We start from the raw sequence: 43,727 nt of genomic DNA on the forward strand, positions 1-43,727 counted from the left end.
GGATCGATCCGGGCGGCGCGCTGCAGGCGGGGCCGGAAAGCGCTGGCGCCTTCCCCGGCCCGGTCTGCTACGACAAGGGCGGCGAGGCACCAACCATCACCGACGCCAACGTGCTGCTGGGCTACATCAATCCTGGCCACCTCGTGGGCGGTGCCGTGAAGCTCAACGCCGACAAGGCGCGCGCCGTGTTCGAGGAGAAGATCGCGAGGCCGCTCGGCATGACGGTCGAACGCGCGGCCTACGGCGCCCACCTGATTGCGGCCTCCAACATGATCCGCGCCATCAAGGCGGTGTCGACCGAGCGCGGCCGCGATCCCCGCGAGTTCTCGCTGTTCGCCTTCGGCGGCAACGGACCGCTGTTCGCCGCCGGCATGGCGGCCGCGCTGGGCATCGGCCGCGTGATCGTGCCACCCTCGGCCGGGCTCTTCTCGTCCTTCGGCCTGCTCTACGCCGATGTCGAGCATCACTACGCGCGGACCTTCCGGCGCCTGCTGCGCCAGGCCGATCTCGCCGAGATCGACCGCGCCTGGACCACGATGGCGCAGCAGGCCGACGGCCAGCTCGCCGCCGAGGGCTTCACCGGCGCAGCTGCCCGGCTGAAGCGCTCCGCGGCGCTGCACTACAAGGGGCAGAGCTACGAGCTCACGGTGCCGGTGCCGGATGGCCCAATCGACCGCAGGATGGTCGCGCATCTGGAGGAAGCGTTCGGGCAGGAACACGAGCGCACCTACGGCCATCGCGCCGGGCCGGACGAGCCGGTCGAGCTGGTCGCCATCCAGCTGGTGGGCGCGGGCCTGCGCGAGGGCAGCGGCGTGCCCCGGAACGTGAGGCCGAGCCGCGCCGAGGTGAAGAGCCAGGCCTCGCGTCGCGCCTGGTTCGGCGACAAGCATGGCTGGATGGACACGCCGGTCGTGAGCCGCGCCGATCTCGCCGAGGCGAAGACCGGCCCGCTGATCATCGATGAATACGACACGACCTGCGTGGTCCCGCCCGGCGCCCGCGCCGAACGCGACAGCGCGGGGAACATCGTGATTACACTGGCGGCGGCGACCTAGGTCGCCGCCATCTGCGGCAGCCACAGCGCAATCTGCGGCCAGATCGACAGGACCAGCAGCATCAGCAGCATGGTGATGACGAAGGGCGACGTGCCGAGGATCACGTCGTCGATGCGGCCCTTCTTGCGCAGGCCCTGGACGACATAGAGGTTGATGCCGACCGGCGGCGTGATCATGGCCAGTTCCATCAGGATGATGATCATGATGCCGAACCAGATCGGATCGTAGCCGGCCTTGATCATGATTGGCGCAATGATCGGCACCGTCGCCACCATCATCGACAGCGTCTCCATGAACATGCCGAGGATGAAGTAGAAGATCACCACGACGATCAGCAGCTGGACCTTCGACAGGCCGAGGCTGGTGATGAAGCGATTGACCTGGCCGGTGAGGCCGATCGAGGTGATGACGAAGTTCAGGAAGTAGGCCGCGAGCAGGATGGCCATGATCATGGCCGTGGTCCGCATCGTCCCCTCGAAGGCGTTCAGGAGGGTGCGCAGCGTCAGCCGGCGATAGGCCGCCGCGATACCGATGGAGGCGATCACACCCAGCGCCGCCGACTCCGTGGCTGTCGCCCATCCCGCATAGATCGAGCCGATGACCGACAGAAAGATCACCAGCGGCGGGATCAAGTCGGGCAAGGCCGCGATCCGCTGCTGCCAGCTCGTCGACGTCGGCTTGCCGCCCATCGCCGGCCGCACGAGGCAGATTACCAGCACCGTCAGGCTGAACAGGCTCGCGAGCACCAGGCCGGGGATGAAGCCCGCCAGATAGAGCTTGGGGATCGAGGTCTCGGTCAGGACGCCATAGACGATCATGTTGATGGAAGGCGGGATCAGGATGCCGAGCGTGCCACCGGCGGCGATCGTGCCGAGGAACAGCCGCTCGGAATAGCCGCGCTTCTCGACCTCGCCCAGTGCCACGGTCCCGATGGTCGCCGCCGTGGCCACGCTCGATCCAGACGTCGCCGCGAACATGGCGCAGGCTGCGATGTTGGAATGCATCAGGCCGCCGGGCAGCCACGGCACCCACAGGACCAGCGCGTTGTACATGCGTTCGGCCATCCCCGAGCGCAGCAGGATCTCGCCCAGCAGCACGAAGAACGGAATGGCCACGAGCAGGAAGTTGTTCGACGTGCCCCAAGCGATCTCGCCCATCGCGAGCGACAGCGGGAGCTTCGAATAGATGCCCGAGAGCGACAGGCCGAGGATGCCGAGGCCGGCGGCGACAGGAATCGCCACAGCCAGAAGGCCGATGAGAATGAGGAGCGTGACGATGAGCATGTCAGGTGCTTCCTTCGCGATCCTGCCGGCCCTTGAGGTCGCGAATCTCGTCCTCGACTTCCTCCTCGGCCGACCGCGTGCTGATCAGTTGCGCCATGCCGCTCAGGTCGCCCGCCGCGGCGAGTCGCAGCGACTGCACGAGGATCACGATCGCGATGCCGATGAAGGCCACCAGACCGGCGATCCAGAGGAACTGGGGAATGATGGTCGGCGTCTCGAGGGCGGACTGGCTGCGCGATTCCGACGTCCAGGATTGACCGACCACGCCCAGCCCGTGCCAAAGGGTCAGCGCGAAGAAGGCGGTGAACAGAACCAGGGCCAGGAGATCGAGTGCCAGCCGCAGCTTCTGCGGGAACAGCACGTAGAGCGAGTCGATCCGGATGTGCGCCCGGTCGAGCAATGCCGCCCCCAGGCCCCAGGTTGTCCCGATCGCCAGCGAATAGCCGGCCAGCTCGTCGGCACCGCCGATCGAGCGCGCGAGGAACTTGCGCATCAGCACGTCGATGCCGATCAGCACCGCAGCCAGGAGAACCAGCGCACCACCGAACCAAAGGCCCCACTGGGCGAAGCGACGGACTCCGATCATTTCAGCTTCCGCCGGCTACGGCGTGGCCTGCAGGCCGAGCGTCTTGCCGACGGTCTCGTTCCATTCCTTCGCGCAGGGCGCCCCGCAGCGCTTGGCCCATCCGGCGAGCACCGCGCCCTCGACCAGCTTCTTGTGGGCCTCCATCTCCTCGGGCTTCACGGGCACGATGGTGGTCTTGGCGAGCTTGCCCATCGTGCAGGGTTGCTTGCCGGTGTTGCAGTTGTCGGCCTCGGCGGTCGTCGTCTCGATCGTCTTCCACATCTTGTCTTCGTAGGCCTTGAACTGCTCGGTCAGGAAAGCCTGCGTCTTGGGATCGAGCCGCTTCCAAGTGTCGAGGTTGACGGCCAGCACGTTGATGCTCCAGCCCAGCGACATCGGGTAGATCGACTTGGTGACCTCCGCCCAGCCGGCGGTGTTGCCCGACAGGCTGCCGGTCACGCCACAATCGACCACGCCGTTGTTGAGGGCCGGAACGACCTCGGCAAACGCCATGCTGACCGCCGTGCCGCCCACTCCGCTCAGGAAGTCGCGCATCGTGTTGTTGAACACGCGGATCTTCTTGCCCTTGAGCCCCTCGAGGCCGGCCAGCACGTCGCGGCACCAGAAGACCTGGGGCGTGTTGCCGCCGAAGGCCAGCAGCTTGGCATTCCAGTTCTTCTGCATCTGGCGGTCGATCACGGCGCGATAGGCGTTGCAGGCTTCCCGCGCCTTGGCCGGCGTGAGCGTGAGGCCGGCGAGATCGCACGCCTCGAAGCGCGGGTCGTCGCCGGCCATCTTGGAGATGTCCATGGCGGCGAAATCCATCACGCCGAGCTTCAGCAGCCGCAACATGGTCTTGTCGTCGATGCCCATCTGGTCGAGCGGGGTCACGTCGACGGTGATGGCACCCTTGGACGCCTCGGGGATCGTCTTGCGCCAGAATGGCAGCTCGTCGTGGATCGAGACGGGCGTCGGACTGTTGAGGCCAATCACCTTGAACTGGTTCTTGGGCAGGTCCTGCGCCGCGGCCGCGGAGACGAAAGCGGCAGCCACGGCGAGACCGGACAGCAAACGACGGAACATGCGAACCCCCTGGATCGTCCCCGAAATTTCCGAGAACGATGCAGCAATTTGCATGCCACGCGTTGTTCCCTGCAGACTCGCGCCGTCAGCGACCCTTGCCAACCCTGATGACGGTGATGGCGCCGTTGACGCGACCGGCCTCGAACTCGATCCTGTCCCCGGCCTTCATCCCGTCGAGCATGGCGGGATCGGCGACGCGGAACACCATGGTCATCGCATCCATGTCGAGGCTCTTGATGGGCCCGTGCTTGAGCGTGACCTTCCCCGCGGACTTGTCGACCTTCATGACTTCGGCCTGCACCATGCCGCTGTCGGCCCCTGCGGGCGCCGAGAACGCGATCGTGGCCAGCATCGCCGTGACGATCTTCCTGAACATGTAAATCTCCGTTCCTGAGGGACTCACTCGACGACGATGGTGCCGGTCATGCCCGCCTGCCGATGTCCGGGGATGAGGCAGGAGATGTCGAACGTGCCCGCTTTGGTGAACTGCCAGAGGATCTCGCCGGTAGTCCTGGGCTTCAGGCGCTTCGCGTTGGGATTGTCGTGTTCCATGTCGGGGTTCTTCTCCATCTCCTTCATGTGCTTCAGGTTTTCCTCGACGGTGCCGATGACGAACTCGTGGTCGACCGCGCCGTTGTTGCGGAGCTGAAAGCGCACCTGCTCGCCCTTCCTGAACCTGAAGTTGTCTGGGAGGAACAACATCTTCCCCTCGTCCTCGCGGAAGACGACCTGGACGACGCGCGCCGGTTTCTTCGGATCTCCCGGCTTGCCGTACGGCGTCTCACCGCCATGATCATGGCCTTCGCCCGGCGCATGGCCGGGTGCCGCGAGGGCCACGCCGGCCAGCAGGGCCGCGACGATCGATGCCGTCAGGAACGTTCTGGCTTTCACGATTGCCTCCTCGGTCGAACTATTTGTGGGAGTCATGGGACGACGGCTTGACCACGCGCGCCGGCGCGCCGGCGGGTTTGGCGGTCGGCACGGGTGTGGGCGCACGGGTGGCGGCGGGCGGCGGTCCCGTCCATTCCCAGGCCACCGTTCCGGGCGGATGCTGGTACCAGCCGGGGTCCTTGTAGTCGTTCGACCCGATGCCCTCGCGCACCTTCACGACCGAGAACATGCCGCCCATCTCCACGGCGCCGAATTGGGCGAAACCGGTCATCATCGGCAACGTGTTGTCCGGCAGCGGCATCTCCATCTCGCCCATGTCGGCCATACCGGCGCTGCCCATCGGCATGTAGTCGGGCACCAGGCGCTTCATCCGTCTGGCGAACTGCTTCTTGTCGACGCCGATGAAGTTGCGGAGGTCATGCCCCATCGCATTCATCGTGTGGTGCGACTTGTGACAGTGGATCGCCCAGTCGCCGGGGTAGATCGCATCGAATTCGAAGGCGCGCATGGCGCCCACCGGGATGTCGATCGTGACTTCGGGCCAGCGCGCCTCCGGCCGCACCCATCCGCCGTCGGTGCAGGTAACCTCGAAGTCGTAGCCGTGCATATGGATCGGGTGGTTGGTCATGGTGAGATTGCCGACGCGCACGCGCACCCTGTCTCCCTTCGCCACGACCAGGGGGTCGATGCCGGGGAACACCCGGCTGTTCCAGGTCCACATGTTGAAGTTCAGCATCTCGGCGACCTTCGGCACGTAGCCGCCGGGCTCGATGTCGTAGGCGCTCAGCAGGAACACGAAGTCGCGGTCGACGCGATGCTGCTTCGGATCGCGGGGATGGACGACGAAGAAGCCCATCATGCCCATCGCCATCTGCACCATCTCGTCGGCATGCGGGTGGTACATGAAGGTCCCGCTCTTCATGAGCTGGAACTCGTAGACGAAGGTCTTGCCCGGCTTGATGTGAGGCTGGGTGAGCCCTCCGACGCCGTCCATGCCGCACGGCAGGAGCTGCCCATGCCAGTGGACGGTCGTGTGCTCGGGCAGGCGATTGGTCACGAAGATGCGCACCTTGTCGCCCTCGACCGCCTCGATCGTCGGACCGGGGCTCTGGCCGTTGTAGCCCCACAGGCGCGCCGTCATGCCGGGTGCCATCTCGCGCTCGACCGGCTCGGCGACGAGATGGAACTCCTTCCAGTCGCCGTTCTGCCGCCATGGCAGCGTCCATCCGTTCAGCGTCACGACCGGCTGGTAGTCGGGTCCGCTGGTCGGATAGAGCGGCGGCTGCATCGTGTTCGTGGTGGAGGTCGGCGCCTCGGGAATCGACTGCGCCTGGAGGCGACCGCTGACGGCGGCGGCGCCGAGGAGTGCGAGCCCCGATGCTCCGACGAGATCGCGCCTGGAAATGCTCATGTCGTTCTCCTTTCCTAGAGTCCGAGTGGAATTGTTTCGGGAGGCGGGGTCGTGTTGATCACGCCGGACGGCGGTACCGTGCCGCCGACGATCAGGGCGGCCTGGAGATCGGCGACGGCGAGGTGGTAGTCGCGCAAGGCATCGAGCGCCCCGATGCTCGCGTTGATCCGCTCGCGCTCCTCGATCAGCACCTCGAAGACGTCGGTCAGCATGCCGTTGTATCGAAGCAGCACCTCGGACGAGATCTGGCGCCGGAGCGGAACGATGCGCGACTGGTAGTATTTCGCGATGTCATAGGTCGCGCGGTACGTCGCATAGGCGACACGCGCCTCCGAACGGGCATTGACCGACCGTTCGACGAGCCTGTTGATCGCCCGCATGTATATCTCGTGGGCGGACGTCATCCGGGCCTGGCCGGTATCGAAGACGGGGATCACGATGCCGAGTTCGATCCCGTATCTGTTCTTGGAGGTCTGCTCGCCCGTGCTGCCGGTTTCGACCTCGTTGCGGTAGCCGAGGCCCAGTTCCAGGAACGAGAGGTAGCGCGTCGCATTCACGAAGTTCGCGGACTTCGCCAATGTCACGATCTCGTACCGCAGGACGATCAGGTCGACGCGCCGTCGCATCGCATCGACTTCCACGTCGGCCAGCGTGTCGACGGCGGCCGGCAGGACCGGCAGCCGGGCGGGAAGCCGGTAGGCGAGATCGCTTCCCCAGAGGCCCAGGATCCGGGTCAGGGCCTCCCGCGACGTGGTGACGGCCAGCCGCGCCTGCGCGACCTGGATGCTCAGGTCGGCATAGAAGGCGGAGACGCGCGCCTGGTCGAGCTTGTTGGCCGCGCCGGTCTCGCCCAGCTGCTTCATCATCTGCGCCGAGGCGTCAGCCGTCTGGCGCGCCTGTTCGAGCAGGGCCAGGCGCTGCTGGGCGGCAAGCGCGCGCACGTAGGCGCGCCGCACGTCGATCGTAAGGCTGAGAGTCGTTGCGACCGCGCGATAGCGCGCCTCCTCGAACTCGCGCTTCGCGATCTCGGTCTTGGCGGGCAGTGTCGCGAAGGCCAGCAGGTTACCGACGAGCTGGAAACCGAACTCCACGAAGTTTCCCGTGCCGAACGTGCGGTTCAGGGTGATTGCGGGATTGGGCGGCAGGCTCGTCTGGACATACTCGGCTTCCGAGATTCCCAGGTCGTTGTAGGCCGCCTGCAGGCCGCGATTGTTCAGGAGCGCGATCTGGACGGCCGCCTCCTCGCTGAGCGGTTCCGCCAGCAGGGACTGCACGCGCTCGCGGGCTCGTCGCATGTCTTCCGGCGAGGAGATCTTCACGGCGTCGCGGCCGATCTCCCGGCGAACGCCGTCCGTGACCGGCGCCATGCCGCCATCGTCGGTGAACTTCGCGCAACCGGCGGCCAGCAGGCCGACGAGGGTGACGACGGCCACCCGTGGGAAGGCGTTCATTGCGACCGCCCGGCCGCGGGGGCGACACGATCGTTGAGTTCCCGCCACGGCTTCAGGCCGACAGGCGCATGGGGCGCGGTGCCGGACATCACCGGCTGGTACGGCGTGCCGACGATGGCGGCATCGGGGCTGGAAGCGTCGTCAGGCGACAACGCTGGCAAGGGAGGCGCGGCGCATGCTGCCGCTCCAAGCGCAAGCATGGCTGGGATCAGAAATTTCATGACGGAAGCCCGGACAGGATTGACGTGAACGCAGCGGGACGTGTCTCGCGGCCGGACGGCGGCGAGTTCCCTGCGTTCGCGCAAGTCGGGCGTCGGAGCTAGCGAGTCGGCGAGCGACTCACGACCGAGCACACGCTCATGGCGCGAACGCGCTCAGGTGAATCTGGGAGGACGTTCCGAACGGTCGCCGCAACGGCCCTCGAGCAGGTCGCTCACGAGCATCGGGACCGATGTCGCGATCCTGGGACCTGCCCAGGGATCGATGCCGGGGGCGGCCATTGCCGCATGGCAGGCAATAGTGCAGCAGCCCTCGCTGTGGTTTGCCGCGCCATCGCCTGGACAGGTGCCGCCCTCGTGCGTGGCAGGAAGCGCCGTTCCATCCGGCAGGCTCGTCACCGGCGCGACCGGCTCCTCATGCGCGACCGGCTGCGAAGCCACGACGGTCACGGGACGGTCGTCCGCGTGGGTATGACCACTATGGGCATGACCGCCATGAGCGGACGCAGCGCCAACGGCAAGCACCCACGCCGCGAGCGCAAGCAGGAGCGCTGGTGCAATCATTCTCAGCGGGCGGATGAGGGTCATCGGCATTCCCCGTCAGCGCCTGCGACTATCCAGCACTTCGAGGATCTCGTCGATCTTGATCTGCCGGTCCTTGTCGGAGCCGGCATGGAAGGCGTGCGCCACGCAATGCTGCAGGTGGTCGCCCAGGGTCTCCTGCTCGACCTTGTCGAGCGCGGCGCGCACGGCGCGGATCTGCGTCAGCACGTCGATGCAGTAACGCTCCTCCTCGATCATGCGCGCGACGCCGCGCACCTGGCCCTCGATCCGACTGAGGCGTGCGAGCTGCGACTTCTTGAGCTTGTCGTCCATCCTTGAACCATACCCCCGTAGGGTATAGATAGCAAGCATGAGCCACGCCTGCTGCCACGCCTCCCATGCGCCTGCCGCCGCTCCGGCCGCGGACCCTGATATCGCCATCGATCCCGTCTGCGGGATGAAGGTGAAGATCGAAGGCGCGAAGAACACGACCGTGCACGAGGGGCAGACCTATTACTTCTGCAATCCCAAGTGCCTGCAGAAGTTCACCGCCGAGCCGGCACGCTACCTGAAGCCCGAGGAAGCACCGCCTGCGCCGCCGGTGGCGCCCGGCACCATCTTCACCTGTCCGATGCATCCGGAGATCCGCCAGGTCGGCCCCGGAAGCTGTCCGATCTGCGGCATGGCGCTGGAGCCTGCCGAGATCTCGCTCGATGACGGGCCGAACGAGGAACTGGTCGACATGACGCGTCGCCTGTGGATCGGCGGCGCGCTCGCCGTCCCACTGGTGGCGCTCGACATGGGTGGGCATTTGTTCAATCTGCACGGGCTGCTGCCGCACGGGCTCATGCCCTGGCTGCTGATGGCACTCGCCACGCCCGTGGTTCTGTGGGCGGGCTGGCCCTTCTTCGTGCGCGGCTGGCAGTCCGTGCAGACCGGCCACCTCAACATGTTCACCCTGATCGCGCTCGGCACCGGCGTCGCCTGGGCCTACAGCGTCGTGGCGACCCTGGCGCCCGGCCTGTTCCCCTCCGGCCTGCGCGGCGCCAACGGATCGGTGCCGGTCTATTTCGAGCCGGCCGCGGTGATCGTCGTGCTGGTGCTGGTGGGCCAGGTCCTGGAACTGCGCGCCCGCGACGCGACAGGCGGCGCCATCAAGGCCTTGCTGGGGCTGGCGCCGCGCACCGCGTTGCGCGTCGACGCCAACGGTAACGATGCCGAAGTGGCGATCGACCGGATCGCGGTCGGCGACCGGCTACGCGTGCGGCCGGGCGAGAAGGTGCCGGTCGATGGCGCCGTAATCGAGGGTGCCGGATCGGTCGACGAGTCGAGCATCACCGGCGAGCCGATGCCGGTTTCGAAGGCAGCGGGCGCCAAGGTCATCGGCGGCACCGTGAATGCCAGTGGCACTTTCGTCATGAAGGCCGAACTGGTCGGCAGCGATACGATGCTGTCGCGCATCGTCAGGATGGTGGCCGAGGCGCAGCGCAGCCGGGCACCGATCCAGCGCCTGGCCGATCTCGTGGCGGGCTGGTTCGTGCCGACGGTGATCGCCGTCTCGGTGGTCGCCTTCGCCGCCTGGTCGATCTGGGGTCCGTCACCTGCGCTTTCCTACGCGCTGGTGGCGGCGGTCTCCGTGCTGATCATCGCCTGCCCCTGCGCGCTGGGCCTCGCCACGCCGATGTCGATCATGGTCGGCGTCGGAAGGGGCGCCGCCGCCGGCATCCTGATCCGCAACGCCGAGGCGCTGGAGCGGCTGGAGAAAGTCGACACCCTGGTGGTCGACAAGACGGGTACCCTGACGCTCGGCAAGCCGACCCTGTCGACCGTCGAGCCCTTGGGCAACCTTCCGGAAGGCGAGATCCTTCGGCTGGCCGCCAGCCTCGAGCGCGGCAGCGAGCATCCCATCGCCATCGCGATCCTGGCCGGCGCGCAGGCGCGCGGCATGGCGATGGCGACTGTCGAAGGCTTCGCTTCGCCCGCCGGCAAGGGCGTGTCGGGTACGGCCGAGGGCCGACGCCTGCTGCTCGGCAATGCGAACTTCCTGCGCGAAGCCGGGATCGACGTCGCCGCGGCCGACGCGAAGGCCGATGCGCTGCGGCAGGACGGGGCCACCGTCGTGCTGCTGGCGGTCGACGGCCGGGCCGAGGGGCTGCTGGCGGTGAGCGATCCGGTCAAGGACACCACGCCCGAAGCACTGAAGCGCCTGCGCGAAGCGGGCCTGCGCATCGTGATGCTGACCGGCGACAACCGGCGCAGTGCCGGCGCGGTCGCGGCCCGGCTGGGCATCGATGCGGTCGAGGCCGAGGTCCTGCCAGAGGACAAGGCGCGGATCGTCCAGCGCCTGAAGGGAGAGGGCCGCGTGGTCGCCATGGCCGGAGACGGCGTCAACGACGCGCCCGCCCTGGCCGCCGCCGACGTCGGCATCGCCATGGGCACCGGCACTGATATTGCCATCGAGAGCGCCGGCATCACGCTGGTGAAGGGCGACCTGCTGGGCATCGCCCGCGCCCGCCATCTCTCGCGGGCCACCATGGCGAACATCCGGCAGAACCTGTTCTTCGCCTTCGTCTACAATGCGGCCGGCGTGCCGGTGGCGGCGGGCGTCCTCTATCCGCTCCTCGGCATCACCCTTAGCCCCATTCTCGCGGCTGCCGCCATGGCGCTCAGTTCGGTGAGCGTCATCGGAAATGCACTTCGACTGCGACGGGTAGAAATCTGAGCCGGCTGCGACATTTCGGGACGGCCCTGTCGCTTTGCGCTTGATCTGCAAACGACGTCGCCGGAAATTGCCTCGACCATGCGCCTGATCCATCGATCGCATCGCGCCGCCAACGCCGTCCGGACCGTGTCTCCGAGCGGCGAGCTGTTCGTTGCCTCGATCGTGATCTGCATGATCCTGGCGTCGTTCGGCGATGCGGTCGATCCGACCTGGTTCGGCGAGGCCGGACTGGAGTTCGCCTTCTTCGACCTGGGCGGCGAGTTTTCGGTTCTGGCGATGCGTCACTGGCATCTCCTCGAGCTGCTGCTGGCCGGCGGCGTGATGGCCGCGGGCATCATGATCCTGCGCATCGTGGCCGGTGCCTTCTTCCGGCCGCTCGATCCCGCCGACCCCGGCGCCGTCGAGAAGGTGCCGATAAAGCTCTGACGACTGGCTGAAGCGACCCCGACCGCCCTTCTCCGGGAAGCGCGCGGCGTGGGCACACATTCAATCGTTGTTGGAGATTTTCATGGAACTCGAACTGTTTTCGGGCGCGTTCTTCTCGGCGCTGCTCGCCATCATCCTGATCGACCTCGTGCTGGCGGGCGACAATGCCCTCATCATCGGCCTGGTCGCGCGCAACCTTCCCAAGGAAAGCCAGAACAAGGTCATCTTCTGGGGCACCTTCGGTGCCATCGCCATCCGCGCCCTGATGGCCATCCTCGTCGTCTACATCCTGGCTGTGCCCGGCTTCATGCTGGCCGGCGGACTCGCGCTGGTCTGGATCGCGCGCAAGCTGCTGACGCCGCAGGACAATGCCGAGGAAAGCCACCTCGTGAAGGCGCCGGCCGCGAGCTTCGCCGCAGCGGTTCGCACGATCATCATCGCCGACGCGGTGATGGGCATCGACAACGTGCTGGCCATCGGCGGCGCCTCGCACGGCTCGATCCTGCTGATCCTGCTGGGCCTTGCCATCAGCGTGCCGATCATCGTCTGGGGCAGCCAGCTCGTCATCAAGCTGGTCGACCGCTATCCCTCGGTGATCCTGCTGGGCGGCGCGGTGCTGTGCTGGACCGCCTACGGCATGATCACCCGCGAGCCGATGCTGGCGACCTGGTTCGAGGCCCATCCGGCTGCCAAGCTGATCCTCGCCGTGCTGGCCTTCTCGATCGCGCTGGCGCCCTGGTACGCGGAACGCCTCAGCGAGAACATGAAGCCACTGACGGTGCTCCTGCCGGCCATCCTGATCTGGATGCTGGGCTTCGAAGTCGCCGCCAGTGTCTGGAAGGTCCAGGCCGACTATCTGATGGCGACCACCCAGGGCGAATACCTGATGGAAGGCCTGCGCTGGATCGGATGGCTGCCGCTCGCCGCGCTCTTCCTGTGGATGCGCGAGCGGCTCGTGCTGCGCAACGCGCGACTGGCGCGGAGCGCACAGTAAGGCTCAAGCAACCATGGCTTCCTCCCCCGCTTCACGGGGGAGGAGACGGGTTTTCTACACCGACAGGTCGGCGCCAGTCAGGCGTCGATAGGCCTCGAGGTAGCGCTTGCTGGTCGCCTCGACGACCTCCGCAGGCAGCCGGGGCGCCGGCGCCTCGCCGTTCCAGCGGCCGGCATGGCGCTCGACGTCGAGCCAGTCGCGCAGCGGCTGCTTGTCGAAGCTGGGCTGCGGCCTTCCTTCGGCATAGCCGTCGAGCGGCCAGAAGCGCGAGGAATCCGGCGTCATCACCTCGTCGATCAGCAGGATCCTGCCATCGGCCGTCCGGCCGAACTCGAACTTGGTGTCGGCGATGATGATGCCCTGCTTCAGCGCGACATCTCGGCCGCGTGTGTAGACGAGGCGGGTCAGCCTCTCGAGCTCGGCGGTCACCTCGGCGCCCAGCACCTTCTGCATCTGCGCGATGGTGATATTCTCGTCGTGCCCGCTCTCGGCCTTGGTTGCCGGGCTGAAGATCGGTGGATCGAGGCGGCCGCTCTCCTTCAGGCCCTTGGGCAGGGTCTCGCCGGCCAGGGTCCCAGCCTTGGCGTATTCGCGCCAGGCCGAGCCGGTGATGTAGCCGCGCACCACGCATTCGATGGGGAATACCGTACCGCGCCGGCAGAGCATGGCGCGGCCGGCGATCTCGGTGCGGTGGCCCTTGAGAGCCGGCACCGTGGCGATGATCTCATCGGCATCGGCCGAGATCATGTGATGATCGACGAGGTCGCCCAGCTGGCGGAACCACCAGGCGCTGACCTGGGTCAGCACGGCGCCCTTTTGCGGAATGGGCTCGGCCATCACCACGTCGTAGGCGCTCACCCGGTCGGTCGCGACCAGCAGCAGCCGGTCGGCATCCACCGCATAGACATCGCGCACCTTGCCGCGCGCGATCCGCTCCAGCGGCAGGTCGCTCACCGTCATCAGCATCATCGGCCTCAGCCTTCCTTGCGCAGTTCCTCGAACACTTCCTTGGCGGTGAGCAGCGCCTCGCGCACCGACGGCAGGCCGATATAGCCGCAAAGGTGCATCAGCGCCTCGGACAATTCGTCCTCGGTCCAGCCCTGCCGGCGGGCCATACGCAGGTGGATGGCGAGTTCCGGCCAGCGCGCCTGGGCGGTGTCGGAAATCACGCAGATCAGCGTCTTTGTCTTGAGATCGAGGCCGGGGCGCGACCACAGCATGCCGAATACCGCCTCGCGGGCGTAGTCGCCGAATTTTTTCATCATGGGGTCGCCGTAGACCGACTTGTTCATGTCGGCGGCGAATTTCTCCCCCATCAGGCTGGCGCGGATTTCGCTGCCCTTCCGGTAGTTATCGCTCTCGGCCACGGTTTCCTCCTTTGTTACGAATTCTGGACTGCAGCGTCCCGGAATTCGCGGCTAGGATCAATTGTTCGCAGGGGGAGTCGCGTTACAGAAATGGCCGCCAACGGCACCGCAGTTGAACCCGCTGGCCGGCGGCGCCGGGCGGCGCTGACCCTGGCCGCCCTCGGCGTCGTCTTCGGCGACATCGGCACCAGCCCGCTCTACACGGTCAAGGAGTGCTTCAGCGAGTACACCGGCATCCAGCCGACGCACGACAACGTGCTGGGCATCCTGTCGCTCATCACCTGGGCGCTGATCGTCGTCGTCACGCTGAAGTACGTCGCCGTCGTCATGCGCGCCGACAACAAGGGCGAGGGCGGCGTGCTGGCGCTCATGGCGCTGGTCTCCAGCCAGAGCAACATCCCGTCACCCTGGCGGCGGCGCCTCTATCTCCTGCTGGGCATCGCCGGGGCCGCGCTGTTCTACGGCGACTGCCTCTTGACGCCCGCCATCTCCGTGCTGAGCGCCGTCGAGGGCTTGACCGTCGCCACGCCGGCCTTCGAGCCGATGGTCATCCCGATCGCGATCGGCGTCATCGTCGCGCTGTTCTCGGTCCAGCATTTCGGCACCAGCGGCATCGGCAAATGGTTCGGCCCGATCACGCTCATCTGGTTCGTCGTGCTGGCGCTGCTCGGCATCCACCAGATCGTGCAGCGTCCCGAAGTGCTGATGGCGCTGTCGCCACACCACGCGATCGGCTTCGCCCTACGGGAAAAGATCGTCGCCTTCATCGCGCTGGGGGCGATCACGCTGGCCATCACCGGTGCCGAGGCGCTGTACGCCGACATGGGCCATTTCGGCGCCAAGCCCATCCGCATGGCCTGGCTCGGCCTCGTGCTGCCCGCCCTGCTCCTCAACTATTATGGGCAGGGAGCGCTGATCCTCGAAGATCCGACCGCACTGGCCAACCCATTCTTCAATCTCGGACCGGATTGGGCGCTTTATCCGCTGGTGGCCCTGGCCACGGCCGCCACGGTGATCGCCTCGCAGGCCACGATCTCGGGCGCCTTCTCGATGGCCAAGCAGGCCGCCCTGCTGGGCCTCAGTCCGCGCGTCCACATCCAGCACACCTCGGCGAGCGAGTTCGGGCAGGTCTACCTCCCGGTGGTCAACTGGCTGCAGATGCTGGGCGTCGTCATCCTGATCATGGCGTTCAAGTCGTCGACCAACCTCGCCTCGGCCTACGGCATCGCCGTCACCGGCACGATGCTGATCACGAGCATGCTTGTCTGCGTCATCGCCATACGAAAGTGGAACTGGGGCTGGCCGCTCAGCATCCTCGTCTTCGGCGGGTTCATGACGCTCGACCTGGCCCTGCTCTCGTCCAACATGCTGAAATTCCTCGACGGTGGCTGGGTGCCGCTGGCGATTGCCGCGCTGATCTTCCTCTGCATGTGGACCTGGCTGACCGGCCGGGCGGCCGTCGCCAAACACGAGCAGGCAGAGGCGCTGCCGCTGGAAACCCTGCTCGAGAGCATCAACCCGGCCCGCGTGCACCGGCCGCAGGGCACCGCCGTCTACCTGACCGCCACGTCGACCAACGCGCCGCGCTCGCTGATGCACAATCTGAAGCACAATGAGGTGCTGCACGAGCACGTGGTGCTGCTGAGCATTGAGGTCCCCGACATTCCCTTCGTTTCGTCCGAAGGCCGAAGCCAGGTCACGCATCTCGGCAAGGGCGTGCACAGGGTCGTGCTGCGCTACGGGTTCATGGAGCAACCCGACGTACCGAGCGCTCTCGCCCTGCTCGAGGACAAGGGCATCCCGTTCGACCCGATGCGCACGTCCTACTTCATCGGTCGCAATACATACATGCCGGCCAGCGCATCGCCGTTGCCGCGTTGGCAGGAGAGGCTCTTCCTTGCCTTGTCGCGTTTCTCGGCCAGCGCGGGAGACTTCTTCGGCCTGCCCACCAATCGCGTCGTCGAACTGGGCAGCCGCATCGAGATCTGACTCAGGCGTCGAAGCCGGACAGCGAGACCGCCTCCTGCGCCGGCGGCTGCAGGCCGCGCGAGAGCAGATCGCCCAGCCGTGCGAAGATGCGGCCCGCCTCGGTGAAGCCCACATCCTGGGCCACCGCCTCGGCGGCAATGTTGAGCAGGGCATTGCCGGCGAGATCGCGGCACTCCGCGGGCAGGGCCTCGACGGCATCGGCGATCGCGCGCATGGCGTGCTGCAGGTCGGAGAGGCGATCGGGCATCGGGGCGGTCATGGCAGCGGCCTTCAATTGAGGCGACCGGCGGCGGCGCCGGCCGCCGGAGCGATCCTGAGGCCTGCGCCGGCGAGCGCGACGGCAAATGCCTTCAGGCGAATCGCGGCCACGCGGGATGCGGTGGGCGCCATCATGATGTCGAGGGACGCCACCAGCGGCGCGTCATGATCCGCCTGCGCAAGACCGCACAGTGCCACCAGCACCGCCTCGTCGTGGCTGACGCTCGAGCAGGTCGGCACGTGAATATCCATGGCGCGCCGTGCGCCGAACAGGAACGCGTCCATGGCGATCGCGAAATCCGGCAGCGCGTCGAGAACGCCCGCGACCTTGAACCCGCGATGGAGGGTCGAGCCCTCGCGGGGCAGCGCGCGGTCCTGCTGCCACTGGCGCAGGGCCCACAGCACGAAGCGTTCGCTCACGGGCAGCGCGCAGGCGCAGCCGGGCCTGCCGCAGCCCTTTGTCAGCGCCCGGCGCGCGATGCCAAGCCTCTGTTCCTGAACGATTTCCATTGCCTCACCCGTGCTGAAAGACCTTGACCACGCAGTCAGTCTATGCAATTGAGAGTCGTTCGCAATACAAAAGAAGGGCGTGAGGCGAGATGAACGAGATGACCCGTCCCCATCGGGTGTCGGATGCGCAGAGCGACAGGCTGGAAGTAACCATTCCGGCCGTGGAGAGCGCCGCGCTTCTGCAAGGACGGCGTGAACTCATGATCCGCCACGGCGCCGAACTGTATCGGCTGCGCCTCACCGCCTCGAACAAACTCATTCTGACGAAGTAACTCGCAAACCCCGAGGGGCCATCCCTCCTCGGTCAAACTGCCCAGCCAGCCGGTCCCGCAAGGGTTCCCGCGAGCCAGGCGTCCTTTTTTCTTGGGGACCTGGTTCAAATGAAGCTGCGCATCATCTACGCGCTGATGGCCACGACGGCCATTTGTGCGCCTCTCGCCACGCCTGCATGGGCGCAGGCACCGACACCCCCCAGTGCCGATCCGACCCCGGCCCCGCCAGCGGCCCAGGCCGTTCCCACGCAGCTCGACGCCGTGACGACGGCGGCGATGCGCAGCCGCCGGCCGCTCGACGACGTGCCGGCGACCGTGTCGGTGATCACGACCGAGAACATCGACCGCGAGAACATGCAGGACGTCCGCGACCTCGTCCGCAACGAGCCCAGCGTCACGGTCGGCAACAATCCCGGACGCGCCGGCTTCCAGAACTTTGTGATCCGCGGCATCGGCGGCAACCGCGTGCTGCTGATGGTCGACGGCATGCGCACGCCCGACTTCCCCGACAGCAACCAGGGCGCCGGCACCTATTCGCGCGAGCAGCCCGACCTCGAGGACATCAAGCGGGTCGAGATCATCCGCGGCCCCGCCTCGGCCCTCTACGGGTCCGACGCGATCGGCGGCGTTGTCGCATACACCACCAAGGATCCCGGCGACTACATGCGTGACGGCAAGGACGTCTATGCCAGCGCCAAGGCCGCCTACAGCGGCGCCAACCTGCAGTTCTCCGAATCGTTCACCGGTGCGGTCCGCTCCGGCAACGTCGAGTTCATGGGCATCTACACGCGGCGAGACGGCCAGGAATTCCAGCCGGCGCAGACGACGGTCAGCCCGAATCCCACGACCTGGTACAACAACAACTTCTTCGCCAAGCTGGTGATCAAGCCGACCGAGGTCGACACGATCCGGCTCACCGGCTCGTACAACCAGAGCGGACAGAGCACCAACATGCTCAGCGCCGTCGGCACCTTCCCCAGCCTGTTCGCGCGGATCTACGACGAGTGGGGCCAAGACTATACCAACACCTACCGGATCAGCGCACAGTGGGAGCACAACGCGCCGATCGGCTTTGTCGACCGGCTGAGCTTCCTCGCCTATTTCAACTCCGTCTACACGCAGGCCGACACCTATACGCTGCGCGGCGGAACCACCAGCGTCGTCCCGAGCAATGCCCGCGCCTCGCAGTTCTACTACACGCAGAACGTGAGCGGCGCCGAACTGCAGATGCATACCGATCGCCAGATCGGCGGCCTCGACAACTTCTTCACCTACGGCGCGAGCTTCTCCTGGACCACGACGACGCGGCCACGCAACAGGACGCAGATCACCCTGGCGACCGGCGCCACGACGAACTCGGTGGGCGGCGAGCTCTATCCGAACAAGAACTTCCCCGACACCGACACAGTGCAGGCCGGCATCTACGTGCAGGATGAGATCAGCGCCCTGGGCGGCCGCCTGAAGATCACCCCGGCTGTGCGGCTCGACTACTACAACATGACGCCCAACCCGGATAAGTACTTCTGGAATTCGACGGGTGCGACGCTCAACGCCGTCCCCTCGGCCACCACCTACGTCTCGGCCTCGCCGAAGCTCGGCCTGCTCTACCACTTCAACGACACTTATTCCGGCTACTTCCAGTACGCGACGGGCTTCCGCGCGCCGCCGTACGACAACGCGAACTTCGGCTTCACCAATGCCGCATCGTTCTACCAGATCCTGCCCAACGCCAACCTGAAGCCCGAGACGGCCAACTCTTTCGAGGTCGGCTTCCGCGGCAAGTACGAGAACGGTTCGAGCTGGCAGCTCACCGGCTTCTACAACCTCTACAACAACTTCCTCGAAACCACTGTCGTCGGCATGGTGGGGCCGGTCACGCAGTACCAGTACGTCAACCTCACCAACGTGACGATCTGGGGCATCGAGGCGCGCGGCGAATACCGCTTCGCGCCGGAATGGGCGGTGGCCGGCTGGACAGCCTTCGCGCAGGGCACCGACACGAAGACCGGCCTGCCGGTCGACTCGGTCTCGCCGTGGACCACCCAGGCCCGCATCCGCTACGGCTTCGACAAGGGCATCGTGGCGCAGCTCATCGGCACGGTGGCGGCCGCCCATACCCAGGTCAGCAGCCCGACCTACTTCCAGGCGCCGGCCTACTTCAATCTCGATGCCACCGTCGGCTACGTCTTCAACGACCACTTCAAGGTCAATGCTGGCGCGTTCAACATCACCAACGCCAAGTACTGGAACGCCCCGGACACGATCGGCCTCTCGCCGACCAATCCGCAGCTCGACCTCTACGCCCAGCCCGGCCGGTATTTCGGCGTCAACCTCCTGGCCAAATGGTAGTCCCGGCAGCCCTCTCTGCCGAGCGACTGCCGGCGCCACCGGCACGCGGTCCGCGCGTGCCGGTGGCGTTGTCGCTCGCGCTGCATGGGCTGGCCATCGTTCCTCTTCTTCTCGCCGGCATGTCCGGCAGCAGCGCCAACGACGACGAGCCGGCGCTCATGGTCGAACTGTCCCTCGCGGCGCCCACCGCCGGGCCCACCGCTGAGGCCGACCAACCCGAGACCACGCCCGAACCGCAGCAGCAGCCCGAGCCGCCGACTCCTCTGGTCGAGCGAACCGAGGCAACACCACCGCCCGAGCCCGAACCACCGCCTCCGCAAGAGGTCGCGGCCGCTGAACCGGAGATCAAGGTCGAGCTGCCTCCGCCGGACGAGCCACCCCCTCCGACCGCCGCCGAGATGAAGCCCGTCGCGCCGCCCAAGCCCAGGCCGCCGCAGCCGAAGCCGGCGGTGGCACCGCGCCCGACGGCGCAAGCCGCGGTCACGAAGGCTCCCGTGCCCGACGCCGGCAATGCCAGCATCACGCAGCAGCAGGCCGCCGCCTCCTCGTCGCTCGTCGCGTTCGAGGGCAAGCCGCGCTACCGGATCCCGCCGACACCGGCCGTCTACCCGCCGCGCTCCATCGAGCTCGGCCAGCAGGGCGAGGTCATGGTGCGCGTGCGCCTCGATGCGGACGGAACCGCGGCCGAGATCATGGTTTGGCGCAGCAGCACCTTTCCACTGCTCGATCGCGCCGCGCTCACCGCGGTGCGCGGCTGGCATTTCCTTCCCGCCCTGCGCGACGGCCGCCCGGTCGCCGCCTGGGTGGAAATCCCGGTTCGTTTTCATCTTCGTTGAAAGGACAGCCTGATGCTCTCATCCCCGAATACGGACCTTGCCGCCCGTTGGAACACCCTGCGCGGCGAGAAGCCCGCACTGCGCATTCGCGACGCAGCCGCGACGCTGGGCGTCAGCGAGGCCGAGCTGGTGGCGCTCGGCGTCGGCCAGACGGCGACACCGCTGACGACGGACTGGCGCGGCATCCTGAACGACATGCCCGGAGTCGGCCGCGTGATGTGCCTCACGCGCAACGAGCATTGCGTGCATGAGCGCCATGGCCGCTTCGAGGGCGTGGACGTGAAGGCCCCGCACGGCATCGTCCTCGGCCCGGACATCGATCTGCGCCTGTTCCTCGGCTCGTGGAAGCATGGCTTCGCGGTGCGCGAGCCGCTGAAGCAGGGCGAACGGCTCAGCCTGCAGTTCTTCGATGGCGCCGGCGAAGCCGTGCACAAGATCTATGCCACGGAAGAGACCAACCGGCCGGCCTTCGATGCGCTGATCGCGCGTTACACGGCAGCGACGCTGCCCGACATGAAGATTGGCGCGCGTATACCCGATGCGGTGGATCGTCCCGATTCCGAGGTCGACGTCGCAGGCCTGCGCACGGCCTGGCTCGGCATGAAGGACACGCACGAATTCTTCGGCATGCTGGGCAAGTTCAAGGTCGGCCGCGTCCAGGCCCTGCGCCTGGTCGGCGAGGATCTCGCCCGCGAGCTGCCGGTGCGCGCGCTGCGCGCCGCCTTCGAGGCGGCCTCCGCCGACGGCACGCCGATCATGGTCTTCGTCGGCAGCCATGGCTGCATCCAGATCCATACCGGCCCCGTAAAGCGCCTGGTCGACACGCAGGGCTGGTTCAACGTGCTCGATCCGGACTTCAACCTGCACCTGCGCGACGCGGGCGTGGCTCGGGTCTTTTCGGTGCGCAAGCCCACCGAGGATGGCATCGTCACCTCGATCGAGGCGTTCGACGCGCACAACCGCAACATTCTCCTGATGTTCGGCGCTCGCAAGCCCGGCAAGCCGGAGCTCGAGGAATGGCGCGCCATCGTCGCGAACGTCGAGAAGCAGGCGGCCTCGTGATGAAGCGCCGCACCGTCCTCGGCATGGGACTCGGCGCGGCGGCCGCCGCCGCCCTCCCCGCCAATGCGCAGCAGCCGCCCCGCATCGTGTCGGTCGGCAGCTCCATCACCGAAATCATCTACGCACTCGGCGCCGAGAAGCTGCTGGTCGGCGTCGATACGACCAGCCTGTACCCGGAGGCCGCGCGAAAACTGCCGCAGGTTGGCTACATGCGGGCCCTGTCGGCCGAGGGCGTGCTGTCGTTGAAGCCGACCCTGATCATCGCGACCACCGCGGCTGGCCCGGCCGGTGCGCTCGACCAGCTCAAGGCGACCGGCATCGAGGTCATGATCCTGCCGGATAAATACGACTATGACAGCGTGGTCACCAAGATCGCCGCCATCGGCAAGGTGATCGGCAAGATGGCTGAAGCGGATGCCCTGATCGCCAGGGGCCAAGAGTCCATGAAGACGCTGACCGTCAGGCTTGCGACGGTAAAAAGTCACCCACGCGTGCTCTTCCTGCTGTCGATGACCGGCGGCGCGCCCCAGGCCGCCGGCCGCGACACCGCCGCCGCCGGCATCATCAAGCTGGCGGGCGGCATTAACGCCGTCGATGGCTATTCCGGCTACCGGCCGCTCACGCCGGAATCGGTCATCGCCTCCAACGCCGACTATGTGCTGGTGACGCGCCAGACCGTGGAGGCGATGGGCGGCAAGCAGGCCATCCTCGACCAGCCGTCGCTCAACCGCACGCCGGCCGGCAAGGCTGGCAGAATCATCGAATTCGACACGCTGCTCCTGCTGGGCTTCGGTCCGCGCACACCCGAGGCGGCCACCGAACTTGCGATGGCACTGCATCCAAACCTCGCCCGCGCACCGTGACCGCACTTGCATTGCGGCGTCCGATCCCGCTGTTCGCGCTCGCCGCCCTGGCGAGCGTCGTGGCCAGCCTGTGCATCGGCGCCTTTCCCGTCGGCTTCGGCCAGATCCTGTCGGCCGTCGGCCTGTCGAGCGCGCCGCTCGACGACACGACGGCGGCCGTCCTCTACGCCATCCGTGCGCCGCGCGTGTTCGCGGCCTTCGCCGTCGGCGCCGCGCTGGCGGCCGGCGGCGCGGCGATGCAGAGCCTGTTCCGCAATCCGCTGGCCGATCCCGGCCTGCTCGGCGTCTCGAGCGGAGCGGCGCTGGCCGCCGTATCGACGATCGTGCTGGGCGAGAGGGTGATGCACGTCGTACCGCCGGACTTGCGGCCCTGGGCCCTGCCCATCGCGGCCTTCCTCGGCGGATTGGCGGCCACCGTCGTCGTCTATCGCATCGCCGCGCGCGAGGGCGTGACCCTGGTCGGCACCTTGCTGCTGGCCGGCATCGCGATCAACGCGCTCACCTCAGCGGGCATCGGCATGCTGGTGTTCGTGGCCGACGATCAGCAGCTTCGCACGCTGATCTTCTGGACCATGGGCGGCTTCGGCTCGGTCACCTGGATCGCAATCGCGCCGGCCCTGCTGATCTTGCTCGTCAGCGTGCCGACCCTGCTGCCGACGGCGCACCTGCTCGACGCGCTGGCGCTCGGCGAACGCGAAGCCGGCCATGTCGGCGTCGATGTCGAACGCCTGAAGAAGCGGCTCGTGGCGCAGGTGGCGCTGGCGGTCGGTGCCGGCGTGGCGATCTCCGGCATCGTGGGATTCGTCGGCCTGATCGCGCCGCACATCGTGCGCCTGCTGCTCGGCCCATCGCATCGCACCCTGTTGCCGGCCGCGGCCCTGTTCGGCGGCGCCTTCCTCGTGCTGGCCGATGCGCTGGCCCGCACCATGGTCTCGCCGGCCGAGCTGCCGATCGGCGTGCTGACGGCGCTGGTGGGTGGGCCATTCTTCCTCTGGCTGCTGGCAAGCCGTGCCGCACGAGGTGGGCTGTGAAGCGCCTGCAGGCCATCGGCATCGAGGTGCGGGCGCGCACCAAGACGCTGTTGCGCGACGTTTCGCTCGACGTCGCGCCGGGCGAGTTCGTGGCAATCATCGGCCCGAACGGTGCGGGCAAGAGCACGCTGCTGAACGCTCTGGCCGGCGATCGCGTCCTGGCCGACGGCGAGATCCTGCTCGACGGACGGCCGCTGGGGCAATGGAGCAAGCTGGAGCTGGCGCGCCGCCGCGCCGTGCTACCGCAGCACTCGGCCGTGGCCTTCGACTTCACCGGGCTTCAGATCGCCATGCTGGGCCTGCTCGCCTTTCGCGGCACGCTGTCGGAATCGCAGATGCAGACGCTGGCCGAGCAGGCCCTTGCCGAGACCGAGGCGCTGGCCTTCGCCGGCCGGCCCTATACCGTTCTGTCCGGCGGCGAACGCCAGCGCATCCAGCTCGCCCGCGTGCTCGCCCAGTGCGACGCCGATCCCGCGGCCACGCAGTTCCTGCTGCTCGACGAACCGATCACCGGACTCGACGTCTCGCACCAGCATGCGGCACTGGCCAGTGCCCGGCGTCGCGTCGACCGGGGGCTGGGTGTCCTCGCGGTGCTGCACGATCTCAACATGGCGGCGCGCTATGCCGACCGGGTCGGCATCGTCGAGGCTGGCCGTGTGACAAATCTGGGACCAACCCGCCAGACGCTCGACCCGGAGACGCTCTCGGCCGTCTTCGCGACACCGATTGTGCGAATCGAAGCCGCCGGGAGAACGGCATTCCTCAGCCCCGGCTGATTCACCGCGAATCGGTGTTCAATCCGACACAAACCCGCCGGATTCGAACGATGTTATGATGCCTCGATCCGCAATCATAAGTCCGACCTCAGGCCTCCATGGGCGAACGCCCTACTCTGTTGATGACGACCCGACTGGGCGTGCGTCCTCTGGGCGTGCGGGGCGAACCGCTGCACGCGGTCGCCGGCCAGTTGCTGTCCGTCATACGGCGTCGCCTGGGCGACGGTCCCGCCGACCTGCTGGCCGAGCCGCAGCTTCGCGAGTCCGGTGACGGCATCGACTGGTACGCCGCGCGCAGCGGTACCGCCCAACGCCTCAGCGAACTGGACGAGACCCGACGCACGGAAGTCCTGCGCATCGTCGAGGAACACCTCGCTTCCATCCGGTCGCTGGGCGCCCAGCTCCTGGGATCGCAGACCAGCGAAGAGGCGCGGCTGATCGGGCGCTCGCTCGAACTCTCGACATCCCGCCCCTCGGACGATTTCGTGTTCGTGGTCGACGGCCAACCGGTAATCGTCGCCTGGGGCTACGAAGCCGACGCCGCGGCGGGCCTGCAAGCCTTCCAGCCGGCGACGGTTCCCGCGGCGGCGCGGCCCGCGGCGGTGTTCGCGACTGCACCAGCGGCGGCGATGCTGCCGGCGACGCGCATCGTCGGCTGGGCACCCTGGTTCAGCGCCCTGCTGTTCGGCCTGTTGCTCCTTCTGCTCCTGCTGCTGACCTCGTGGCTGCTGCGCGCCTGCGTGCCGGTCGACCCGACCTTGAACGTCGCGACGCTCGAGACGCCGGCGCCACCAGCGCCCGAAGCGCCGCCCGATCCGACGCCGCTGCTCAAGGCGGCCCTCGAGTCGGCCGGCGACCAGGAACAGAAGCTCAAGGCCGAGCTCGCCTCGCTGCAGGCCGAACTCAAGGACAAACTCGAACAGTGCAAGCCGATCGAGCCTCCCAAGCCGCCGCCGGCGCCACCGCCCGTGGCGAAGGTCGAGCCGCCCAAGCCCCCGCCGCCGGCTCCCAAGCCGCAACCGCCGCAGCAGGCTTCAGCGCCGCCCGTCAACCGGCCGCCGCCAGGCCAGCTCCCCTGCGACTGGTCGGGTGACTCCGGCGGCGAAGGCGTGACGCGCAACAGGCATTATCTCGGCGACAAGCCGGGCTTCGTGGCGCTGAACTATCAGCTCTTCCAGCGGCCCGACGACATCAAGGTCATCTATCGTGGCCAGCAGCTCGCCGGAACCGGCGGTCCGCGCAGCGGCCGAGGCGGCTTCGGGTTCGACTGGAATCCGGTTGCCGGGGATTATTCAGTCGAAGTGATCGTAACGGGTGAACAATGGGGCACGCGCTGGAACTACGCCATTGCCTGCCCGCGTGGCAGCAGACGGTGAGGAACTGAGATGGCCGCAGGTCCGCTACTGGTCAGTGAGCCACTGCAGCGCTACCGCGCGCTCGGGCTGGCGGGCGATCCGGTGTGGCGCGCCGCGGGACAGCTGCGCGCCGCGATCGCTTCGCGCCTGTCACGCGAGCATGCCGACCTGCTGGCAATCCCCGAGGCCGAGCCGAGCGGCCGCACGATCGACTGGTACGCGCCGTTCGACGGCGAGGTGAAGCGGCTCGGCGATCTCGGCGAGGCGGAGCGCCGTGAGATCCTCGACAAGGTGCATCGCCTGCACGGCGAGATCGCAGGTCTTGCGACCCAGATGGAGGCGGTGGAGCGCTCCAATGCCGAGCGCAACTTCGCACGCCTGCTGCGTCACGCGCTCACCGCACCGGGTGAAGAGACGCTGTACGTCGTGGACGGACATCCGGTGATGACCTTCTGGGGCTTCACCGCCGATGCGGCACTGCCCGGCGTGTTCCTGCCCAGCCCGCCGCCGGCGGCGATGCGAATCGCCGCGCCTCAAGTCGCCCGGCCCGAAGCCGTCATGGCCTCGGCGCCGGCAATTGCCGCCGTCGCGGCCCCGCGCACCCTATGGTGGCAGTGGCTGCTGCTCGGCATGGTGCTGATGCTGATCCTGGCGCTGCTCGCCTGGCTGGTGCGGCCCTATCTGCCACGAATCGAACCCTACATCGAGGCGGAGGCCCGCGAACGCGCGCTGGGGTTCGCCGTCCGCCAGCCGATGGAGTTGCAGCAGACCCGCGTCGCGACCCTGGCGCACGACTATGAGGAACTGCGCCTCGAACTGGCGCGCCTCACCGACGAGCTGTCGCGGCGCGGCGGCGACTGCGCCGCGGGCGTTTTGGGACCGGGCGGCGTGATCGTCGGCTCCCCCGGGGGCCCGCCGATCGAGCGCGGCGCCGGCCCCGATCTCGGCATGACCGCAAACGACGCGGCGAAGGATGCGAACAAGCCGGATGCCAAGAACGCGGACGTGAAGGGACCGGACGAGCAGAACAAGGACAAGAGCGCGGCGCCCAACGCTCCGAAGAGCGAGGCGGGCAACAACAAGAAGGACGAGCCCAAGCCGATGGTCGTGCCGCCGGAGGCCAAGCAGAAGCAGGACCTCGCCTTCCTGAAGGGCGACTGGCGCTCGCGCACCGGGCTTGCGACCGCGACCGGCGAGAAGGACATTCGCCCGTCCTACACATTGGACGACAAGGGCAAAGGCAAGGTGTCCTTCACCCAGAAGAACGGCGCCACCTGCGAGGCGCCCGCCGAGGCACGCTGGGACGGAACCAAGCTGGTGATCGAGGAAAAGAGCAATCCGCGCTGCACCGACGGCAAGACCTACGCCCGCAACACGGTGAACTGCGAGATCGGCGCCGACGGCGCGGCGCAATGCAAGGGCAGCCAGCCCGGCGACCCGCGCAGCTACCAGGTGCAGATCGGACGCTGAGCCCTTACATACGCATGATGATGGCCGTACCGGAGTGACATGAGCGACCTCGCCCGCCTGCCGAGCTATCCCAGCCCGACGACGCTGATTGCCCGCTCCGGCATACAGTTCCTCGACTTCGGCTTCGATCCGGTGCGCCTCAAGGTGCGCGAGTGGGGCTTCCACGACACCGCCGCCTCGAACGCCGTCGACGATCTGGTCCAGCTCGACTTCGACGAGGGTCGCGGCCAGTACGAGGTGGTCGAGAACGGCCGCCGTCGCGCCGCCGATCCGAACCTGGTGATCACCGCCAAAGACGCGCTCGCGCCCTTCCTCGACAAATGGGTGCCGGTGCCGTTCCTGCAGGTGCGGCCCAACAACCAGTTCCGTGAGGGCCCGGCCGACTGGGCGCGCGTGCGCGTGGTCGATCTCGAGGCGCGCTATGGACCGGGCTATCGCGACGAGCAGGGCAATCGCTACCGCGCCGTTCTGGCTTTCGATACCGGCCTGATCGCCGAGGCCGAGGGCCGCGCCTATCTCGCGCCTTCCCCGAAGGACGTCACGTCGGGCGCGCTGTTCGCGTTGGCGCCGCAGCAGCGGGCCAATCACTGGCTGCTGCGCCAGGGCTGGATGGTGCAGTGGCTCGACGAGCTGTTCCACGAACTGCATCCGCGCGCGACCGCGGAAGAGATCGACAACGACATCAAGCAGAAGCCGCAGGAAGCCACGGCGCGCTATCTCGCCTTCCTCGGCCTGCTCGCCGCCGCGGTGCACTTCCCGCCGGTGAAGCTGGTGGGCGACGCCGAGCGGCCGGGGCGCGGCGCGATCGAAGTTGATCTCGTGCTCGACGTCGGCAACTCGCGCACCTGCGGCCTGCTGATCGAGGCGGCCGGCGAGCTGGGCGTCAATCTGAACGATTCCTATGAGCTCGCGCTACGTGACCTGTCGCATCCCGAGGTCGTGCATACGCGTCCCTTCGAATCGCGCGTGGAGTTCGCACAGGCCTGGTTCGGCAAGAACCACCTCTCGCGCCTCGGTGGCCGCGCCGACGCCTTCGTCTGGCCGACCATGACGCGGGTCGGCCCCGAGGCGACGCGGCTTGCGGCTCGCCGGCGCGGCACCGAGGGCAATACCGGCATGTCGAGTCCCAAGCGCTACCTGTGGGACGAGGAGCCGCAGACGCGCGAATGGCGCTTCAACGTGGCCTACGCCCAGGACCAGACGGCAATGCCGGCCGCCGCCGGGCCGATGGCGCAGCTCGTGAACCAGAAGGGCGAACCACTCCATCTGGTCGATGCCGATGCCGATTCGGCCGATCACCTGCCAGTGTTCGAACCGCTCTACTCCCGCTCCTCGGTGATGACCTTCGTGCTCACCGAGGTGCTGCTGCAGGCGCTCACCTTGATGAACTCGCCGCAGCAGCGCGGCCGCCGCGCCCATGCCGAGACACCGCGCCGCCTGCGTCGCATCGTTCTAACGCTGCCGACCGGCATGCCGCTCGCCGAGCGCCTGATCTTCCGCAAGCGCGCCGAGGCGGCGCGCGATCTCGTCTGGATGATGCTGGGCTGGAAACTCGACGATCCGGCGGCGCCGGCTCCGCGCGTGCTCACCGACTGGGACGAGGCCAGCTGCACACAGCTCGTCTATCTCTACACCGAAGTCGCGCGCAATTTCGGTGGCGACGCACGGCGCTTCTTCCAGATCACGCGCAAGCCGCGCGGCAAGCCGCCCGAGGACGTGCTCAACATCGCGAGCATCGACGTCGGTGGCGGCACCACGGACCTGATCATCAACTCCTACCGGCTGGAGGGCGCGGGCACGTCCGTGACCTTGTTCCCGGAACAGAAGTTCCGCGAGGGCTTCAGCGTCGCAGGCGACGACATCCTGCTGCGCGTCGTGCAGGGCCACGTGCTGCCGCCGATCGAAGCGGCCCTGCGCACGGCCGGCATCGCCAACCCGGCTGACCTCCTGGCCGAACTGGTGGGTGGCGACCGCGGCGGCGAGGACGTGATCCAGCGCAACCTGCGCCAGCAGTTCGCGCTGCAGATTGCCCATCCGCTCGCGCTGGAGTTCCTGCGCGCCGCCGAGACCTACGATCCGACGTCGGGCGTCGTCGCGGCCGAGCCGCGCCCCTACGAGACCTTCTTCCCGGGCGGCGCAAAGCCGTCCGAGGAAGTCGTGACCTTCGTAAACGAGGCGGCACGCAAGCGCGGCGCGCAGAACTTCGACCTGCGCGAAGTAGTCTTTCCGGTCGACCTGCCGGGCCTCGACAAGACGGTGCGGGCCGAGATGGGCCGCGTCCTGGCGCCGCTTGCCGAGATCGTCCATGCCTACGATTGCGACGTGCTGCTGCTGTCGGGACGGCCGTCACGCCTGCCCGGTATCCGCTCGCTGGTGATGGAGCTGCTGCCGCTGCCGCCGGAGCGGGTGATCTCGCTGCACGAGTATCGCGTGGGCGCCTGGTATCCGTTCCGAGATGCACGCCTCAGGGTGGAGGATCCGAAGACCACCGTGGCCGTCGGCGCGATGATCGCCGCACTGGCCCAGTCGCAGCTTCCGGACTTCTCCTTCCGCTCCGACCTGCTGCGCTCCAAGAGCATCGCCCGGTTCATCGGCAAGCTCGACGGCGGCGGCCGTCTGCAGAAGGAAGATCTCATCTACCGCGACGTCGACCTCGACGATCGCGAGTTCGAGTTGCCGGAAGTCGCCTTCGAGTTCCGGGGCCCCATGTGGTTGGGCGCACGCCAGCTCGACCTGGTGCGCTGGCCGGCGGCGCGGCTCTACGCGCTGGAGTTCGCCAAGCCGGAGTACGCCGAGCGCCATGCCCGAGAGACGCCGTTCAGGATCGCGCTCGCGCGCGTGAAGCCCAAGGACAAGGACTCGGGCGACGTCGAACGATTCCGCCTGCGCCAGGTGACCAATCGCGACGGACGCGCCGTCGCGCTCGACCGTCTGACGCTCCGCCTCCAGACACTGCCGCGCCGTGAGGGCTACTGGCTCGACACCGGCATGCTCAAGACCGGTTAGAGGGACCTCCAGGAAGATCATGGACACAGTCGATCTCAAGCTGGCCCAGGACTGCGAGGCATTGGCCGTCGCTGCGAGCGAGGGTGTGGCCTGGCTGAAAGACGCCGCCGGACAGTCGCCGACCGTGGCGCAGCAGGCGCCGTCGCTAGTGAGCGAACTGCAGAAGGTTCGCAACCAGAGCCGCAAGCTCGCTCGCGCCGCCCGCCGCCGCATGTGCGTGGGCGTGTTCGGTCCGAGCCAGGCGGGCAAATCGTACCTCGTCTCGATCCTGGCGAGCCGCGACGGTCACCCGTTGCAGGCGCGCTTCGCCGACAAGACCTACGACTTCCTGCGCGAGATCAACCCGCCGGGCAATCGCGAGTCGACCGGGCTGGTGACGCGCTTTGGCCTGGGCCTCAGCGACGGCTCGGCCGAATTCCCGGTGAAGGTGCGGCTGCTCACGCAGACCGATATCGTGAAGATCCTGGGCAACTCCTTCCTGCTCGACTTCGACCACCAGAAGGCCGAGTTCGTGCGGCCCGACGGCGCGGCCATCCGCAAGCGCCTGTCCGAGCTTCGCGCCAAGGCCCAGCCGGCACCGGCCGGCGATCTCGACTCCGACGACGTGCTCGACCTGATCGAGTATTTCGACACCTTCTTTGCCGGCGTCACCGCCGAGCTGCGCACCGACTTCTGGCGCGAGGCGATCGATCTCGCACCACGCCTGTCGGGACAGGACCGCGCCCGCCTGTGGTCGGTACTGTGGTACGACTTCCAGCCCTTCACCGACCTCTATCTCACCCTCTACGACGGGCTGCAGAAGCTCGGCCACGCCCCCGAGGCGCAGCTCGGCATGGACGCGCTGATCCCGCGCGAGAAGAGCATCGTCGACGTACTGACGCTCGACCGGCTGGGCGCCGATGCCGACGACCCGCTGCTGGTGCGCCCGCGCCGCGCCGACGGCCGCTCTGCGCCCGACGCTCGCCTGCCGCGTTCGCTGGTCTGCGCCCTCACCGCCGAGCTGAACGTCGCGATCGACGAGAAGCCGTGGGATTTTTTCGATCACACCGACCTGCTCGACTTTCCCGGTGCCCGTTCGCGCCTGAAGCTCGCCAATCTCGACGACGTCGCCAAGTCCAAGGGCGTGGCCGAGGGCGCCAACCCGCTGCGCGAGCTGCTGCTGCGTGGCAAGGTCGCCTATCTCTTCCAGCGCTACTCGGCAGAACGCGAGCTCAGCGCCATCCTGCTCTGCATTCCCGATGGCAATCAGGAGGTCCGCGACCTCTCCGACATGATGACGGCGTGGATCGACCAGACGATCGGCGCCACGCCAGCGGACCGCGCCAGGCAGAAGAACGCGCTGTTCCTCGTCCTGACCAAGATGGACCGCGAATTCGAGCAGAAGGCCGGCGAGACCGAGGAGTCGCGCCGACTGCGCTGGAGCGCGCGTCTGGGCAATTCGCTGGTCAACAATTTCCGCGGCGAGTGGCCGCTCGACTGGAACGGCAAGCCCTTCAACAACAGCTTCTGGCTGCGAAATCCGACCGTCATCGACGAGCGGCTGATGGACTATGACGGCGGCCGAGAGGTCGGCATCGCCGAGTCCTTCGCCCAGCGCGCCGGCGAGCTGCGTCGCCATTTCGTCGAGAACGAAGACGTGCGCCGCCACTTCGCCGATCCGGCGCTCGCCTGGGACGAGGCATTCCGTGCCAACGACGGAGGCGTGGCCCATCTGGTGAAGAGCCTGATCCCGGTCTGCGATCCCGCCATCAAGCGCGCCCAGGTGCGCGGCCAGCTCGAGGTCCAGCTGCGCCGTCTGGTCGACCGGCTGGCCGGCTTCCACAGCGCCTCCGACGGCGACGCGCGCGCCAAGAAGCGCGACCTCGTACAGACGGTCCTGCGCGGCCTCGCCAACGTCATCCAGCAGCAGCTGTTCGGCGAATTGGTCGCCGCCCTGCAGGTCGCCGACACGGCCTTGCGCGAGATCTATTTCCGCATCGCCACCGCCCGCCCGTCGGACGAGGGCCTGGGCCGGAACGGCAAGCCCCCGGCGGCCGCGGCGGCGTCGACCGGTGCTTCGATCGACCTCGGCGCCATCTTCGCCGACGTGTTCGGCGAGGAGACGGGCCGCACCGCTCCGCCGACCGGCGTGCTCGAGGACCGCGCCGAGCGCTTCGCCCGCGAGGCCGCGGACTACTGGCTCGAGAACATGCGCCGCGTCGGCGCCGACGAGAAGGCGCTGTCGCATTTCGGTGTCGACCGCCAGCATCTCGGCTGGCTGATCGACGAGCTGATCGTGGGCGCGCATCGGCTGAAGCTGATCGACCAGCTCTCCCACGAGGTGCGCGAACTGGAGAATGCCGCCAACGCCAAGTGGGAAGAGATCGCCGAGCGCCAGGTGCGCACGGCCTCCTCGGCGCTCAACGGCTATGTGAGCGCGCTGGGCTTCGACAAGCTGCCGCTCGACCAGCGGCCAGGCCTGCCGCCCAACGCACCCCTGCGCCGCGTGTTCGAACAGCCGACGATCATGGTCGACGGCATCCCGCAGCTCAGTGAGAACCCGGCGCCGATCTATGCCGACTACTGCAAGGACTGGATGCGCGCCTTCCTGCAGCTCGCCATGGACAATGTCGGCTACGAGGGCGGACGCGAGATCACGCCCGAGCAGAACGACCGGCTGGGCGCCATCCTGCGCACCGTGGCGGCGTAGAGAGTTTCAATGCCCGTCCGCGCATCCATTGCCCCATTGCCGGAGCCCGGCCACGCGCTGTTACGCGTGAGCGAACTCGGCGCCGCGCCCGAGGGCCTCACCATCTCGATCCAGCGTCAGCAGGGACCAGAAGCACATCTGGCCGACGATGGCTGGCGCCGCACCGAGACCTGGCTGATGCCGGACGAGGTGCGTCGCAACGGCGAGATCCTGGAATTCCATCTCGGCCCCGAGATCTGCGATCGGCTTGCCGGCATCGCGACCATCAGGCTCAGGGTGCGCGAGCCCGATATCGGCGTCGTCGGCACGACAGTCGTGGCCTGGCCCGCGATGCTGACTTCCGGCGCGGCCGGCGCCTCGGGCGTCTACGACGACACCGTGCGGCTTCGCCGCCGGCAGGCGCCGCAACCAGCGCCCGAGCCGGAACTGCCACCGCCGCTGGAGATCGCGCCCGAACCACCACCTCCCCCGCCACGCCCTGAACTGCGCGCGGCGCGCGACCCGCTGGCCGATCTGCCAAAGCGCTCCGGCGCGACGGGCTGGATGATTGCCGCCGTCGTGGTCCTGCTCGCAGTGGGCGGCGGCTACTACTACTGGACCAACCATCTCCATCCGCCGGAGCCCGTCGTCGCCACGGCGCCGCCGCCGGCTCCGACCCCCTTGCAGCCGCCCGCGCCGGAGCCGCCCAAGAAGTCGGTTCGCGAGACGGTCGCGGAGTACCTCGCGACCAAGCCCACGCCCGACGCGATGCTGGTCAAGGCGCGCGATTTCGCCAAAGCGGGTGACTTCGCTGCAGCCTTCCTGGTCTTCCGTCAGGCCGCCGAACAAGGCAGCGCCGCCGCGCAGCTCGAGCTGGCGTCCTTCTACGATCCGACGACGCCGCCCAAGGCGGGCTTCCCACACGACGGCACGCTGGCAGCGGACTGGTACGAGCGCGCCGCGCTGACAGGTCTCGCCGAAGCCCAGCGCAAGCTTGGCCTGCTGCTTACCAAAGGCGGCGCCGGCCTCGCGGCAGATGCGACCAAGGCCAGGGTCTGGCTGCAACAGGCGGCGGCGCAGAACGACGCCGACGCGAAGAAGGCGCTGGACGGTCTCCCGAAATGAAGATGATCCTGTTGCTGCCGGTGACGGCGGTGTTCCTCGCCGGACCGGTGCACGCGCAAACGGCCGGCAAGCCTGCAAGCCCGCCCCCGCCGAGCAACCTCGCCTGCGGTGTCCTGAAAGCCGAGAGCTCGAAGACCGGCTCGACGTCGAACTGGACCGTCTCCGGCCCTTCCGGAAAGAGCACGGAGACCGGCGTCCTGAAGAGCGGCCCGCGCTTCGACTGTCTGGACGGTGCTGTCCTGACCGTCGAGTTCACCTCGACGGCCGGCCACTCGTTCTTTGACGCCTATTTCCCCGACGGCACCAACATCGGTTACGGCCGTCAACAGATCGACCGTCGTAACAACCGCGTCGTCCTGCCCATTCAGGCCAAGGCCCGCATCGCCGCCCCTTACCGAACCGCCTTCGACTATCACTGCAAGCTCAACATGCCGGCCGATCCCATTACGCCCGCCATGCGCGCGGAGTGCGCCTTCTGATCCCTCGTCATCAGGCACGCGAATTGCACTAAGTATGCGGGCCACAACGGGGAGATCTTCATGAGGAAAACCATTCTTGGCGGGATGACCGCTCTTGTCATGGCAGGCTCGGCGCTGTTGGCCAGCCAACCGGCGCTGGCTCAGGGCGGGATCGACAACAGCTCACTTTCCTCTCCAGCCTTCCGCGAACACAAGCGTACCTTCGGCCTCGTCTATACGCTGCCGAAGGAAGTGAACGACCTTCTCTCCATCACGATCGGCGGGTTGCTGCGCGAGAAGCTGCTGAACGCCAAGCTCATCGACGAGGCGCTGCGCTTCAACATTCCGCACGTCACGGTGCTGCACATCCACAATGCCGATCCGACGACGCCCGAGAAGATGCTGAAGGCGGTGCCGAAGCTGCCGCCCGTGCTCAACGTCACACTCAAGAACTTCTACACGACCGAAGCCGCCAAGGGCGCCGGCCATCCCTGGTGGCTCGACCTCGGCATCGTGAAGGAAGGCCCGGGCTTCGAGGCGATGATGGCGTTCAATACCGTCGCCACGGCCGCGCTGACGCCGCTGCGCGACGGCCCGCTGCCGCGCGTCACCGGCCCCGTCTATGGCGTGATGGGCGACGCCGCCAAGGAGCTGGTGCAGACGGTGGGCGTGAGCGGCCTCAATACCGTCAAGGACGGCAAGGAACTGCGCCCGCACAATCCGCACAACACGCTCGTCTACTCGATGGCGAAGTTCACGCCGGAGATCCAGGCGGCGTTCAACCAGACGGCGGCCGAGTTCAACCAGATCCTGCCCGGCGGCATCCCGACCGCCTTCAAGACCGTGTCGATCGTGGAATTGGGCTTCGCCGGCAATGTGCTGCGAGAGATCTACCGCCTGAGCCTCGAGGACGGCTCTGTAATCGACGTCGCGACCGGCGCCAAGGTCGCGAAGTAGGCCTTCCGCGAACCGCCCCGTCTTTATGGCGGGGCTATACCGGGCCGCTCCCGACCCTCTCGATTTCCTACGGAGGCCTCCGCCATATCGGAGGCCTACCGAAGGAGTTCATATGTCCGGCATTCCATCCGAAGACCTCGTCGATCAAGTGATGGCGGTCGCACACCTGCAGCCCGCCGCGAGTGTCGTCGTCATCGGTCACCACACCTTGCCTCTTCTTCTTGCCCTGATGCGTCGCGGCTGCACGTGCGTGCGCAGCTTGCGTCCTGGCGTGGCATCGCCAGACGGTGAAGCCGCCGACCTTGCCTGGATCGTCGATGTCGCCAATGAGAATGAGCTTTACGAAGCCTTGCAGGCCGCGCGCCGCCGTACCGGCACCAGCGGCCGCGTGATCATCGCCGACCGGCTCGTCCTCAGACCAGCCGGTACCCTACACCCGGTTCGGTGAGAACGTGCTGCGGCGAGGCGGGATCAGCTTCGATCTTCTGGCGAAGCTGACGGATGTAGACGCGCAGGTATTGCGGATCGACCGCCTCGTCGCGCCACACCTCGCGCAGCAGGTGCCGGTGCGTCAGTACCTTGCCGGCATGGATCGCCAGCTGTTCGAGGATGTCATACTCCTTGGGCGACAGCTTCACCGCCTCGCCGCCCCGCTCGACCAGCCGGCGCACCAGGTCGACCTTGAGCGCGCCGCTGGCAAAGTTGCGGTCCGCTCCCTGCTCCTGCAGCCGGTGGCGCAGCGCCGCCCGCAGGCGGGCCATCAGCTCCTCGGCGCCGAACGGCTTGGTGACGTAGTCGTCCGCGCCGGAATCCAGCGCCGCCACCTTGGTCGCTTCCTCGCCGCGTCCCGACAGCACGACGATGGGCACAGGCGCCAGCTTGCGGATGTCGCCGATCAGCTCGAGCCCGTCGCGATCGGGCAGGCCGAGGTCGAGGAGCACGAGGTCGGGCCGGTGGTGCCGCATGGCCTGCAGAGCCTCGGCACCCGTGCCGGCCTCCAGCGTGCGGTAGTCATGGGCGGCCAACGTGGTCCGCAGCAGGCGGCGGATCGGAGGTTCGTCCTCGACGATCAGGATGGTGGCGCCGTCAGCCGTCATGTCCCACCGGAAAACTCACAACGAATTCCGCCCCGCTGGTTTCAGTTCGATCATCTCGATTATCTCGACTGCTTCGATTGTGTGCCGTCAGCGTACCACCCATGGCTTCGACGAAACCGCGGGCGATGGCGAGGCCCAGTCCGGTGCCGGCGCGACGCCGGTCGCCCGATTCGGCGCGATAGAACTTCTCGAAGATGCGGTCGAGGTCGGCCTCGGCGAGGCCCGGCCCCTCGTCGCGCACGACGATCTCGACCCGCGATCCGGCGAGTCTCGCCTCAACCGAGAGGCGGCCGCCGGGCGGGGAATATTTGGCGGCATTATCGAGCAGGTTGAACAGGGCCTGCTCGGCCAGCACGAAGTCGAGCTGAAGCGACGGCAGCGCCGGCGGCACGATGCTGGCGACCTCGTGGCCCGCCACCAGGGGCGCGGCGCGGCGCAGCGCTGTCGAGATCAGGTCGCCGACTTCGACCGCCTCCCGCTTGGGAACGATGGCGCCGGCATCGAGCCGCGTCATGTCGAGCAGGTTGCCCACGAAGCGGTCGAGCCGCTCGGCCTCGCCCTGCGCCGTCGCCAGCAGCTCCTCGCGCGCCGCCCCATCCAGGCGCTTGTCGAAGCTGCGCAGGCTGGAGAGAGCACCGATGATCGAGGCGAGCGGCGTCCGCAGGTCGTGCGACACCGATGTCAGCATCGCCGAGCGCAGCCGTTCGCGCTCCGCCCCCAGCCTCGCCTGATCGATGTCTTCCGCAAGGGTCACGCGCTCGATGGCGACGGCGGCCTGATTGCCGACGGCCTCCAGCAGGCGGCGCTCACCCGCCGTCAGCTCATGGCCTTCCTCGTTGGGCAATACGCCGATCACGGCGACGGCCGAGCGGCTGGTACGGACGGGCACGAACAGCCAGCGCCCGCCCGGCAGGGTGTCGGTACCGCGCCCCGCCGGCCGGTCGGCGTCCCACGACCAGCGGGCGGCGGCGAGGTCGGCCTCGCTCAGTGCCCCATCCGGCGGAAAAGCAGCCTGGGTGGAAAGTTCGCCGTCCTGCGGCATCAGGACGACGACCTCGGCCTTGAGCAGCCGGGCGATATGGGAAACCACGATCCAGAGGAGATCGTAGAGATCGACGACACCGGCAATCTTGCGGCTGAAGGCATAAAGTCCCGCCGTGGTTCGCGCCTCGCGCCGCGCTGATTCGGTCTGCGTACGGGTCCGTGCCGCCAACGCGCTGGCGATGACGGCCACGACGACGAACAGGAACAGCGCCATGACGTTGGCGGGATCTGCGATCGTGAACTGGTAGAGCGGCGGCAGGAAGAAGAAGTTGAAGCAGGCCACGCTCAGCGCCGAAACCCAGAGCGACGGCACCAGCCCATGACGCGCGGCCGAAAAGAGGACGGGCAGCACATAGACCAGTGATATGTTCGGCAACACGATCAGCCGGTCGATCAGCACGCCGGCCATCGTCGCGACCGCCGTCGCCAGGATACCCTCGAGGTAAGGTCCCGGCGTCAACGGCACGTCGCGCAGCCAGTCCCGCGATCCGCTTGTCTGCTCGACCTCGGCCGAGGGCGCGACTTCGACCGCCAGGCCTGAGCCCGAGCGCACCAGCTCGTCGACGACCGAGCCATGACGCAGCTCGAACCAGCGCGAGCGCCGCGACTTGCCGACCACGACCCGCGTGGCGTTGCGCGAGCGGGCGAAGGCCACGATCTCCTCGACGATCGAGCGGCCGGGCAAGGTCACGATTTCGGCGCCGAGCTGAACCGCCAGGCGCTGGGCCTCGGCCAACCGCGAACGCTCAGCCTCCGACAGGGTCGCATGCCGGTCGGTCTCGACATAAAGGGCGATCAGCTCGGCATCGAGCGCGTCGGCGCTTCGCTTGGCGGCCCGCACGGCATTGGCCGCGCCCGGCCCGGGATCGAGGCAGACGATCACCCGCTCGCCCGCCGCCCATGGGCCGGTGATGGCGTGCTCACGCATGTAGCTGCGCATCTGCTCGTCGACGCGGACGGCGGTACGCCGGAGCGCCAGCTCGCGCAGTGCCGTCAGGTTGCCCGGTGAGAAATAGTGGCGCAGCGCGCGTTGCGCCTGGTCGCGGACATAGACCTTGCCTTCGGCCAGACGGGCGATCAGGTCGGCCGGCGTCAGGTCGATCAGCTCGACCTCGTCGGCGGCATCGACCACGCGATCCGGCACGGTCTCGCGCACCCGGATGCGCGTGATCCGCGCCACCACGTCGTTCAGACTCTCGATATGCTGGACGTTCAGGGTCGAATAGACGTCGATGCCGGCCGCCAGCAGTTCCTCGACGTCGAGGTAGCGCTTGGGATGGCGGCTGCCCTCGGCGTTGGTGTGGGCGAGCTCGTCGACCAGAACCAGCGCGGGGCGCCGCTTCAGGATGGCATCGAGGTCCATCTCCCCGATCGTGCGGCCGCGATAGTCGACGGACCGGCGCGGCAGGATCTCCAGGCCGTGGAGCTGGGCCTCGGTCTCGACCCGGCCATGCGTTTCGACGACGCCAACGACCACGTCGACGCCCTCGCGGAGACGCCGGTGGGCCGCCGACAGCATCTCCCAGGTCTTGCCGACACCGGGCGCCGCCCCGAGGAAGATCTTGTGCTTGCCGCGCGACTCCTTCTCCGCGGCTTTCAGGAGCGCGTCGGGCGAAGGCCGGAGATCATCAACGGCGGCGGGCATGCTGCCGGATCATTGTCACCGCTTGGGCAGCGCGTCGAGGGCAAGGTTGAGCTGCAGCACGTTGACCCGCGGCTCGCCCAGCAGGCCGTACGTGCGGCCCTCGGTGTGCCGCGCCACGAGCGCCTGCACCTCGGCTTCCGGCAGGCCGCGCGCCCTCGCCACGCGAGCGACCTGCCAGGCCGCGGCCTGGGGCGAGATGTCGGGATCGAGGCCGCTGCCCGAGGTGGTCACGAGGTCCACCGGAACACCCTTGCCGAACTTGTCGGCCTCCTCTTTGACCCGGTCTACCAGCGCCTTGGAAGTCGGCCCGAGATTGGAGCCCATGGAGTTGGCCGCGTTGTACGGCGCGGCGACGGTCTTGGCCGAATCCGCGGGATCGGTATCGGTCGTGGCCGACGGCCGGCCGTGGAAATAGGTCTCGCCGGTGAAGGACTGGCCGATCAGGCTCGATCCCACGACCTTGCCGTCCTTCACGACGAGCGAGCCCGCGGCCTGTCCGGGGAAGGCGGCGCCGGCCACGCCCACCATGGCAAGCGGATAGGCAATGCCCAGCAGAGCCGTCATCAGCACCAGCATGACGACGGACGCACGGAAATGACGAAGCATGACAGTCTCCTTCAGGCGAGGCCGGTGGCCGCGACCACGACGTCGATCAGCTTGATGCCGACGAAGGGTACGATCAGGCCGCCGATGCCGTAGATCAGCAGGTTGCGCCGCAGCAGGGCGGCGGCACCGCTCGGGCGGTACTGCACGCCGCGCAGGGCGAGCGGGATCAGCGCCACGATGATCAGGGCGTTGAAGATGATGGCCGACAAGACGGCGCTCTGCGGCGTCGCCAGGCCCATGACGTTCAGAGAGCCGAGCTGCGGGTAGAAGGCGATGAACATCGCCGGGATGATCGCGAAGTACTTCGCCACGTCGTTGGCGATAGAGAAGGTGGTGAGCGCGCCACGCGTCATCAGCAGCTGCTTGCCGATGGCCACGATCTCGATGAGCTTCGTGGGATCGCTGTCGAGATCGACCATGTTGCCGGCCTCGCGCGCGGCATTGGTGCCGGTCTGCATGGCGACACCGACATCGGCCTGGGCGAGCGCCGGCGCGTCGTTGGTGCCGTCGCCGCACATCGCCACCAGCTTGCCCTTGGCCTGCTCCTCGCGGATCAGGCGCAGCTTGGCCTCCGGGGTCGCCTGCGCCAGGAAATCGTCGACGCCAGCCTCGGCGGCGATCGCCGCCGCCGTCTGCGGATTGTCGCCGGTGATCATCACGGTGCGGATGCCCATGGCGCGCAGTTCGGCGAAGCGCTCGCGGATCCCGCCCTTCACGATGTCCTTCAGGTAGACGACACCCAGGATGCGGCCGTTGCGCGACACGCCGAGCGGCGTGCCGCCTTCCTTGCCGATGCCCGTGGCAATGCGGTTGACCTCCTCGACCGGCGGCGTGACGCCGAGCGTGCGCGCGTGCTCGATCACCGAATCGATCGCGCCCTTGCGGATCACCGCGCCCTCGTGGTCGACACCGCTCATGCGGGTCTGCGCCGTGAAGGCCACGAACTGCCCGTGCAGCTCGGCCACGTCGACACCGCGCAGGCCGTATTTCTCCTTGGCCAGCACGACGATCGAGCGCCCCTCGGGCGTCTCGTCGGCGAGGCTCGCAAGCTGGGCCACGCGGGCGACCTCCTCCTCCGTCACGCCCGTCACCGGGATGAACTGCGTCGCGTGCCGGTTGCCGAGCGTGATGGTGCCGGTCTTGTCGAGCAGCAGCGTATCGACGTCGCCCGCCGCCTCGACGGCGCGGCCGGAGGTCGCCAGCACGTTGAAGCGCACCAGCCGGTTCATGCCGGCAATGCCGATGGCCGACAGGAGCGCGCCGATGGTCGTCGGGATCAGCGTGACAAACAGCGCGATCAACACGACGACGGAGACCGCACCGCCGGCATAGGTCGCGAAGCTCGGGATGGAGACGACCGCCAGCACGAAGATCAGCGTGAGGCCGGCCAGCAGGACGCTGAGCGCCAGCTCGTTAGGCGTTTTCTGGCGCGCCGCGCCCTCGACCAGCGCGATCATGCGGTCGAGGAAGCTCGATCCCTCTTCCGCTGTGATGCGGACCTTGATCCGGTCCGACAGGACTCGCGTGCCGCCGGTGACGGCCGAGCGGTCGCCGCCGGCTTCGCGGATCACCGGCGCGGACTCGCCGGTGATGGCCGACTCGTCGATCGTCGCCACGCCTTCGATGATCTCGCCGTCGCCGGGCACGAGGTCGCCGGCCTCGACCAGCACCTTCTCACCCACCTTCAGCGTATGGGCGCGACGGGGTTCGAAGGTGTCGCCGACACCCAGGAGCACCTTGGCCATGGTCTCGCTGCGCATGCGGCGAAGCGTGTCGGCCTGGGCCTTGCCGCGGCCCTCGGCGACGGCTTCGGCGAAGGTGGCGAACAGGACGGTGACCCACAGCCAGATCACGATCTGGATCTGGAAGCCGCTTCCGGTGACGCCGGTCGCGATGTCGCGCACGGTGAGGATGGTGGCGGCCAGGGCCACCATCTCGACGGTGAACATCACCGGGTTCTTCACCAGCTCGCGCGGGTCGAGCTTGGTGAAGCTGCCGAGCAGCGCCGGCTTCAGGATCGCGGGGTCGAGGAGCGACTGCGACTTGTCACGTTTACTCATGATGACGCCTCGTTAGAACAGCGTGCCGGCCAGCAGGGCGAAATGCTCGGCAATGGGGCCGAGAGCCAGGGCCGGAAGGAAGGTGAGACCGCCGACGATCAGCACGGCGCCGACCAGCAGGCCGACGAACAGCCCGCCATGGGTCGGGAAGGTGCCAGCCGAAATCGCGGCCTTGCGCTTGGACGCGAGCGCCCCCGCGACGGCCAGCATCGGGATGATGATGGCGAAGCGGCCGACCATCATCGCGACAGCGAGCGTGCCGTTGTAGAAGACGGTATTGCCCGTCAGGCCGCCGAAGGCGCTGCCGTTGTTGCCCGCGGCCGACGTGTAGGCGTAGAGAATCTCGCTGAAGCCGTGCGGACCGGCATTGGCCGGGCCCGCCAGGCCCACCGGGATGACACTGGCCAGCGCCGTGAAACCCAGGATGGCAAGCGGGGCGCAGAGGATCGCCAGCATGGTGAACTTCACCTCGCGCGCCTCGATCTTCTTGCCGACATATTCCGGCGTCCGGCCAACCATCAGGCCGGCGAGGAAGATCGCCAGGATGGCGAACAGGAGCATGCCATAGAGGCCCGCGCCGACGCCGCCGATGATGATCTCGCCCAGCAGGATGTTGAGCAGCGGGATCATGCCGCCGAGCGGCATGAAACTGTCGAGCATAGCATTGACCGCGCCGCACGAGGCGGCCGTGGTGATCACGGCGAACAGGGTCGACAGCGTGATGCCGAAGCGGACTTCCTTGCCCTCCATGTTGCCGGCGGCATTGTCGACGCCGAGCGCACCGATCAGCGGATTGCCGCCGGCCTCGGCCCAGTAGCAGACCACGACGCCGGCCAGGAACAGCACGCCCATGGCGGCCAGGATCGCCCAGCCCTGACGCTCATCGCCGACGGCGCGGCCGAACAGGTTGGTGAGCGCCGCGCCGATCACGAAGATCGACAGCATCTGCACCAGGTTCGAAAACGCCGTCGGATTTTCATAGGGGTGCGCGGAGTTGGCGTTGAAGAAACCGCCGCCGTTGGTGCCCAACATCTTGATGGCGAGCTGCGAGGCCACCGGCCCCTGCGCGATGGTCTGCTTGGCGCCCTCGAGGGTTGTCGCCTCGACATAGGACGACAGGTTCTGCGGCACGCCCTGCCAGACATAGAAGACCGTCAGCAGGATGCAGAAGGGCAGGAGCACATAGAGCGTGACGCGCACCAGGTCGGCCCAGAAGTTGCCGATGCCCTTGGATTCGGCGCGCGCGAAGCCACGCACCAGCGCGACGGCCAACGCGATGCCGGTGGCGGCGCTCAGGAAGTTCTGCACCGAGAGGCCCGCCATCTGCGAGAGATAGCTCATCGTCGTCTCGCCGCCGTAGTTCTGCCAGTTGGTGTTGGTCAGGAAGCTCACCGCGGTGTTGCCCGCGAGATCCGGCGCCACGGCGGACATGCTCTGCGGATTGAACGGCAGCAGGTCCTGCAGGCGCAGCAGGAGATAGAGGAAGGCGAAGCCCACGACGTGGAAGACCACCATGGCACGGGCATAGACCCACCAGCTCTGTTCCTCTGCCGGGTCGATGCCGGCGAGGCGATAGAAGCCGCGCTCGACCGGCAGCAGCGCCGGCGACAGCAGGGTGCGCCGTCCAGCCATGACATTGTCGAGATAGCCGCCAAGCGGCCGCGTGAGCAGCAGCACGAGGCCGCAGAAGAGCGCGATCTGCGCCCAGCCATTGAGAGTCATGGCCGCCTCAGAACCTTTCCGGCCGCGCCAGCGCGACCGTCAGATAGACGAGCAGGAGGGTGGCGAGTGCGCCGCCTAGGACATAGTCGAAGCTCATGATCGCCTCACAGCCTGCTGCACAGGCGTTCGTAGGCGATCAGCAGGCAGAACAGGACGAGGCCGCCGCCGAAGAACAGGATGTCGAGCATGGAAGTCTCCTTCGGCCGCATAGGAGGCGTTCCAGGCATAGGATTTCGAGCCGGCGGACGCGCCGCCGACATAGGAAATTCATAGGAATTTGCGGCGCGTGACCCTCAGGTCCCTGATCAGATTGCTGAAGAGGCCCCTCTGCTGTCGGCAGTCGCTTCCGTCCTTATGGGAATCCTATGGGTTTCCCTCGTCACTCTTCTGGAATTCCTAAGCCTGGACGGCGTTCTGTGCGGCCGACAACAGGGGAGACAACGGATGATCGGCAGAAGCTTGATCTCGATGATTGCGATGATCGTGTCGAGCGCTTCGTACGCGCAGGGCACGCCCGATGCGGCGACCACGCCGGCGGCGCCCGAGAAGGAGACCTGGA

Annotated in this window: 40 protein-coding genes (1 of these 40 running past the window's edge); 20 read left to right on the plus strand and 20 right to left on the minus strand. The window is 67.6% G+C overall.

Features of this window, described 5'->3' with window-relative positions; translation table 11 throughout:
- On the plus strand, nt 1-1,055 hold the 3' portion of the coding sequence (locus Q0Q48_RS14235) for a hydantoinase/oxoprolinase family protein (protein WP_295138701.1). 1,045 nt of this gene lie to the left of the window's left edge; the window shows 1,055 of its 2,100 coding nt (coding positions 1,046-2,100); its start codon lies off the left edge, out of view; it ends in the stop codon at nt 1,053-1,055.
- Here Q0Q48_RS14235 and Q0Q48_RS14240 read toward each other — a convergent pair.
- From Q0Q48_RS14240 to Q0Q48_RS14285, 10 genes are all read right to left on the minus strand, one after another.
- Nucleotides 1,052-2,338 carry a TRAP transporter large permease gene (locus tag Q0Q48_RS14240; RefSeq protein WP_295138704.1) on the minus strand — a complete coding sequence of 429 codons (1,287 nt, stop codon included), beginning with the start codon at nt 2,336-2,338 and terminating at the stop codon, nt 1,052-1,054. The genes Q0Q48_RS14235 and Q0Q48_RS14240 overlap by 4 nt on opposite strands.
- A 1-nt stretch (nt 2,339) precedes the next feature.
- A complete protein-coding gene (locus Q0Q48_RS14245; protein WP_295138707.1) occupies nt 2,340-2,924 on the minus strand; it encodes a TRAP transporter small permease in 585 nt (194 codons plus the stop codon).
- A 15-nt stretch (nt 2,925-2,939) separates the two neighbouring features.
- On the minus strand, nt 2,940-3,986 hold the full coding sequence (locus Q0Q48_RS14250) for a TRAP transporter substrate-binding protein (RefSeq protein WP_295138710.1): 1,047 nt from the start codon (nt 3,984-3,986) through the stop codon (nt 2,940-2,942).
- A gap of 85 nt (nt 3,987-4,071) precedes the next feature.
- Entirely contained in the window at nt 4,072-4,338 is a 267-nt protein-coding gene (locus tag Q0Q48_RS14255; RefSeq protein WP_295138837.1) for a copper-binding protein, read from the minus strand.
- 47 nt (nt 4,339-4,385) lie between these two features.
- A complete protein-coding gene (locus Q0Q48_RS14260; RefSeq protein ID WP_295138713.1) occupies nt 4,386-4,877 on the minus strand; it encodes a cupredoxin family protein in 492 nt (163 codons plus the stop codon).
- A 19-nt stretch (nt 4,878-4,896) separates the two neighbouring features.
- On the minus strand, nt 4,897-6,288 hold the full coding sequence (locus Q0Q48_RS14265) for a copper oxidase (RefSeq protein WP_295138715.1): 1,392 nt from the start codon (nt 6,286-6,288) through the stop codon (nt 4,897-4,899).
- 14 nt (nt 6,289-6,302) lie between these two features.
- Nucleotides 6,303-7,739 (minus strand): TolC family protein, encoded by a 1,437-nt coding sequence (locus Q0Q48_RS14270; RefSeq protein ID WP_295138718.1) that lies wholly within the window; start codon nt 7,737-7,739, stop codon nt 6,303-6,305.
- Nucleotides 7,736-7,891 (minus strand): hypothetical protein, encoded by a 156-nt coding sequence (locus tag Q0Q48_RS14275; RefSeq protein ID WP_295138721.1) that lies wholly within the window; start codon nt 7,889-7,891, stop codon nt 7,736-7,738. Before Q0Q48_RS14275 ends, Q0Q48_RS14270 begins: the two co-directional genes overlap by 4 nt.
- Nucleotides 7,892-8,113: 222 nt before the next feature.
- On the minus strand, nt 8,114-8,407 hold the full coding sequence (locus Q0Q48_RS14280; protein ID WP_295138724.1) for a hypothetical protein: 294 nt from the start codon (nt 8,405-8,407) through the stop codon (nt 8,114-8,116).
- A gap of 150 nt (nt 8,408-8,557) precedes the next feature.
- Nucleotides 8,558-8,833 (minus strand): metal-sensitive transcriptional regulator, encoded by a 276-nt coding sequence (locus Q0Q48_RS14285; RefSeq protein WP_295138727.1) that lies wholly within the window; start codon nt 8,831-8,833, stop codon nt 8,558-8,560.
- 37 nt (nt 8,834-8,870) lie between these two features.
- Here Q0Q48_RS14285 and Q0Q48_RS14290 point away from each other — a divergent pair, with 37 nt between their 5' ends.
- The 3 genes from Q0Q48_RS14290 to Q0Q48_RS14300 all read left to right on the plus strand — a co-directional run bounded on the left by Q0Q48_RS14290 (nt 8,871) and on the right by Q0Q48_RS14300 (nt 12,642).
- Nucleotides 8,871-11,222 (plus strand): heavy metal translocating P-type ATPase, encoded by a 2,352-nt coding sequence (locus tag Q0Q48_RS14290; RefSeq protein WP_295138730.1) that lies wholly within the window; start codon nt 8,871-8,873, stop codon nt 11,220-11,222.
- A 78-nt stretch (nt 11,223-11,300) separates the two neighbouring features.
- Nucleotides 11,301-11,648 (plus strand): hypothetical protein, encoded by a 348-nt coding sequence (locus Q0Q48_RS14295; protein ID WP_295138734.1) that lies wholly within the window; start codon nt 11,301-11,303, stop codon nt 11,646-11,648.
- Between the two features lie 82 nt (nt 11,649-11,730).
- The gene (locus Q0Q48_RS14300) at nt 11,731-12,642 is read left to right on the plus strand and encodes a TerC family protein (protein WP_295138737.1); all 912 of its coding nucleotides are present in this window, start codon (nt 11,731-11,733) and stop codon (nt 12,640-12,642) included.
- Nucleotides 12,643-12,696: 54 nt separating this feature from the next.
- On the opposite strand, the gene Q0Q48_RS14305 is transcribed toward Q0Q48_RS14300, so the two are convergent.
- Nucleotides 12,697-13,611, minus strand: coding sequence for a phosphoribosylaminoimidazolesuccinocarboxamide synthase (locus Q0Q48_RS14305; RefSeq protein WP_295138739.1), 915 nt, complete (start codon nt 13,609-13,611; stop codon nt 12,697-12,699).
- A gap of 5 nt (nt 13,612-13,616) precedes the next feature.
- A complete protein-coding gene (locus Q0Q48_RS14310; protein WP_295138742.1) occupies nt 13,617-14,009 on the minus strand; it encodes a carboxymuconolactone decarboxylase family protein in 393 nt (130 codons plus the stop codon).
- A gap of 90 nt (nt 14,010-14,099) precedes the next feature.
- On the opposite strand from Q0Q48_RS14310, the gene Q0Q48_RS14315 reads away from it, so the two are divergent.
- Nucleotides 14,100-15,998, plus strand: coding sequence for a potassium transporter Kup (locus Q0Q48_RS14315; protein WP_295138745.1), 1,899 nt, complete (start codon nt 14,100-14,102; stop codon nt 15,996-15,998).
- Between the two features lies 1 nt (nt 15,999).
- On the opposite strand, the gene Q0Q48_RS14320 is transcribed toward Q0Q48_RS14315, so the two are convergent.
- Together Q0Q48_RS14320 and Q0Q48_RS14325 are read right to left on the minus strand one after the other, a co-directional pair.
- Nucleotides 16,000-16,257, minus strand: a complete 258-nt coding sequence (locus Q0Q48_RS14320; RefSeq protein ID WP_295138748.1) for a hypothetical protein — start codon at nt 16,255-16,257, stop codon at nt 16,000-16,002.
- Between the two features lie 11 nt (nt 16,258-16,268).
- Nucleotides 16,269-16,766, minus strand: a complete 498-nt coding sequence (locus Q0Q48_RS14325) for a hypothetical protein (protein ID WP_295138752.1) — start codon at nt 16,764-16,766, stop codon at nt 16,269-16,271.
- A gap of 89 nt (nt 16,767-16,855) precedes the next feature.
- Between Q0Q48_RS14325 and Q0Q48_RS14330 the strand changes: the two genes are divergently transcribed.
- From Q0Q48_RS14330 to Q0Q48_RS14400, 15 genes are all read left to right on the plus strand, one after another.
- Nucleotides 16,856-17,038 carry a hemin uptake protein HemP gene (locus tag Q0Q48_RS14330; RefSeq protein WP_295138754.1) on the plus strand — a complete coding sequence of 61 codons (183 nt, stop codon included), beginning with the start codon at nt 16,856-16,858 and terminating at the stop codon, nt 17,036-17,038.
- 108 nt (nt 17,039-17,146) lie between these two features.
- Entirely contained in the window at nt 17,147-19,387 is a 2,241-nt protein-coding gene (locus Q0Q48_RS14335) for a TonB-dependent hemoglobin/transferrin/lactoferrin family receptor (protein WP_295138757.1), read from the plus strand.
- Nucleotides 19,381-20,223 carry an energy transducer TonB gene (locus Q0Q48_RS14340; protein ID WP_295138760.1) on the plus strand — a complete coding sequence of 281 codons (843 nt, stop codon included), beginning with the start codon at nt 19,381-19,383 and terminating at the stop codon, nt 20,221-20,223. Before Q0Q48_RS14335 ends, Q0Q48_RS14340 begins: the two co-directional genes overlap by 7 nt.
- A gap of 12 nt (nt 20,224-20,235) precedes the next feature.
- The gene (locus tag Q0Q48_RS14345) at nt 20,236-21,285 is read left to right on the plus strand and encodes a ChuX/HutX family heme-like substrate-binding protein (RefSeq protein WP_295138765.1); all 1,050 of its coding nucleotides are present in this window, start codon (nt 20,236-20,238) and stop codon (nt 21,283-21,285) included.
- On the plus strand, nt 21,285-22,148 hold the full coding sequence (locus tag Q0Q48_RS14350; protein WP_295138767.1) for an ABC transporter substrate-binding protein: 864 nt from the start codon (nt 21,285-21,287) through the stop codon (nt 22,146-22,148). The genes Q0Q48_RS14345 and Q0Q48_RS14350 overlap by 1 nt, the downstream gene beginning before the upstream one ends.
- Nucleotides 22,145-23,179: an iron ABC transporter permease gene (locus tag Q0Q48_RS14355; RefSeq protein ID WP_295138769.1), complete on the plus strand. Its 1,035-nt coding sequence runs from the start codon at nt 22,145-22,147 to the stop codon at nt 23,177-23,179. Before Q0Q48_RS14350 ends, Q0Q48_RS14355 begins: the two co-directional genes overlap by 4 nt.
- The gene (locus tag Q0Q48_RS14360; RefSeq protein ID WP_295138771.1) at nt 23,176-23,955 is read left to right on the plus strand and encodes a heme ABC transporter ATP-binding protein; all 780 of its coding nucleotides are present in this window, start codon (nt 23,176-23,178) and stop codon (nt 23,953-23,955) included. Before Q0Q48_RS14355 ends, Q0Q48_RS14360 begins: the two co-directional genes overlap by 4 nt.
- Before the next feature lie 122 nt (nt 23,956-24,077).
- Nucleotides 24,078-25,331 carry a hypothetical protein gene (locus Q0Q48_RS14365; protein WP_295138774.1) on the plus strand — a complete coding sequence of 418 codons (1,254 nt, stop codon included), beginning with the start codon at nt 24,078-24,080 and terminating at the stop codon, nt 25,329-25,331.
- A 9-nt stretch (nt 25,332-25,340) separates the two neighbouring features.
- Nucleotides 25,341-26,780 (plus strand): hypothetical protein, encoded by a 1,440-nt coding sequence (locus Q0Q48_RS14370; RefSeq protein WP_295138777.1) that lies wholly within the window; start codon nt 25,341-25,343, stop codon nt 26,778-26,780.
- 39 nt (nt 26,781-26,819) lie between these two features.
- Nucleotides 26,820-29,786 carry a virulence factor SrfB gene (locus Q0Q48_RS14375; RefSeq protein ID WP_295138779.1) on the plus strand — a complete coding sequence of 989 codons (2,967 nt, stop codon included), beginning with the start codon at nt 26,820-26,822 and terminating at the stop codon, nt 29,784-29,786.
- Between the two features lie 19 nt (nt 29,787-29,805).
- Nucleotides 29,806-32,475: a virulence factor SrfC family protein gene (locus Q0Q48_RS14380; protein WP_295138782.1), complete on the plus strand. Its 2,670-nt coding sequence runs from the start codon at nt 29,806-29,808 to the stop codon at nt 32,473-32,475.
- A 9-nt stretch (nt 32,476-32,484) separates the two neighbouring features.
- Nucleotides 32,485-33,579 (plus strand): tetratricopeptide repeat protein, encoded by a 1,095-nt coding sequence (locus tag Q0Q48_RS14385; RefSeq protein ID WP_295138785.1) that lies wholly within the window; start codon nt 32,485-32,487, stop codon nt 33,577-33,579.
- Nucleotides 33,576-34,058 carry a hypothetical protein gene (locus Q0Q48_RS14390; RefSeq protein WP_295138788.1) on the plus strand — a complete coding sequence of 161 codons (483 nt, stop codon included), beginning with the start codon at nt 33,576-33,578 and terminating at the stop codon, nt 34,056-34,058. Before Q0Q48_RS14385 ends, Q0Q48_RS14390 begins: the two co-directional genes overlap by 4 nt.
- An 84-nt stretch (nt 34,059-34,142) precedes the next feature.
- Nucleotides 34,143-34,994 carry a hypothetical protein gene (locus Q0Q48_RS14395; RefSeq protein WP_295138792.1) on the plus strand — a complete coding sequence of 284 codons (852 nt, stop codon included), beginning with the start codon at nt 34,143-34,145 and terminating at the stop codon, nt 34,992-34,994.
- A 112-nt stretch (nt 34,995-35,106) separates the two neighbouring features.
- On the plus strand, nt 35,107-35,442 hold the full coding sequence (locus Q0Q48_RS14400; protein WP_295138795.1) for a hypothetical protein: 336 nt from the start codon (nt 35,107-35,109) through the stop codon (nt 35,440-35,442).
- Here Q0Q48_RS14400 and Q0Q48_RS14405 read toward each other — a convergent pair.
- From Q0Q48_RS14405 to kdpF, 6 genes are read right to left on the minus strand one after another with little or no spacing between them, the layout of a single operon-like run.
- Nucleotides 35,408-36,091: a response regulator gene (locus Q0Q48_RS14405; protein WP_295138798.1), complete on the minus strand. Its 684-nt coding sequence runs from the start codon at nt 36,089-36,091 to the stop codon at nt 35,408-35,410. The two genes, Q0Q48_RS14400 and Q0Q48_RS14405, sit on opposite strands and share 35 nt — an antisense overlap.
- Nucleotides 36,081-38,780, minus strand: a complete 2,700-nt coding sequence (locus Q0Q48_RS14410) for a sensor histidine kinase KdpD (RefSeq protein ID WP_295138801.1) — start codon at nt 38,778-38,780, stop codon at nt 36,081-36,083. The genes Q0Q48_RS14405 and Q0Q48_RS14410 overlap by 11 nt, the downstream gene beginning before the upstream one ends.
- A 15-nt stretch (nt 38,781-38,795) precedes the next feature.
- Nucleotides 38,796-39,386 (minus strand): potassium-transporting ATPase subunit KdpC, encoded by a 591-nt coding sequence (gene kdpC, locus Q0Q48_RS14415; protein WP_295138804.1) that lies wholly within the window; start codon nt 39,384-39,386, stop codon nt 38,796-38,798.
- 11 nt (nt 39,387-39,397) lie between these two features.
- Nucleotides 39,398-41,446, minus strand: a complete 2,049-nt coding sequence (kdpB, locus tag Q0Q48_RS14420; RefSeq protein WP_295138807.1) for a potassium-transporting ATPase subunit KdpB — start codon at nt 41,444-41,446, stop codon at nt 39,398-39,400.
- Between the two features lie 12 nt (nt 41,447-41,458).
- Nucleotides 41,459-43,168: a potassium-transporting ATPase subunit KdpA gene (kdpA, locus tag Q0Q48_RS14425; protein WP_295138809.1), complete on the minus strand. Its 1,710-nt coding sequence runs from the start codon at nt 43,166-43,168 to the stop codon at nt 41,459-41,461.
- 7 nt (nt 43,169-43,175) lie between these two features.
- The gene (kdpF, locus tag Q0Q48_RS14430; protein ID WP_295138812.1) at nt 43,176-43,265 is read right to left on the minus strand and encodes a K(+)-transporting ATPase subunit F; all 90 of its coding nucleotides are present in this window, start codon (nt 43,263-43,265) and stop codon (nt 43,176-43,178) included.
- Between the last annotated feature and the right edge of the window lie 462 nt (nt 43,266-43,727).

This window comes from uncultured Reyranella sp. (assembly GCF_945957355.1).
In the GTDB taxonomy this organism is placed as follows: Bacteria; Pseudomonadota; Alphaproteobacteria; order Reyranellales; family Reyranellaceae; genus Reyranella.

What these genes read in the sequence shown, in the direction of transcription:
- Q0Q48_RS14265 (WP_295138715.1), bottom strand. Translation starts at nt 6,288, where the DNA reads ATGAGCATTTCCAGGCGCGATCTCGTCGGAGCATCGGGGCTCGCACTC.
- Q0Q48_RS14305 (WP_295138739.1), bottom strand. Translation starts at nt 13,611, where the DNA reads ATGATGCTGATGACGGTGAGCGACCTGCCGCTGGAGCGGATCGCGCGC.
- Q0Q48_RS14405 (WP_295138798.1), bottom strand. Translation starts at nt 36,091, where the DNA reads ATGACGGCTGACGGCGCCACCATCCTGATCGTCGAGGACGAACCTCCG.
- Q0Q48_RS14410 (WP_295138801.1), bottom strand. Translation starts at nt 38,780, where the DNA reads ATGCCCGCCGCCGTTGATGATCTCCGGCCTTCGCCCGACGCGCTCCTG.
- kdpC (WP_295138804.1), bottom strand. Translation starts at nt 39,386, where the DNA reads ATGCTTCGTCATTTCCGTGCGTCCGTCGTCATGCTGGTGCTGATGACG.
- Q0Q48_RS14350 (WP_295138767.1), top strand. Translation starts at nt 21,285, where the DNA reads ATGAAGCGCCGCACCGTCCTCGGCATGGGACTCGGCGCGGCGGCCGCC.
- Q0Q48_RS14285 (WP_295138727.1), bottom strand. Translation starts at nt 8,833, where the DNA reads ATGGACGACAAGCTCAAGAAGTCGCAGCTCGCACGCCTCAGTCGGATC.
- kdpA (WP_295138809.1), bottom strand. Translation starts at nt 43,168, where the DNA reads ATGACTCTCAATGGCTGGGCGCAGATCGCGCTCTTCTGCGGCCTCGTG.
- Q0Q48_RS14380 (WP_295138782.1), top strand. Translation starts at nt 29,806, where the DNA reads ATGGACACAGTCGATCTCAAGCTGGCCCAGGACTGCGAGGCATTGGCC.
- Q0Q48_RS14370 (WP_295138777.1), top strand. Translation starts at nt 25,341, where the DNA reads ATGGCCGCAGGTCCGCTACTGGTCAGTGAGCCACTGCAGCGCTACCGC.
- kdpF (WP_295138812.1), bottom strand. Translation starts at nt 43,265, where the DNA reads ATGAGCTTCGACTATGTCCTAGGCGGCGCACTCGCCACCCTCCTGCTC.
- Q0Q48_RS14300 (WP_295138737.1), top strand. Translation starts at nt 11,731, where the DNA reads ATGGAACTCGAACTGTTTTCGGGCGCGTTCTTCTCGGCGCTGCTCGCC.
- Q0Q48_RS14340 (WP_295138760.1), top strand. Translation starts at nt 19,381, where the DNA reads ATGGTAGTCCCGGCAGCCCTCTCTGCCGAGCGACTGCCGGCGCCACCG.
- Q0Q48_RS14325 (WP_295138752.1), bottom strand. Translation starts at nt 16,766, where the DNA reads ATGGAAATCGTTCAGGAACAGAGGCTTGGCATCGCGCGCCGGGCGCTG.
- kdpB (WP_295138807.1), bottom strand. Translation starts at nt 41,446, where the DNA reads ATGAGTAAACGTGACAAGTCGCAGTCGCTCCTCGACCCCGCGATCCTG.
- Q0Q48_RS14255 (WP_295138837.1), bottom strand. Translation starts at nt 4,338, where the DNA reads ATGCTGGCCACGATCGCGTTCTCGGCGCCCGCAGGGGCCGACAGCGGC.
- Q0Q48_RS14270 (WP_295138718.1), bottom strand. Translation starts at nt 7,739, where the DNA reads ATGAACGCCTTCCCACGGGTGGCCGTCGTCACCCTCGTCGGCCTGCTG.
- Q0Q48_RS14320 (WP_295138748.1), bottom strand. Translation starts at nt 16,257, where the DNA reads ATGACCGCCCCGATGCCCGATCGCCTCTCCGACCTGCAGCACGCCATG.
- Q0Q48_RS14245 (WP_295138707.1), bottom strand. Translation starts at nt 2,924, where the DNA reads ATGATCGGAGTCCGTCGCTTCGCCCAGTGGGGCCTTTGGTTCGGTGGT.
- Q0Q48_RS14315 (WP_295138745.1), top strand. Translation starts at nt 14,100, where the DNA reads ATGGCCGCCAACGGCACCGCAGTTGAACCCGCTGGCCGGCGGCGCCGG.
- Q0Q48_RS14385 (WP_295138785.1), top strand. Translation starts at nt 32,485, where the DNA reads ATGCCCGTCCGCGCATCCATTGCCCCATTGCCGGAGCCCGGCCACGCG.
- Q0Q48_RS14400 (WP_295138795.1), top strand. Translation starts at nt 35,107, where the DNA reads ATGTCCGGCATTCCATCCGAAGACCTCGTCGATCAAGTGATGGCGGTC.
- Q0Q48_RS14390 (WP_295138788.1), top strand. Translation starts at nt 33,576, where the DNA reads ATGAAGATGATCCTGTTGCTGCCGGTGACGGCGGTGTTCCTCGCCGGA.
- Q0Q48_RS14345 (WP_295138765.1), top strand. Translation starts at nt 20,236, where the DNA reads ATGCTCTCATCCCCGAATACGGACCTTGCCGCCCGTTGGAACACCCTG.
- Q0Q48_RS14330 (WP_295138754.1), top strand. Translation starts at nt 16,856, where the DNA reads ATGAACGAGATGACCCGTCCCCATCGGGTGTCGGATGCGCAGAGCGAC.
- Q0Q48_RS14250 (WP_295138710.1), bottom strand. Translation starts at nt 3,986, where the DNA reads ATGTTCCGTCGTTTGCTGTCCGGTCTCGCCGTGGCTGCCGCTTTCGTC.
- Q0Q48_RS14240 (WP_295138704.1), bottom strand. Translation starts at nt 2,338, where the DNA reads ATGCTCATCGTCACGCTCCTCATTCTCATCGGCCTTCTGGCTGTGGCG.
- Q0Q48_RS14295 (WP_295138734.1), top strand. Translation starts at nt 11,301, where the DNA reads ATGCGCCTGATCCATCGATCGCATCGCGCCGCCAACGCCGTCCGGACC.
- Q0Q48_RS14335 (WP_295138757.1), top strand. Translation starts at nt 17,147, where the DNA reads ATGAAGCTGCGCATCATCTACGCGCTGATGGCCACGACGGCCATTTGT.
- Q0Q48_RS14365 (WP_295138774.1), top strand. Translation starts at nt 24,078, where the DNA reads ATGACGACCCGACTGGGCGTGCGTCCTCTGGGCGTGCGGGGCGAACCG.
- Q0Q48_RS14375 (WP_295138779.1), top strand. Translation starts at nt 26,820, where the DNA reads ATGAGCGACCTCGCCCGCCTGCCGAGCTATCCCAGCCCGACGACGCTG.
- Q0Q48_RS14290 (WP_295138730.1), top strand. Translation starts at nt 8,871, where the DNA reads ATGAGCCACGCCTGCTGCCACGCCTCCCATGCGCCTGCCGCCGCTCCG.
- Q0Q48_RS14395 (WP_295138792.1), top strand. Translation starts at nt 34,143, where the DNA reads ATGACCGCTCTTGTCATGGCAGGCTCGGCGCTGTTGGCCAGCCAACCG.